Below are 44,890 nucleotides of genomic sequence, written 5' to 3'. Positions count from 1 at the left end.
CCGGGCGCGCATGCCGGGCAAGATCCTGCCGTGGTTCGTCATCATCGGCTACAACGTCTTCATCGTGATCGCCGGAACCGGGTATCTGCTCGGTGTGACGGAATCCAAGGAATACGCCGAACCGGAATGGTATGCCGACCTCTGGCTGACCATCGTCTGGGTCGCTTACCTGTTCCTGTTCCTCGGCACGCTGTGGAAGCGCAAGGAGCCCCACATTTATGTGGCCAACTGGTTCTACCTTGCCTTCATCGTGACCATCGCCATGCTGCACCTGGTCAACAACGCGACCGTTCCGGTCTCGGTGTTCGGCACCAAGTCTTATATCGTCTGGTCCGGTGTGCAGGATGCCATGGTGCAGTGGTGGTACGGCCACAACGCGGTGGGCTTCTTCCTGACCGCGGGCTTCCTGGCGATCATGTACTACTTCGTGCCCAAGCGTGCTGACCGTCCGGTCTATTCCTACCGGCTGTCGATCGTTCACTTCTGGGCTCTGATCTTCATCTACATCTGGGCCGGTCCTCACCACCTGCATTACACGGCTCTGCCGCAGTGGGCGTCGACCCTGGGCGCGACCTTCTCCATCATCCTGTGGATGCCGTCCTGGGGCGGTATGATCAACGGCCTGATGACGCTTTCGGGCGCTTGGGACAAGCTCCGCACGGATCCGGTCCTGCGTATGATGGTGGTGTCCGTTGCCTTCTACGGCATGTCCACCTTCGAAGGTCCGCTGATGTCGATCCGCTCGGTCAACTCCCTGTCGCACTACACGGACTGGACCATCGGTCACGTTCATTCCGGTGCGCTCGGCTGGGTGGGATACATCTCCTTCGGTGCGCTTTACTGCCTCATCCCGTGGCTGTGGAACAAGCGGGGCCTCTACTCGCTGAAGCTGGTGGACTGGCACTTCTGGCTGTCCACGATCGGCATCGTTCTCTACATCTGCTCCATGTGGGTGTCCGGGATCATGCAGGGCCTGATGTGGCGTGCCTACGACCAGCTCGGTTTCCTGGAGTATTCCTTCATCGAAACCGTTGAGGCGATGCACCCCTTCTACATCATCCGTGCTCTCGGCGGTGCCCTGTTCGTGGTCGGCGCCCTGATCATGGCCTACAATCTCTGGATGACCGTTCGCCACGGCGAGGCTGAAGAAGCCGAAGCCACCGCAGCGGGCTCCCTGGCCGCGGCCGAATAAGGGGGAGGACACGAAATGTCTGTATGGGCTAAACACCAAATCCTTGAAAAGAACTCGATCGTCCTCCTGATCGGCATTCTCGTGATGGTCGCCATCGGCGGCCTGGTCGAGATTGCACCGCTCTTCTACCTGAAGAGCACGATCGAAAAGACCGAGGGCATGCGGCCTTATACGCCGCTGGAACTGGCCGGTCGTAACATCTACATCCGCGAGGGCTGCTATCTCTGCCACTCGCAGATGGTTCGTCCGATGCGTGACGAACTGGAGCGTTACGGCCATTTCTCGCTGGCAGCGGAGTCGATGTACGACCATCCGTTCCAGTGGGGATCCAAGCGGACCGGGCCGGACCTCGCCCGCGTCGGGGGCAAGTACTCCGATGACTGGCATGTCGGTCACCTGATCGACCCCCGTTCGGTCGTTCCCGCGTCGATCATGCCGGGTTACCCCTTCCTGAAGGAAACCAAGCTGAACACGCGTGACATCTCCGCTCACCTGAAGACCAACGCGATCATCGGCGTTCCCTACTCCGAGGATCAGATCGAAGCGGCCGCGCAGGACATTCTTGCCCAGGCGAAACCGGACACCGATGCGTCTGACGCATTCACGGAACGGTATCCGACGGCCATCGTGCGCGACTTCGACGGCAACCCGGACGAAGTCACGGAGATGGACGCGATCGTCGCCTATCTCCAGATGCTCGGCACGCTGGTCGACTTCTCGATCTACGACGACAAGGCAAACCTGAGGTAAGGCAATGGACGAGACATACACCGCAGTCGCGGCCTTTGCACAAACGTGGGGCCTTATCTACTTCATGATCCTGTTTGGTATCGTGCTTGCCTATGCACTCTGGCCGAAGAATCGCAAGACCTTCGACGATGCCGCCCAGATCCCGTTTCGGGAGGACTGATCCATGGCCGATATCCATCAAAAGGAAATCGATGAAATCTCAGGCGTCGAAACCACTGGTCACGAGTGGGACGGCCTGAAGGAACTCAACAACCCACTGCCGAAATGGTGGCTGTACCTCTTCTACGCGTGTATCGTGTGGGCGATCGGCTACTGGGTGGTGTACCCGTCCTGGCCGCTGATTTCCGGCTATACCCAGGGTGTGCTGGGCGATAGCCAGCGGGCCGATGCGATTGCCACCTATGACCAGGCAATTGCCGACCGGTCTCACCTCGGCGATCAGCTGGTCAACGCGTCGTTCGAGGACATCCTGAGCACGCCGGCCCTGCTGGAGTTTGCCTCGGCAAACGGTCAGGCCGCATTCGGCGACAACTGCGCGCCGTGTCACGGTTCCGGCGGCACCGGGGCGGTCGGGTATCCGAACCTTCAGGACGACTCCTGGATCTGGGGCGGAACTCTGGACGAAATCCAGACCACGCTGCTCTATGGTATCCGTTCCGGCCACGATGAGTCCCGGATCGCGGAAATGCCCGCCTATGGCAGGGATGAACTGCTGACGAAGGAAGAGATCGATCAGGTGGCGAACTTCGTCGCTTCCAAGGTTGGTCTCGAGCCGGAAGCAGGGGTTGACCTGGCCGCTGGCGAAACTGTCTTCGCGGACAATTGCGCGGCCTGCCACGGTGAGGATCTGACAGGGATCCAGGAAACCGGGGCGCCGAGCCTGATGTCTGCGAACTACCTCTATGGCAAGTCGCTTGACGACATCAAGGCACAGGTCAACTCACCCCGTCACGGCGTCATGCCGGCCTGGGTGGATCGCCTGAGCCCGGCGACGATCAAGTCGCTCGCAGTCTACGTCCACTCCTTCGGGGGCGGTCAGTAAGACGACGGCTTTTCAAGCCGAATTTGATCCGGCGCAAAGGACACGGTCCTGCGCCGGATTATACTTAAAACATAAGAGAGAGAACCGGGCCGGCGGCAATCCGGCCCGGAGGACGCGAGGATCCCTTTGGGGCGGGATCCGGAACAAGAAGGACGGACGGCATGACCGCCGAGACCGAAGCTGCCAATGCTGAGCAGCCGGACGAATGGTTCGCCTCAGCGAAAAAAATCTTCCCCATGGCCGTGCACGGCAAGTTCCGCACGGTCAAATGGGTGATCCTCTTCATCACCCTTGGGCTGTACTATTTTCTCCCCTTCGTTCGCTTCGACCGCGGACCGGATGCGCCGGGACAGGCGCTTCTCATCGATCTGGAAGCGCGTCGCGCGTACTTCTTCTTTATCGAAATCTGGCCGCAGGAGGTCTATTACCTCACCGGGCTCCTCATTCTTGCCGCGTTGGGCCTGTTCTTGATGAACGCCGTCGCCGGGCGCGTGTGGTGCGGCTATCTGTGCCCGCAGACTGTCTGGACCGACCTGTTTCTCTGGGTCGAACGCAAGGTGGAAGGCGACCGGCGCGAACGGATCGCGCTCGATAAGGCGCCCTGGTCGGTCAACAAGATCGTCCGCCGGGTCATCAAGCATTTCTTCTGGCTGATGATCGCCTGGTGGACCGGTGGTGCCTGGGTGCTTTACTTCGCCGACGCACCGACCCTCGTCTACGAACTGGCCACTTTTCAGGCGCCCTGGAGTGCCTATCTGTGGATCGGCATCCTGACGGCCACGACCTATCTTCTTGCCGGGTATATGCGTGAACAGGTCTGCATCTACATGTGCCCCTGGCCGCGGATCCAGGCGGCGCTGACGGATGAAAAGGCCCTGAACGTCACCTATCGCTGGGACCGGGGCGAGCCGCGTGGATCGCTCAAGGAGAACAAGGCGCTGGCTCTCAAGGGGCTTCCGGCCGGCGACTGTATCGATTGCCACCAGTGCGAACACGTTTGTCCGACGGGTGTGGACATTCGCAAGGGGCTGCAGCTCGACTGTATCCAGTGCGGCCTGTGTATCGATGCCTGCGACAACGTCATGACCAAGATCGGAAAGCCGACCGGCCTGATCGCCTACGATACGGACGAGAACATTCAGCGCCGGATCGACGGCAAGGATTCGGTCTACGAAATCGTCCGCGTGCGGACGGTGGTCTATGCGGCTGTCATAGCTGTCGTCGGTGCAATCATGCTGTTTGCGCTGCTGACCCGCGATTTTGCCGGCATCAATGTCCTGCACGACCGCAACCCGATCTTTGTCACCCAGTCCGACGGTTCGGTGCGCAACGGCTACACCGTACGCCTGCTGAACAAACGCCCGCTTGAGCGCCATTTCATGCTGCATGTCGAAGGCATGCCTGCAGGCACGAAGGTGGAAGCCGTCGGTATCGATACGGTCTTCGCGGACCGCCCGATCATCGGGGTCGATCCGGACACGACCCGTGAAGTGCGCATCCTGGTCACGTCGCCCCCGGGTGTTAAGATGCCTGCGAGCACGCCCGTGACGTTCCGCCTGACGGAATCGGTTATGGGTGAGGTCGTGACCGCGCAAGACTACTTCAAGGCGCCCTAAAGCACGTCGCGAAAAAGTGGATACCGGTTTTTCGCAATAAGAGGTGCGTCAACAATTAGAGAGACCATGTCTCGTGAATGCGAATGAACGCGACATGGTCTAGCAAGCGCGTTTCAGGAGAGTGAAATGACGACAGGATCCGGCATGCAACAGCCGAAGACGTTTACCGGGAAGACGATGCTCTTATGGCTGTTCGGCTTTTTCGGCGTTATCTTCGCCGCCAACGGCGTCCTCGTCTGGCTTGCCGAGACCTCCTTCCCCGGCGTTACGGTGGACAGCGCCTACACGGCGAGCCAGGCCTACAACCAGTCTATCGCGACCGCCAAGGAGCAGGCCGCGCGAGGCTGGGAGGTGGATGCCGGATTGTTCAGGACTTCGGAAGCGGCTGCCCATCTGGAGGTGTCCGCTCTGGACAAGACAAAGGCGCCACTCACCGGTCTCGCCTTCTCCGCAACCTTGCAGCACCCGACGCATGACGGAAGTATTTCCGTCATGCTGGAGGATCAGGGTTCCGGCCGATACAGTGCCGATCTTTCGGATGTACCGGCTGGAAACTGGTATCTGGTCCTGGAGGCCAGAAGTGGCGAAGAGCAGGTGTTCCGTTCCGAAAACCGTCTGTTCCTCAAGGACTGACCTAAAGACTGCGGCGAGGCGCTAGTGAGTGTCCATATGCGCGATTGGGATGCCTTTGTAACTCCGGCGGAGGATGGCGCCGTCCACATGGACCTCGCTGTGGAAGGCATCACCTGCGCCGCCTGCATGGGCGAGATCGAACGCGGGCTCTCCCGCTTGCCGGGCATCCGGAAAGCCCGGGTCAACCTGACCAATCAGAGACTTGCCGTCGACTGGGTCCGCGAGGAAACCGGCGCCGATGATATTGTCGCGGCCCTGTCCCGGCTCGGTTACAAGGCCCATCCGTTCGACCCGGCAAGTCAGCGGGAACGGCTGGACCGGCATGGCAGGGAATTGCTGCGCGCGCTTGCCGTCGCCGGTTTCGCGGGCATGAACATCATGCTCCTGTCCGTTTCCGTCTGGGCGGGAAACGTCACGGATATCACCCCGGAAACACGGGATTTCTTCCACTGGATCTCGGCGCTGATCGCCTTGCCGACAGTTGCCTATTCGGGCAGGCCGTTTTTCAGGAGCGCGATCTCTGCGCTCAAGGCGGGGCGGATGAACATGGACGTGCCCATCGTGATCGGGGTGCTTCTGGCCGTCATCCTGTCCGTCGTCCAGACCATGCAGCATCAGCATGAGGTTTACTTTGAATCTGCGGTGATGCTCCTGTTCTTTCTGCTGGTCGGCCGCTACCTCGATCACAACATGCGCGGCAAGACCCGTTCCTTTGCCGAAAACATTGCCGCCCTGAAGGCAGAGGTCGCCGCCCGCATCGGTGCGGACGGCAGCGTCCGAGAAATTCCCCTGTCCAAGGTGCAGCCAAACGATCTGGTCCTGGTCACCGCCGGCGAACGGGTTCCGGTCGACGGTGTCGTTGAAGAAGGCGTGTCGGAAATCGACCAAAGCCTGGTGACCGGTGAAAGTATTCTGATGCCGGTCCGCAAGGGGGCGGACGTCTATGCCGGGACCCTGAATGGCGACGGGACGCTGAAGGTGCGCGTGAGGGCGGCCTCCGGAGCCACGTTGCTGGACGAAGTGAACCGTCTCCTCGAAGCGGCGGCGCAGGCGAAGTCGACCTATGTCCGTATCGCCGACAGGGCCGCCCGGCTGTACGCGCCTCTGGTGCATGGCGCTGCGGCGCTGACCTTCATCGGTTGGTGGCTGGCGGGTTTCGGCTGGCAGCCGTCGCTGGTGATCGCCATCTCGGTGCTTATCATTACCTGTCCCTGCGCGCTCGGGCTGGCCGTTCCCGCGGTTCAGGTGGTCGCGTCGGGCCAATTGTTCCGCTCCGGTGTGTTGTTGAATGCAGGCGATGCGATCGAACGGTTGGCGGATGCGGACACGATCGTCTTCGACAAGACCGGAACGCTCACGTCCGCCGAACCCCGGCTTCTGGAAGCCGGATCTATGGAGGACGATCTGCTCCATCTGGCCGGGCGTCTGGCGCTATCGAGCCGCCACCCGTTGTCTCTGGCACTGGTCCAGGCAAGCGGCGCGCTGGTGCCTTTCGATCATGTGACGGAGACTGCGGGGGCCGGCGTTGAGACCTCGGTAGGCGGTGAGCCGCTGCGCCTGGGCAGTCCGGCGTTTTGCGGCGTTGAGGATGCCGAGGTCCACAAGGTACTGACACAGCATCCGGGCGTATCGCTGCTGGCGGTCCGGTGGGGAAGCGAACCGGCCAGGCTGTTGCCGATCAGTCAGAAACTGCGGCCGGATGCTGTCGAAACCGTCGCCGACCTGAAGGCGCAGGGCTATTTGCTGGAGATCCTTTCCGGCGACCGGCAGGACGCGGTGAGGGAGGCCGCGGAAGAACTCGGTATCGAACACTGGCAGGCTGAGGTGCGTCCCGGCGACAAGATTGCCCGTTTGGACGAACTGAAGGCCGCCGGCCGCAAGGTGCTGATGGTGGGGGATGGTCTCAACGACGCCCCGGCGCTTGCGGGCGCCTATGTTTCCCTGTCCCCCGTGACGGCGGTTCACCTGAGCCAGACCGCCGCGGATGCCGTCTTTCTCGGCGATCGCCTGGCCCCGGTGGCAAATACCCTTCGGATTTCGAAAAAAGCCCGTCGGGCGATCGAGCAGAACCTCTGGATTTCAGCTCTCTACAATGTCATTGCTGTGCCTGTGGCCGTTGCCGGCTTCGTCACGCCGCTGATGGCAGCCGTCGCCATGTCGGCTTCCTCCATCGCCGTGACGGCAAATGCGCTCAGACTTCGTTGGGGCGAAAAGCTTCCGGACAGCCGGGCGGAATAACAGGGTATGGCCAAATGGACGTTCTGATCTATCTGATCCCGATCGCGCTTTTCCTTGGTCTCCTCGGATTGGGCGCGTTCCTGTGGAGCCTGAAGAGCGGTCAGTATGATGATCTGGAAGGGGCCAAGTGGCGCATTCTTGAAGATGATGACCTGCCCGAAGAAGAGCGGCCGCACTCGCAAAGCCGAAACGGTTCGTAGACGGAACTGGCTGCCGCGGCGCTCTGTGTTCTCAGCCGAACATGGTTCCGATAATCATCGTGGCTGCTATCAACACCAGCGCGATGCCTGACAGCAGGAGGAAGTTTGCCTTCAGCGGCATATAGGCGCCGGGCGTACGAGGGGGCTGTACAAAGGGTAGCGGCTTATCCGGACTTTTCGGAATTTGTCTGCTCGACATCTATACACCCGCCGACAAATGAGAGGTTGAACTTACACCCCAGCGTGTCGAAAATTTACACCGCACCCTTAAAAGGCAGGTTAAGAACGGTCGTCGCGCAGTATGAATTATTGTCAATATTACCGTAAGGTAAAATATGTTTTTGTTTGCCGTTTCATTCGCGGGTGTCTCCTGATTACTCCGCTGATTGGAAGACCGGAGCAATCTCGGCAGTGTGGCCAATGACTATATATCCGTATCAAAGGCGATTTTCGGTGTCGGTCGGCCATTTTTCCGTGAATTCGGTTCACTAACCCTCTTTTCAGACTTTTCTGTCAGCTTGCCGGTACAAACTGGAGAAAAATGGTGAGCCTCGATCTTGCCTCGCTGACATTTTTGCTGGTTGAAGACAGTGCCTACATGCGCACCATCTTGCGGACTATGCTGCAGGGTTTCGGCGCCCGACGCATTGTCGAAGCCGAAGATGGCGCATCGGGCCTGGAAGCGATGGACCGTGCCAATCCGGATATCCTGATCCTCGACTGGGTCATGCCGATCCTGGACGGAGCGGACATGGTGCGCATGATCCGCAGTCCCAACAATCCCTTCGCCTATATTCCGATCATCATGGTGACCGCCCATACCGAGCGGAGCCGGATTGTCGAAGCGCGCCGCCTGGGCGTCCATGAATTGCTGTCCAAGCCGATCTCCGCCAAGGCTCTTTATCAGCGGGTGTCGAGCGTGATCCTGCATCCGCGGGATTTCATCAAGACCTCCACCTATTTCGGCCCGGCGCCGCGCGAGATCCGCAACCGTCAGAAGATCTGGCAGGGCGGGCAGCAACCAGGCGGTTCGGAGGCCGATCAGAACGCCAGCGTCGGCTGAGGGAGCTGGTACTTCCCGTTCTGCCCGTAGTCTTGCATCTGGAAAACAATCGGCGAGTCATGTCTAAAGGACGCCGCCGCCCGGTCGTCATTATCCGGCCGTCCACAATCCATACGACCGCTATTCCGGAGGAGGTTTGTCGTGTCGAAAATCGTTTATGTTCTGAACGGCCCCAACCTGAACCTGCTGGGCAAGCGGGAACCCGCCATCTATGGCCATGAAACTTTGGGCGATGTGGAAGCCAATTGCCGTGCTCTTGCAGATGCACACGGCGCCGAGTTGAGGTTCCATCAAAGCAACGCCGAATACGAGCTGATCAACTGGATCCACGAAGCACGCGAATGCGCCTGCGGCCTGATTATCAATCCGGCGGCGCTCACCCATACGTCGGTTGCCATTCTGGATGCGCTGAACGCCTGCGATTTTCCGGTGTTCGAAATCCACATCACGAACGTGCACAAGCGCGAGCCGTTCCGACACAAATCCTATGTGTCCCTGCGCGCGGACGGCGTGATCGCGGGATGCGGAATACAGGGCTACGAACTGGCCTTTCTGCGGCTGATGAAGCTCGTCGGTTAGGTTGGTTTCTTCGCCGGCCTCAGTATCCGCTACCCTTGAAGAATTCCTGCGTGACGGTCCGGAGAATGATCTTGAAGTCCAGCAGGACGGAGCGGCGTTCCAGGTAGGCCAGATCAAATTCAAGGCGCATCAGGGCGGCATGACGGGTCGTGGTTTCGCCCCGGTAGCCATTGACCTGGGCAAGGCCGGTCAGGCCCGGCTTGACCTCGTGCCTGCGCATGTAGCGCGTGTCCAGTTCCTCGTAAGGGACGCCGGCGGCCAGCATGCCCGGAACATGCGGACGCGGCCCAACCAGGGACATCTCTCCGCGCAGGATATTGATCAGCTGAGGCAACTCGTCGAAATTGCTTCGGCGTAGAAAACGTCCGATCGGGGTCACGCGCGGATCGTTTTCGATCGTCTGCCTGACGCCTGAATGGTCGCAATTTTCCGCATACATTGTTCGAAACTTGTAGATCTCGAATGTGGTTCCGTTGGCGCCATGGCGCTTTTGCCGGAAGATCACCGGCCCCTGGCTGTTTGCCTTGATCGCTACCGCTGTCAGGACGAACAAAGGAGCAAGGAAGACGAGGCCAGCCGAAGCACCGAAAATGTCGACTGTACGCTTGAGCGCATGCCCCGCCTTTGTCGGCCCGCCCTTGAAATCGGTCGGTGGAACACCGTTGACGTCTGCCCCCGGTATCTCCTGATTGCTTGCGATAATCCGGCGAATGATCGACGGGGCGGGGGTGAGGCCGGCCAGAGAGCGGCGGATGTTAAGGCCGCGCAATTGCGACTTCGGAAATCGAGCCTCTGAGAACCGGACCGGCGTGTCGGACTTTGCGGCGTTAGGCCGTCCATTCGCGGTCTTGGGCTCCGCCTTATAGGGAACAGCTTCCTGAGACATGGCAGACACTCTTTAAATACGCAATACGAAATAGTTGTCTGCTTTTAAATCTAGTTTTCTCTTCCAGGTTGCGCCAGTGAAAGGTTTACAAAGGGTTAATGCCGGTCTGGCGGAAAATTTATAGACCAGTCAATTAATTTCGCCTCCCCGCCATGTGGCGGGGAGGCGTTGGAGAGATAAATTCACGCGAAGCCAAGAGGGAGCAGACCCTCAGGCGCTTTGTGCGATCTAGTAAGCGCGGCCCACGCTTGTGTAGTTGAAGCCGCGCTCCCGCATGTCATCAGTGTCGTAGATGTTGCGCAGATCGATGATGTTCGGTGACTTCAACGTTGCCTTGACCCGCTCCAGATCCAGCGCCCGGAACTGGTCCCATTCGGTGACGATCACCAGCGCGTCGGCGTTTTCGATGGCATGGTACGGACCGTCACAGAACAAGACGTCCTTCATGATGTGCCCAGCTTCTTCCATGCTGGCGGGGTCGTAGGCCCGAACGGTCGCGCCAGCCTCCTGGAGCTTGGCAACGATATCGATGGACGGGGCGTCGCGCATGTCGTCGGTGTTGGGCTTGAAGGCGAGGCCCAGCAGGGCGATCGATTTGCCGGCCACGTCGCCGCCCAGGAAATCGATGACCTTGTCGGCCATCTTCTTCTTGCGTGCAGCATTCACTTCGATGACCGCATTGACGATTTTCAGCGCCGCTCCCGCGTCCTGACCGGTTCTGGAAAGGGCCAGGGTATCCTTGGGAAAGCAGGAGCCGCCGTAGCCGGGTCCGGCGTGCAGGAACTTGCCGCCGATCCGGTTATCGAGACCGATTGCACGGGAGACTTCCTGGACATTGGCGCCAACGTTTTCGCAAAGATCGGCAATCTCGTTGATGAACGTGATCTTGACGGCAAGAAAGGCGTTCGCGGCATACTTGATCAGTTCCGACGTCCGGCGTTGGGTGACGACGATCGGCGTCTCGTTGAGGTAGAGCGGCCGGTAGAGTTCGTGCATGACCTTGGCGGCTTCCTCGCTGTCGGTGCCGACAACGACCCGGTCCGGCCGTTTGAAATCGCTGATGGCAGCACCTTCGCGCAGGAACTCCGGATTGGAGACGACCGCGAATTTCGCATCCGGATTGGTTTCCCGGATGATCGCTTCCACTTCATCCCCGGTGCCGACCGGCACGGTCGACTTGGTGACGATGACCGTGAACCCTTCGATCAAACCGGCGATTTCACGAGCGGCATCATAGACGTAAGTCAGGTCCGCATAACCGTCGCCCCGGCGGGCGGGCGTTCCCACGGCGATGAAGACGGCATCGGCTTTACGGACCGCTTCGCTGGCGTCGGTGGTGAAGTATAGGCGTTCTTCCCGGACGTTCTTTGCCACCAGATCCTTAAGGCCCGGCTCGTAGATCGGGATCTCGCCATTGTTCAGGGCGTCGATCTTTCTCGCATCCTTGTCGATGCAGGTGACTACGTGGCCGAAATCGGCAAAGCAGGCTCCGGATACGAGGCCGACATAGCCAGTGCCAATCATTGCAACGCGCATTGTGTATTCCAGTCTTCAAAGGAAACAGCGATAAATCGCCGTATTTTGTGTCTTCATCAGGCGGGTCAGCTAACAGCTTTCGATTGCATTAGCATGAAAATCTTGCGTTTCCTTAGCGCCATCTACTTGCATTATCAAATACGTCGAAGGGGGATGCGACAGCGCAAGGGGTCACGCGGGCTCGATGCCGCACCAGCCGGCGGCAAACAGAGCGATGGTCTCCGTGACCCGCTTGAGGGATGACAGGTTCACGCGCTCGTCGATGCCGTGGATGTTCTCCGCTGCGGGGCCATATGTCAGCGCGGGTATGCCTGCGTGATTGGCGAACAGCGCGCCATCCAGGTAGCAGGCCATGATATAGCGGGCGAGGGTATCGTTGTGCACCAGGCCATGGGCCGTCTGAAGGGCTTCCTCCGCCGGTGAGGTGTCGGCCAGGCGATACCCGGCCTGCATCGTGCCGACCCATTCCACCGTCGGCGCGGAGCGGGCAAGGCGGGCATCCTTGGCCATGAGAGCGGCAATGCTGTCTTCCACTTCCTTGGCCCGCTCCCACGGGTCCCCGCCGGGAAAGAAGCCGATCCGGCCTTCGAAGACGCAGGCGAAGGGAACGGACGAGGGCCACTCGCCACCGGAAATGGTGCCGACGTTCAGGCTTGCCGGGTTCCGCAGGTTTTCAAAACCGGGATGTTTGTGCCGTTCCTCGTTCCACGTCTTCTCAATGCCCTTCAGATGAGCGATGAGTTGAATGGCGGCATCGATGGCGCTGAGGCCGGAGTCCGGATCGCGCGGATGGGCGGGCACACCCCGGGTGGTGATCTTGAACTTGATCACGCCGGAATTTGCGAAGACGAGCTGCTCGTCGGTCGGTTCGGGGATAAGCACGGCATCGGCCGTGTAGCCGCGATGGATGGCGGCGGCTGCCCCGTTACCGGTGGTTTCCTCGTCGACCACGGACTGGATCTGCAGCGGAGCGGTCAGCCGGAAGCCGGCGGCTTCGATCGCATCGACGGCAAAGATATTGGCAACCAGTCCGGCTTTCATGTCGCCGGCGCCACGGCCGTAGAGCCAGTCGCCGTCCCGGGTGGCGGAAAACGGCGGATAGGTCCAGGCGGACGGATCGGCGGTCGGCACCACATCCGTATGGGCATTCAGGATCAGGGACTTGCCCTTTTGCGCCTTCGGCATCTTCATGCCCGACACGTTGAAGGTGTCCGCGTAGTCGATAGTCGCCGGGGAATAGGCCGGATGATCGTCGACGGCCTGCGGGTCGACGCCGAAGCGTTCGACATCATACCGGCGGTCGACCAGAGCTCTTGCAACGAGTGTCTGGACTTCGGCTTCCTCGCCCCTGAGCGACGCGGCCCGAACGAGATCCTGGAGAAAGGAAACCTGCGTCTCGAAATTGGCCTCGACGGCCTGTTTGATGCGGTCGATTTCGGAAGGGGAAAGCGGTTCGGTCATGGAAGATCTCGAGCGGATAGGGGAGGGCGATGCCCCGGACCCTATCAACTGAAACCCGCCGCCGAAAGCCCTGCGTCCTTTTGGCCGCAGGTATTAAGGATCAGACCGTCAGATGCTGGCGCACCTTTGTTTCGTCAAGGTCGGCGCGTGCGCCTGCCATGACGATTTCTCCCCGGTCCATGACCGCGAAATCGTCTGCGAGATCCCGGGCGAATTCGAAATACTGCTCGACAAGAACAATCGCCATATCGCCCTGTTCCCGCAGCCATTCGATGGCCCGGCCGATATCCTTGATGATCGAGGGCTGAATGCCTTCGGTCGGCTCGTCGAGCACGAGCAGCTTCGGTCGGGTGATCAGCGCCCGGGCAATCGCCAGTTGCTGCTGCTGGCCGCCGGACAGGTCGCCGCCCCGGCGCGAAAGCATGGATTTGAGAACCGGGAACAGCTCGAAGATGGTCTCCGGGATCTTGCGGTCCTTGCGCGGGACGCAGGCATAGCCGGTTTCCAGGTTTTCCTTCACCGAGAGCAACGGAAAGATCTCCCGGCCCTGGGGCACGACAGCGATTCCGCGCTTGGCCCGGGCATGGGGCGCGAGCCGCGACACGTCCTCGCCGTTCCACACGATCTTGCCGGAGCTGACCGGATGCTGGCCGACGACCGCGCGCAGGGTCGAGGTCTTGCCGACGCCGTTGCGGCCCATGAGGCAGGTGACCTTGCCGACCTCGGCCTTGAGCGAGACACCCTTCAGGGCCTGCGCCGCGCCATAGTAGAGATCGATGTTTTCAACGCTCAGCATGGGTTTTCCTCACCGGCCCAGATAGACTTCGACGACCCGTTCGTCGGCGGAGACATGATCAAGCGACCCTTCGGCCAGAACCGAACCCTCGTGAAGCACGGTGACCTTGACCCCGAGCGAGCGCACGAAGGTCATGTCATGTTCCACGACGACGACGGAATGGGTCTGGGCAATGTCTTTCAGAAGTTCCGCGGTTTCCGCCGTTTCGGCGTCGGTCATGCCGGCGGCCGGTTCGTCCACCAGCAGGAGCTTCGGGTCCTGGGCGAGCAGCATGCCGATTTCCAGCCATTGCTTCTGGCCGTGGGAAAGGTTGGCCGCCAGCTCGCTTCGCTTGTCGCCGAGCCGGATCAGTTCCAGCAGGTCCTCGATCCGTTTCTTCTCGCCGCCGGTGATGACGTGAAACAGGGTGGCGAACGGTCCGCGTGGAGCCTTCAGGGCAAGTTCCAGATTGTCCCAGACCGTATGGCTTTCAAACACGGTCGGCTTCTGGAACTTGCGACCGATTCCAAGCTCGGCGATTGCGGCCTCGTCCTCGCCGGTCAGATCGACCACGCCGTTGAAAAAGACTTCGCCGCTATCGGGGCGGGTTTTGCCTGTGATGACATCCATCATGGTCGTCTTGCCGGCACCGTTCGGTCCGATAATCGCACGCATTTCCCCCGGAGCGATGACCAGGGACAACTCGTTCAGTGCCTTGAAGCCGTCGAAGGACACCGACACGCCGTCGAGATAAAGCAGGCTGGATTGGCGGCTCATGCTGTCACTCCGCAGGTTGAGGCGAGGCGTCCGGCGTCCCCGTCTTGCGGGAGACGTTGGAAGGCGCGGCAGGGCTGTTGGGTGGCAGGCTCGGCGGTTCGTCCGATCCGGCTTCGTAGGCGGCCGACGCGGACCGTTGGCGCAGCGCGCTCCAGCCCTGGGAGACGGTGCCGACGATGCCCTTGGGCAGGAACAGGGTCACCCCGAGGAACAGGCCGCCGAGGGCAAACAGCCAGATATCGGGTAGGGCAGCGGTGAACCAGGTCTTGGCGAAGTTGACCAGCACGGCGCCGATGATCGGACCGATCAGGGTTCCGCGTCCGCCGACGGCCACCCAGATTACCACTTCGATGGAGTTGGCCGGCGAGAACTCGCCCGGGTTGATAATGCCGACCTGGGGTACGTAGAGGGCGCCCGCGATGCCGGCCATCATGGCCGAGATGGTCCACACGAACAGCTTGTAATGCTCCACCCTGTAGCCGAGGAAACGCGTCCGGCTTTCCGCATCGCGCACCGCGACCAACACCTTACCGAGCTTTGACCGGGTCAGCGCGCGGCAGAGCAGGAAGCAAAGGGCGAGAGCCAGCCCGGAGGCGATGAACAGGCCGGCGCGGGTGCTGTCCGCCTGCACGTCGAAACCGAGAATATCCTTGAAGTCGGTCAGGCCGTTGTTGCCGCCAAAGCCCATGTCATTGCGGAAAAAGGCCAGCAGCAGCGCATAGGTCAGTGCCTGGGTGATGATCGACAGATAGACGCCGGTGACCCGCGAGCGGAAGGCGAACCAGCCGAAGACGAAGGCGAGCAGGCCCGGCACGAACAACACCATGATCGCCGCGAACGGGAACATGTCGAAACCGTACCAGTACCAGGGCAGTTCCTTCCAGTTCAGGAACACCATGAAATCCGGCAGGATCGGGTCGCCGTAAACGCCGCGGGTGCCGATCTGGCGCATCAGGTACATGCCCATGGCATAGCCGCCAAGCGCGAAGAAGGCGCCGTGGCCGAGCGAGAGAATGCCGCAGTAACCCCAGACCAGATCGACCGACAGGGCGAGCAGCGCATAGGTCAGATACTTGCCCATCAGCGTGACCGCGTAGGTCGGAACATGCAGCGGGCTGGTTTCCGGCAGGAGCAGGTTCGATGCCGGGATTGCGACGGTCAGTCCCAGAAGGATGATCAGGAACAGACCGGCCCTGGCGTCGAGCGCCCGGAAGAGAAACGAGGTCATCATGCTTCGACTGCCCGGCCCTTGAGGGCGAACAGGCCCCTTGGACGCTTCTGGATAAAGAGGATGATGAAGACGAGCACGAAGATCTTGCCGAGCACGGCTCCGGCATAGGGCTCAAGGAACTTGTTGACCACACCGAGCGTCATGGCGCCGACCAGCGTACCCCAGAGATTGCCGACCCCGCCGAAGACCACGACCATGAAGCTGTCGATGATGTAGCCCTGACCGAGGTTGGGCGACACGTTGTCGATCTGGCTGAGGGCCACACCGGCGATCCCGGCAATGCCCGAGCCGAGGCCGAAGGTCAGCGCATCGATCCAGGGGGTGCGGATGCCCATGGAGGCGGCCATGCGCCGGTTCTGGGTGACGGCCCGCGTATAGAGGCCGAAGGGCGTCTTCTTGAGGACCAGCATCAGGCCGACGAACACGGCAAGCGAGAACACGATGATCCACATGCGGTTGTAAGTGATGGTCATCTGGCCGATCTCGAAGGCGCCGGACATCCAGTCCGGGTTGCCGACTTCCCGGTTGGTCGGGCCGAAGAGCGACCGCACCGCCTGCTGCAGGATCAGGGACAGGCCCCAGGTGGCCAGCAGCGTTTCAAGCGGGCGGCCGTAGAGCCAGCGGATGATGCCGCGTTCGATGCCGACACCGATGGCGCCGGAAACGAGGAAGGCCAACGGGAGCGCGATCAGCAGCGAATAGTCGAACAGGCCGGGCGCGGAGGTGCGGATCATCTCCTGCACCACGAAGGTGACGTAGGCGCCGATCATGACCATTTCGCCATGAGCCATGTTGATGACGCCCATGACGCCGAAGGTGATAGCCAGGCCGATGGCGGCCAAGAGCAGCACGGAGCCGAGCGAAAGGCCGTACCAGATGTTCTGGGCATTGTCCCAGAGCGCCAGCGACTTCTCGATCCGCTTCACCGCGCTCGCGGCTGCTGTCTGCAGCTCTCCCGTAGCGCTGTCGCGAACACCGATCAAAAGGGACAGGGCGTCCCTGTTGCCCATGTCGCTCAGGACTTGGACGGCTTGGAGTTTTTCACCGTCACTGCGGTCGGAATTAAGAACGGCCGCGGCCCGGGCCTGTTCCATGACCATACGGACTTCATCATTCGTCTCCTTTTCAATCGCGGTATCGAGACTTTCGATGGCATCGGGATCCTTGGCCTTGAACACGGCTTCCGCGGCGGCCTTGCGGACCTTGGGGTCCGCGGCCATCAGCGTCAGGGAGCCGAGCGCCGACCGGATGACCCGGCGCAGACTGTTGTTGACCTTGATCTTGCTGACTTCGCGCTTGCCTGCTTCGCCCGCGCTTTCGAGCGTGAGCGGGTCGGTCAGTGCGTAGCCCTTGCCGGACTTCTTGGTCATGAAAACCTGATTGTCAGACTTCCTGAAATAAAGGTCGCCATCTGAGAGAGCTTCCAGTGCCGAGGCAACCGCAGGGTTCCCCGTTGCGGCCAGATCGCCGATCTGCTTTTCGGTTTCCTTGTATTTGCCTTCCGCGAGCGCATTGATGAGCGGACGCAGGCTTTCGATATCGTCCTGTGCCGAAGCCGGATTGGATCCGGTGTTAAGCGAGAGAAGGAGCAATCCGACGACAAGGGCAAGAGATCTGAGCTGGGCAAACGATCTGAAAAAGGACATGGTCCACCGCGTTTGTCTGTCTGTTTATCCCGACAGGGTGCCGGGAAGAGATGCAGGAGGCGGGCCAGACCGGTCCGCCTCCGTTCGTTTGCCGGGACTTAGGAGCCGGAACCGCCGCACTTGCCGGTGGCGGTGTTGAAGTTGCCGCAGGACAGCGGTGCGCGCCAATCGGAGATCAGGTCCTTGGAGCCATCCAGGTAATCGGACCATGCATCGCCGGCGACCAGGCCGGAGGTTTCCCACACGGTTTCGAACTGGCCGTCGTCCTGGATCTCGCCGATCAGAACCGGCTTGGTGATGTGGTGGTTCGGCATCATGGCCGAGTAGCCGCCGGTCAGGTTCGGCACGGACACGCCGACAATGGCGTCGATGACCGCATCCGGATCGGTGGAGCCGGCCTTTTCAACGGCCTTCACCCACATGTTGAAGCCGATGTAGTGGGCTTCCATCGGGTCGTTGGTCACGCGCTTGTCGTCCTTGATGAACGCGTGCCAGGTGTCGATGAACTCGGCGTTGACGTCGGTGTCGGCGGACTGGAAATAGTTCCAGGCAGCCAGGTGGCCGACGAGCGGACCGGTGTCGAGACCGGCGAGTTCCTCTTCACCCACGGAGAAGGCCACGACCGGGATATCTTCGGCCTTGATGCCCTGGTTGCCGAGTTCCTTGTAGAACGGGACGTTGGCGTCGCCGTTGATGGTGGAGACCACGGCCGTCTTCTTGCCTGCGGAGCCGAAGGTCTTGACGTCGGACACGATCGTCTGCCAGTCGGAATGACCGAACGGCGTGTAGTTGATCATGATGTCTTCTTCAGCGACGCCCTTGGCCTTCAGGTAGGCTTCGAGGATCTTGTTGGTCGTGCGCGGATAGACGTAGTCGGTACCGGCCAGAACCCAGCGCTCGACGCCTTCGTTTTCCATCAGATAGTCTACGGCCGGAATGGCCTGCTGGTTCGGAGCCGCACCCGTGTAGAACACGTTGCGCTGGGATTCTTCACCTTCGTACTGGACCGGGTAGAACAGCAGCGAGTTCAGTTCTTCGAACACCGGCAGGACGGACTTGCGCGACACGGAGGTCCAGCAGCCGAACACGGCGGAAACCTTGTTGACTTCGACCAGTTCGCGCGCTTTTTCGGCGAACAGCGGCCAATCGGAAGCCGGGTCGACAACGACGGCTTCGAGTTTCTTGCCGAGCAGACCGCCCTTCTTGTTCTGCTCTTCGATGAGCATCAGCATGGCGTCTTTCAGAGTGGTCTCGGAAATGGCCATGGTGCCGGAGAGCGAATGCAGAATGCCGACCTTGATCGTGTCGTCTGCCGCATATGCGCCGCTGAACATGGTGGACGCCATCAACCCGGCGAGCGCCAGGCCTGTCAGTTTGGTTTTCATGATGTTCCCCTCTGTGTGATCCCTGTGGAAGCACTGCGGCAGGCCGACTAGCCGCCGTCGGAGAAGGATCGTGAGGGGAGTTGCCGCAGCGCAACATACGTCGAATGACGTAGCCGCTTGCGCCTTTTGCGCAAAATGCGCATGCGACGGACCTCCCGAGAATTTACGAGGGTCAGAAAAGCGGCACCCGACTGGACGCCGGGGCTATCGGGAGGCTGCCGATCAGCCGCATCAATACTGAAAATGATCAATAATTAGGCATGTGGGCAATAATTGATCAAATCTTATGGCGCTGACGGGCGAACGGAATATTCTTTTATAGGAGTGGGTTGTTTCGATCGAGGTTTCCCCAAAACGGATGCGCGGGGCTCCGGCCCATCGCAGAATCGGCAGCCGGTCTTTACAGAGACCGGCTGCTCCAAGGGGGGCAACGTCTCGGGGCTTTCCGGTCAGTCGTGATCGCCGCCGTCGCTGTCGCCACCATCGCTATCGCCGCCGCCATCGTGGTCGCTGCCGCCATCATGGTCACTGCCGCTATCGTGATCGCTACCGCCACCAGAGCCGCCATGTTCGCCACTGTCATGTCCGCTGGAGCCGTTGTCGTCGTTTGCGTCATGGCCGGCGCGTTCATCGTTGTCGTGGGTGCCGCTGACCGCATTGTCGTTGTCATCCCGACTGGAGTTTGTGCTGGCTCCGGAGAAGTCCCCTTTGATCGCATCGCTGAGGCTCCAGGCCATCGCAGTGGATCCGTGGCTGAGGACAAGTATTGTTGCGAGTGCTGTAAGTGTCTTTTTCATCTTTCCGATCCCTTTCGCTGGTCTTCTTTCGTGGTGCGCCTCTGTCCCCCGGCGCTGACAGGAAAACTAGCAAAGGGATCCTGATATCCGGCTGACAGGCGATATCATTGAATCTTCAGGTTTCGTGAAGCTGAACTGCATCAGTTCGGAAACGGTCCGTGGCCCTTTTCTTGCATCGTAAAGGCCGCTCCGAAGGCCGCCGGTCGTCGATCAAAACCGTTTCAAAGGTGCCGAAAGTCCCGCATGGCCGCACGCCAACGCATCATTCCTGTCAGGCGTCAGTACAACCAGTGGGTCAACAACCAGACCCTGGAAGACTATGCTCTGCGCTTTACCGCCAAGAGCGCGCGCCGGTTCTCCTCGCGCCGGATCTCGCAAACGGCCATCGGAGCGATTTCCTTCCTGGCGCTCGAGGCGATCGGCGGCGCGATCACGCTGTCCTACGGAACGGTCAATGCCTTTGTCGCGATCCTGGTCGGAAGCATCGTCCTTCTGTTCATAGGCATTCCGATCAGCCGGTATGCCATGCGCCATGGCGTCGATATCGATCTGCTCACCCGCGGTGCTGGTTTCGGCTACATCGGGTCGACGATCACGTCGCTGATATACGCCAGCTTCACCTTCATCCTGTTCGCCATCGAAGCCTCGATCATGTCCGGCGCGCTGGAGTACGCGTTCGGCGTGCCGCTGTGGATCGGCTACATCATTTCGGCGGTGGCGGTGATCCCGCTCGTCACCCACGGCATCACCCTGATCAGTCGGTTCCAGCTGATCACCCAGCCGTTCTGGATCGTGCTCAACATCCTGCCGTTCATCGTGATCGCCTTTTCCGACTGGCAGGCGGTCGGCGCGTGGTTCGGCTTCGGCGGGGTTGATCATGCGACCGGAGCGGTGAAAGCAGCAGGCCCTGGCTTTTCAGACCTCAACCTGATCAGCTTCGGTGCGGCCTCGGCGGTCATCCTGGCGCTGATGGCGCAGATCGGCGAGCAGGTCGACTTCCTGCGTTTCCTGCCGGCACAGGATTTTGCCCGTAAGCGGCACAAGCTTGCCCTGTTTCTCGCCGGACCCGGTTGGGTCGTGCTCGGCGCGCCGAAAATGCTGGCCGGGTCTTTCCTTGCCGTCCTTGTGCTCTCGGCAGGGGTTCCGGTGGAGCACGCCGATGAGCCGTCGCGCATGTATGCGGTTGCCTTCGGCTACATGATCCCATCGGAACAGCTGGCGATGTTGCTGATGGTCGCCTTCGTGGTTGTCTCGCAGCTCAAGATCAACGTCATGAACGCCTATGCCGGCTCTCTGGCCTGGTCGAACTTCTTTTCCCGCCTGACCCACAGCCATCCGGGACGGGTTGTCTGGCTGGTGTTCAACGTCGGCATCGCCCTGCTTCTGATGGAGCTCGGTATCTACAAGCTGCTGGAAGAAACGCTGGGCGTCTTTTCCATCGTCGCCATGGCCTGGCTCAGCGCCATTTCCGCCGATCTCTTCATCAACAAGCCGCTGGGCCTGTCGCCTCCTGGCATCGAGTTCAAGCGCGCTCACCTGTTCGACATCAATCCGGTGGGCACTGGCGGCATGGTGCTCGCCGCTGTCCTGTCCCTGGTCGCTTATTACGGCTATTTCGGTAAGGAAGCGGCAGCCCTGTCCACCTTCATCGCCATGGGCGTGGCCTTCGTTGCCGTGCCGGCGATCGCGGCTCTGACCAAGGGGCGCTTCTACCTGGCGCGCAAGCCCCGCAAGAGCTGGCAGAATGCCGACACGATCGCCTGTTCGATCTGCGAAAATCCGTTCGAACCGGAAGACATGGCCTATTGCCCGGCCTACCAGGCGCCGATCTGCTCGCTGTGCTGTTCGCTGGATGCCCGCTGCCACGATCTGTGCAAGCCGAAGGCACGCATCAACCATCAAGTGGGAATGGTCGCCGCGAAGTTCCTGTCGGAGCGGACGATTGCCCATCTGAACACGCGGCTAGGCCGTTATGCCCTGACCGTGGTGCCCTCGATCACGGCAATCGGTTTCGTGCTCTGGGTCATCTACAATCAGGCGGCGGACCGGTTCCCGGACTCAGCCGTGATCATCGGCCAGACCGTGGCGCTGATCTTTTTCGTGTTCGCCGTGGCCGCCGGGATCTCAACCTGGTTCCTGGTGCTTGCCCATGACACAAGGCGTGTCGCGGAAGAAGAGTCGGCCCGCCAGAACGCGCTCCTGCAAAAGGAAATCGATGCCCACCGGGTCACCGATGCGGCCCTGCAGAAGGCAAAGGAGGACGCGGAAGCCGCGAACTTCGCCAAGAGCCGCTATGTAGTCGGCCTGTCGCACGAATTGCGCACGCCACTCAACGCGGTGCTTGGTTATGCCCAGGTTCTGGAACGCGACGACGCCCTGCCGGAAAGCCGCAAGGCCAATGTCAGTACGATCCGCCGGAGCGCGGAGCATCTCTCCGGTCTGATCGATGGACTGCTCGACATTTCCCGGATCGAAGCCGGGCGCCTGCAGGTCTATTCCAACGAGGTCAACATCCACGAGTTCCTCGATCAGATCGTGGATATGTTCAGGATGCAGGCGGCGGCCAGGGGGCTTGGTTTCGAGTTCACCAAGGCCAAGAACCTGCCGATCTATGTGCGTACCGATGAAAAGCGTCTGCGCCAGATCCTGGTGAACCTCCTGTCCAATGCGATCAAGTTCACCGATACGGGCAAGGTCAGCTTTAACGTCGGCTACCGGTCCCAGGTTGCAACCTTTACCGTCACCGACACCGGTCCGGGCATCCCGCTTTCCGAGCAGACCAAGATTTTTGAGCCGTTTGGCCGGAGCGAGGACGAGAAAATCAAGCGGACACCGGGCCTGGGGCTGGGTCTCACGATCACCAAGCTCCTGGCCGAAACCCTCGGCGGCGCGATCGCGCTGTCCAGCGAACCGGGCAAGGGGAGTGCTTTCGAGGTCCGGCTGATGCTGGCTGAAGTGGCGCGGCCGGTGAAGGTCCGGCCACCGGAACAGCGGATCCGCGGCTATGCGGGTGAACGCCGCACCATTGCCGTTGTTGACGACAACCCGGACCACAGGGCGCTGATCCGTGAAATCCTGACACCGCTCGGCTTCGACCTTATGGAAGCGGAAAGTGGCGCAGCGTGCCTGGAAACGGTTGGTGAAGCCGGAGTGGATCTGTTCCTGGTCGATATCCTGATGCCGGGCATGAACGGCTGGGAACTCGTCCGGCGTTTGCGCGAGGACGGTGTAGACCAGCCTGTAATCATGCTGTCGGCCAACATCGGCGATCAGGCCCTTCGGCCGGATGGGCCGAGCCTGCACGATGATACCCTGGCCAAGCCGTTCGATCTGCGCCAGCTCCTGGACAAGATCCAGAAGCATCTGGATCTGACCTGGACCGGCGACGACGTGAAGGCCAAACCGGAGGCCAACGGCCATGACGCGGACAGTCCGGTCATCAATCCGGGGAACAATCATGTTCGCGAACTGATCAGCCTCGGTGAAATCGGCTATATCCATGGAATCGAGGCCAAGCTTGCCGAGCTTTCCGACAATCCGGAAAACGGTCCGCTGGTCACCGCCTTGCGCGGGCACCTGAAACAGTTCGATTTCGACAGCTACACCAAGGTCCTGGAAGGACTTGCCGCCGATGACTGAAAAGCAGCGCGACATTGTCCTGGTCGTTGACGACTCACCGGAAACCCTGGGCTTTCTGACCCAGGCCCTGGAAAATGCCGGCGTCACCGTTCTGGTCGCCACCAGCGGTGCCGCGGCCCTGTCCGTTGCCGACCGGGTCACACCGGACATGATCCTGATGGATGCCATCATGCCCGGATTGTCCGGGTTCGAGACCTGTGAGCAGATCAAGGCCAAGGCCCATCTTCAGCATGTGCCGGTGATCTTCATGACCGGCCTGAGCGAGACCGAACACATCGTCCATGCGCTGGAATCCGGCGGGGTCGATTTTCTGACCAAGCCGATCAACATCGACGAGCTTCAGGCGCGCATCCGCGTTCACTTGGCCAATTCCCGTTCGGTGCAAAGCGCAAGGATCGCGCTCGATGCCGCCGGCCGGCACCTGCTGGCAGTCTCCCGCGATGGTGACCTGCACTGGTCGACGCCGCAGACACACCAGCTTGTCGGCACCACGCCGAGCGGTGAAGCACTATTGAAGGAAATTGCCGGCGCGCTGGGCGACTGGCTCGGCCGGGAGGAAAGCGCCTCGTCGGCCCGTCTCGATCCGTTCGCGCTCAACCCGGGCGGGGAACTGAACCTGCAGATGCAGTATCTCGGCTCCGTGGGGCCCGATGAATATCTGTTCCGGATGACGACCAGCGATCATCCGAACCAGACGGACGTGCTGCAGGAACATTTCGGTCTGACCGCGCGCGAGGCGGACGTGCTGCTGTGGATCGCCAAGGGCAAGGCGAACCGGGATATTGGCGAGATCCTCGGCCTGTCCCCGCGCACGGTGAACAAGCATCTGGAGCAGATCTACCAGAAGCTCGGCGTCGAGAACCGCGCCTCGGCGGCGGTGCGCGCCGCCCAGGTTCTTTACGAACTCTGACACCTCGGGAAAACAGTCGTTACGTCGGCTGGGCGCAGGTTCCGAACCGCCTGACGGGAAACCGATGCTCTAAGTCCAGACTTCCGGATTGATCATGTTGATCGGCGCGCCTTTGTCATAGGCGACGATCTGGTCGAAGATATCGGCAAACTGCAGGTCGTATTCGTCTTCGGTGACGAAGCCGATATGCGGCGTTCCGATGAGGTTCGGATGATGCACGAGTGGATCGGCCGGATCGGTGACCGGTTCCGTGTCGAAGACGTCGACAGCGGCAAAGCCGGGTCTGCCGTTATTGAGGGCGGCGAGCAGGGCGCCTTGTTCCACAAGCCCCGCGCGCGACGTGTTCACGAACAGGGCCGTGGGTTTCATGCATGCCAGGTCGGCGGCGGTGATCAGGCCCTTCGTTTCCGGCTTCATGCGCACATGCACCGTGACGACATCGGCTTCGGCGAAAAAGGCCTCCCGCGAGGCCGCGACCGTCTCGCCGTCCTCGGTGGCCCGCTTGCGCGACCCTTCCGACGCCCAGAAATTGACCTTCATGCCGAAGGCCTTGCCGTAGCCTGCGACAACCTTGCCGATCCGGCCATAGCCGTAGACGCCGAGGGTGCGGCCGCGCAGGGTCTTGCCGACGCCCATCTGCCACTTGCCCGCCTTCAGCGAGGCGTTCTGCTGCGGGATCTGGCGTGCGCTTGTAAGGATCAGCGCCCATGTCATTTCCGCTGCCGCATAGGACGGCGTGTCCGCATGCATATTGGAGCACAGGAGAATGCCGTTCCGTGTGCAGCCTTCGACGTCGACATGCGGATAGACGCTGCGCTGGCTGATGACCTTCAGGTTCGGCAACCGGTCGAGAAGTTCGCCGGTGATCCTGGTGCGTTCACGGAAGAGGACGAGCGCATCGAAGCCGGACAGCCGTTCAGCCAAAGCGCCGGCTTCCTGGACATGGTCGGTGAAGACCGTGACATCGTGGCCCTCCAGCTTCGAAAAGCAGGGCAGGGTCCTCAGGGTGTCGAAATAGTCGTCTAGGATGGCAATTTTCATGACGGCAAGGACAGTGTTGGCGATTACGGTTTCGCGACCAGCATACAGCCTGAAATGAAGGCGGTCATGCTTGTCTATCTTCAGGTGTTGTCCGAGTAAGCGCTAAACAGCCGGACCGCCCGACAGCCAAGTTTCGCCGCGGGCATAAAGCGCCTCGACTTCGGGGCCATAGAGGCCGGGCATATCCGGTTTCACCTTGTAGCCGATCCCCGCCTGCAGGTAGGCGAGATGCCTGTATCCTTCGGGGAAGGAGGCGAGGACCTGTGGGTCGAGCTTCGGCGCCTTGGTCGGGTCGATCGGGTCGAGCCTGTCCTTCTCGTAGATCGGCTGGCGCAGGACCAGGCCCCATTTGCCCTCCCGCTTTTCGATGAAATCGTAGAAACGGCCGGTGCAGACCACGTCGCACAGCACACCTTCCACTTCCGCCCGTTGGCTGATGGTCATCTTGGTCTGGGCGATGGCCCGGTTGCCGCTGAGCTCGATCGAGGTACCCGCCGAGGAAATGCAGGATGCGAACGCCTTTTTGAAAGCCGGATTCGCTGACGGCGATGAATTCATCCGCCGTTCCCTGGAACCAGGTGGCCTGCATGACACCGTCGTCGTGCCACACGGTCCGGAACCGCTTCCAGTCACAGGCGTCGCGCCACACGGCCCAGTTCTCCACCAGGTCCCGGATAGCCAGACGATCCACCAATTCCTCTGAAAAGGACATGCTCCGAACTCCTCCCGATTTATGCCCATTTGCCAAAGACGGTCGTCGGCAAATGTCTTTTCAGCCCACCGGTGCCACCTTCAGGGGCCCTCTCCCAAGGCCAATGGACGGATGGACCATCCGCATAAAGGACCATGGTCGTCAAGGGCGGGAAGAGCGAAGCCGGTTCAGTTCATGAGACTCGGCAGGAACAAAGTGATCTCGGGAAAGGCGATCAGGATACCCAATATGACCACATCGATGATGATGAACGGGACCAGTCCCCTGAACACGGTCCCCAGCGGGACTTTTGTCTGGCCGGCGGCAATATAGGCGTTTAGGCCGAGAGGCGGCGTGAGAAGACCGATCTCCACCGTCTTGGTCACGATGATGCCGAACCAAACCGGATCGAAGTTCATGGCCATGATCGCGGGAAAGGCGAGCGGCATGGTCAGTGACAGGATCGCGAGCTGGTCCATGAGCATGCCCATCAGGAGAAGCACGAGGACGACCAGCAACAGGATGACGTAGCGTGGCAGGTCGGAGCCGTTGACCACGTCGAGGATCGTATGCGTGACCCGCGTGAAGGCGAGGTAATTCGCGAAAATTGCCGAGCAGGCGATGATGGCGACGATCATCACCGTCGACTTGATCGCCGAACTCACCGCGCTCGAAAAACCCTTTGCATTGATCGTTCGCTGCAGGACGCCCAGAACCAGCGCCCCCAGAACGCCGAAGGCCGCAGCTTCCGAGGGAGAGGCGAGCCCGCCATAGATGGCGCCGATCACCAGAAGGATCAGAAGCGAGATCGGCCAGATATGGCTGGATTCCCTTATGGCGTGGCGGAATTGAAACGGAGGCCCCTTCGGTGCCTCGTCGGTCGTCACCGCTGTAAACCGGACCACCGCGATCAGGCCGAGAGCGGTGAGAAGCCCCGGAAGGATGCCGGCGATGAACAGGGCGCCAATGGAAGTCTCCGTCAGGACGCCGTAGACCACGAGCACGATGCTGGGCGGGACCACGACGGCCAGGGTGCCGCCGACGCTGATGACGGCGGAGGCAAGTTTGTCGCTGTAACCATAGCGGCGCATTTCCGGAAACGCCGCCGTTCCCATGGCCGCGGCCGAAGCGGTGCTGCTGCCGATCAGGGCCGCAAGCAGGACCGAGGCGCCGACGGCCGCCATGGCGAGGCCGCCCCGGGCATGTCCGATCCAGGCCTGGCAGGCGATGAAGGCCCGCCGCGTGACATCCCCCACGGTCAGAAGGTGGGCCATGAGGATGAACAGCGGAATGGCGACGAGGATGAACCCCGACGCCGAGTGGTAGTAGCTGCGCTCCAGTACCGCGAGCGCGGGATGAAGGCCGAGTTGAAGGGCCAGTCCGACCGTTCCTGAAAAACCGACCGCGAAGGCAATCGGCATGCGGATCATCATCAAGGCGGCCATGAGAGCCACGACCACGAAGAACGACAGCATTGCAATACTCCCGGGGACGCAAAAGGCGTCGCGGCGATTTCCAAGAGACTGCCGCGGCGCCTTTTGACCCTGTTTTCGTTATTCTTTTGTCAGCTCGCTGTACTGGGCGACCACGTCGGCGGCTTTCGGATTGCGCCCCCCGATCCGGTCGAGCCATTCCTCGCGCACCGTTGAGATCGCCTTGTTGATCGCGGCGTGTTCCTCATCGGTGAACTGGTAGACGTCTATGCCGTCTTCGGCCCATTTCTGGGTCAGGACCGCGACGGAATCGTCCTGGGCCTTGGCCACATGCATGGCGACCTCAGCGCCGGCCTTCAGCATGGCATCCTGCGTCTCCTGCGGCAGGCCTTCGAAAAGATCACGCCGGACCACGAGGATGAAGCTGTAGCCGCCGAACGCACCGTTCGTGGAGATGTGTTTGACCACTTCCTGAAGATTGTAGCCGGGGACCGAGGCGAGCGGGAAAAGGACGCCGTCGAGACGGCCCCGTTCGACGGCCGTGTAGACTTCCGGACCTGCGATGCTCACGCCGGCTGCGCCCAGGTCGCGGGCGACCATGGCCTGGGTGGCGCCGCTGGTGCGGATATTCAGGCCCTTCCAGTCGTCCGGTCCGCCGAGGTGCTTGTCTTTCGACAGGATCTGGTAGGGCGGCAGGACGAAGGCGAAGATCGGGACGACACCGGCATTGAGCATCTCATCCCGCAACGGGCCTTCCTGCATCATCTTCTGGAGGGCTGCGGTGCCCTGCTGGGCGGTGGTGTAGAAGCCGGGCAGGCCCACGACCGAATTCAGCGGCAGAACTTCCGCATTGTAGATCGGACCGATCAGGGCGGCGTCCACGATGCCGTTCGTGGTCGCGCTGAGCAGTTCCTTGGATTTAGCGGCCTGCTGCGCCGGGAAATGGGAGAAAGTGATCTTTCCGCCGGTCATTTCCTCGACCTGTTTCATCCACTTCTGCGTGCCTTCCATGGACACGATATGCGTGGTCGATTGGAAGTCGCCCAGCCGGAGTTCTTCCGCCTGCGCCGACAGGACGCCAAGTCCCGCGAGCGCGGTTCCGGCGATTGCGGCCCCAGCGATTGTAGCCATGAGGCCTGTAACGAGTCGTTTCATGTTTCCTCCTCCAAGGGTTCAGAGTGCCGGAGCGCTGGCTGCGCTTCTTTTTCTTGTGATTTCGAACAGGAGCCGCACCGTCAGAACGGAGCAGGCAAGGGGAACGGACAGGTAGGCCCAGCCGAGCGGCCAGTCGATGATGCCGAAATAGACTTCGTCGCGTTGAAAGGCCTGGAGCGTGAACCGGCCGGACATGTAGCTCACGGCGCCAAAGAAGGCGGCCGAACACAGCAGCATGAAGATGCGGACATAGGGCCAGAACGGTCCGAAGGTCTGCGGGGAGATGAACTCCAGGCACAGATGGCCGTTCTCCCGGAAGACCCGCGACAGGGACAGGGTCGCGACCGCCGGCATGAGATAGAATTCCACCATCTCGAACTGGAATTGCAGCGGGGTGCGGAAAAACAGCCGGCCGAGAATATCGGCGTTGATCAGCACCGCGATCAGGACGAGCGCAGCGCAGCCGAGAACATGCAGGACATCCTCGACGCGTTTCAAAATGGTTTCAAACCGTTCCATGGACCGCTCCTCCCAGTAACGTTCCATTGGTGAAAGGGTGGCGGCGGGGTCTCCGGCGACCCGCCGCCTGCACATCGTGTTACCGGGTTGGCAGCTCCACGATGGCACTACCGACAGCGGACAGTTCCCCGTCCTGTTGTTCGGCGCGTTGCGAGATTTCGACGAAATGCTTGCCGTCTTCCACGAACTTGCGGCTGACATGGCCGTTGATCAGGATGATGTCACCTTCCGGGTTGTGCCGGCGGACCTGACACTTGGCCTTGGCAAGGAAACCGTCGTCGCCCATCCAGTTGGTGATCTGGTGAGTGAGCCAGGACGTGCGTTCCGGGCCGTAGTCATAGGCGCCCGGTGCGCCGACCATCAGGGCGAATTCCTCTTCCCAATGGACACGTTCCGGGCAGTCGGGAATGCCGAAGCGGTTCTTGATGCCGGCACCGGGGTGCTTCTGCTGCAGCTGCCAGGCAAGCTTGTTGGCGCGGATATAAAGGCCACCCCAGCCCTGGGCATAGGCGATGAAGCCGGTGACCGTCATCGGGCCCTTGACCATGGTCGGCAGCTCCTCACCTTCGACCACGTCGTCCCAGTAGCGGGTCTCCGAACCGCGGATCTGTTCCTGTTCATAGTATTTGGTGTAGCTGTCCAGCTCTTCCTGGGTATAGACGCGCGGTTCCCGGTTGCGGACTTCGGTGTATTTGGTGCCGTTTTCCCGAGCCGCGTCGCGGTCGGTGCGGAAGCACCAGCTGTCGGCTTCCGAAAGCAGGTCCCCGGTCTTCGCGTCGTAGAACTTGACGTGATAGATCTGCTGGATCGCGCGGCCTGCAAAGCGGGTCTCGTGCGGGATCAGATCCTTCAGCCAGGCTTCGGTACGGATTTCCGTGTTGCGCAGGATCGGCTTGTGCCAGGTCCAGTCGGCACCCGACCACATGGCATGCACGCCCGGCAGGCCGCCGACATAGCCGGAGATGATGCGACTGGTGGCGAACAGGAAGCTCGGCAGGGCGATCACATCGCCGAATTTGGTGCCCTTCGCATACTCCGGATCGCACCACAGCGGATTGTCGTCGCCGATGCCATGCGCATAGTGGCGGATGTTGTCCCGGGTTGCTTCATAGCACCAGGGCTCGACCGTGTTCTCGATCTTGACGCCGATACGCGCCTGCAGCTCGAGCAGGCCTTCTTCCGTGATCTTCGGAAATTGCTTGTGCGCAACTTCGTTCATTTAAACCTCCCAATAAATGGCGTTGTGATCTGTGCCGTCAGGCTGCGTCCGCGGAGTTCTTCGCGACGGCATCGCGAAGAACCTTGCGGTTGACCTTTCCGGCGGGTGTCTTGGGTAATGTGTCGACGAATTCGACCTGCCGCGGATATTCGTGGCGGCTGAGGTTCTGGCGGACCAGGTCCTGGATTTCTTCGGTCAGACCTTCGGTCTTCTCACCCTTCAGGATGACATAGGCCTTCACCACCTGACCGCGGACCTCGTCGGGCACGCCGATCGCGGCGGCCTCGGCGACCATCGGGTGTTTCAGGATCGCGTCCTCGATCTCCACCGCACCGATGGTCCAACCGGCGGAAATGATCACGTCGTCGGCCCGGCCGCCGTGGTAGAAATAGCCGTCCTCGTCGACCCGGCCGAGATCCTTGGTCGGGAACCATTCGCCGCCCTTCTTGACCATCAGCTCGCCCGTCTCGCCGGGCTTGGCCGGATTGCCGTTCGCATCCTGGACCTCGACCTCGACCCCCGGCACGGCTTTGCCATGGCGCCGTCGCGTACTTCCAGGTCATCGGCGCCGGGATAGTTGGAGATGATCACGCCGATTTCGGTCGTGCCGTACATGGACCGCACCTTGGTGCCGAACACGCGCTCACAGAAGGCAGCGGTCTCGCTGTCGATCGGTTCGCCGGTGAAGGTGAGCTTTTCGAAAGCGTAGGTGAAGTTTTCCGCTTCGCCGGAATTGCGCATCATCCGGTAATGGGTGGCTGCAGCGGTGAGGTTGGTGATATTGAAGTCCTGCAAGGCCTTCAGCAGGCGGACCGGATCGAATTTGCCGGAGAAGGTTCCGGTCGAGACCCCGAGCGCGAGCGGTGCCATGGTGCCGTGCCAAAGGCCATGGCCCCAGGCCGGCGAAGAAGGGCAGAAGAACCGGTCGCCCGGACGGATGCCGGTCGCATAAAGGGCGGCCACCATCAGCGTCACGATTGAACGATGGGTGTGCCGGACCGCGGCCGGCAGCAACCGGGTCGTGCCAGAGGTGTATTGCAGCACCGCGAGATCGTTGCCGGCAGTGTCCCAGTCGAAGGTTGCCGGCAGTTCGGCAATCGACGTCAGGAAGGCCTCATCGACCACGACGACATCCAGGTTGCCGGCTGCTTCTGCGTCACCGGCCTTTTCCGGATTGGTGAACATCAGCTTCGGCTTGCAGTCGTCGGCACGCAGGCGGATGCCTTCCGGACCGAACAGCGTGAACATCGGCACGGCCACGGCACCAGCTTTGATGGCACCGAACAGCGCAGCGTAATAGCCGAGCGAGGGTTCCAGCATGACCGCCACGCGGTCGTCTTTGCCGATGCCGCGGTTCTTCAGGTAATGCGCAAACTGGGATGCACGGCGGCTGAGGTCGGCGAATGTGATGATCTCGTCCCGGCCGTCGGCGTGGGCAATGCGCAGCGCGACATTTTCGCCGTTCACATGCCGGTCGATGCACTCGTGCGTGATGTTGAACCGTTCGCGCGTTCCGTCGAACAGCTCCCAAAGCGCCTGCTTCGAGTAATGCTTCTGTGCATCCGAATACGACGTGTAGTCGGTCAGCTTCACCACGCCTCACTCCTCCCGGTTCCATTGGCTGTCATCGCCATTGGAGCTGAGCATAGGCGTCATCAATTTTTATTGTCAATATGTTTTCTTATTGTCTATAGACAATGAATTTGAAAGGCAACTATAAAGAGAAACTTCTTGCAGAGGTGGCTTTAGTATCTGAATAAGTCATTGAAAAAAATGAGTATTATCGAAATTTGAGGCGAGGAAAAAAATTGGGGTGAGGCGGTGTGGTCCTCATTGTCGGATTTGAAAGAGTGCGGTACTTATTGGCCGTTGCAATCGGAAAGCAAAAACGATAAACCGACATGAATTGTTGTCAGTGCGTTTATAAATTGCGTATAGACAATGAACGGGAGGAATGAATGGAAGCCTCGTCAGACAAGGACATGCGTAAGCGCCAGGTCCCGGCAGTGACCCGCGCGATCGGCATCCTGAGGCAGCTCGGCAAGGCCAATGAGCCCATCGGCGTCAACCAGATCGCCCGCGAACTGGAACTGATTCCGAGCACGTGCCTGCATATCCTGCGCGTCCTGGTGGACGAGGGGCTGGTGGCCTTCGATCCGGTGTCCAAACGTTACTCGATCGACGTCGGCATTCTGCCGATCGCCCGCAGCGCGATCCAGAAGAACACCTTCGCCAACCTCGTGGAACGCAGGCTGACGGAACTGTCGCTGCGTTTCGGCGTGACCGGTGTCGCGACCCAGTTGAGCGATCCAGAACACATGGTGGTGGTTGCCCTGTCTCAGGCGCCGCTGCCGTTCCGCCTGCAGGTCGATCTGGGCAGCCGGTTCCCGGCCCTCATCAGTGCGACCGGCCGCTGCTTTGCGGCCTTCAATGCCCTGTCTGAGGCAAGCCTGAAGAAGGGGTTTGCCCGGCTGAACTGGGAACACCCGCCGACCTATGAGGCATGGAAAGCGGAATGCGATGAAGCGCGCGAAAAAGGCTATGCGGTCGATACCGGCACCTATATCGGTGGCGTCACCATTCTAGCCGTGCCCTTTTTCAATCACGCCGGTCACATGACCCACAGTCTGGTCGCCATCGGAATTTCCGAGAAGGTCGACGCAATCGGTGTCGATGCCATCGCTCAGGACATGCTGGCCATCCGTGACGAGGTCGCCTCGCTCCTCTTCGGTCCGGAGGGCGGCGAAGCCCATGGCAAAGCCGGCAAGGCGGCGAGGTCTTCCAAATGAGCGGCGAGGCACAGGTCGACTGGCGGCCGCTGAAGTCGGTGGGGCTGATGGCGGCCATCGGTCCGCTGCTTGCGAAGCGGTCGGAGGAGACCTGGCGCTACGGCCTGCAGACCGGGCCCCAGCATGCCAATGCCATTGGCGTGATCCACGGCGGCACGCTGACCGCCCTGGTGGATCAGGCCATGTCGCTCATTGCCTGGGAGGCGGTGGAGCGACAGCCGGTGGTCACGGTTCACATGGACACGACGTTCCTGAGTTCCGCAAAGCCCGGCGACTTCCTGGAGGTGGAAGCACGCCTGGTGGACCGGAAGGGATCGATGGTTTTTCTCGACGCCGAGATCACGTCGGATGACGCCCTCATACTGAAGGCGTCCTGCGTCATGAAATGCGTCAAATCACGCCCTGGGGAGGAGCGGGACAATGGAAACTCAGGCTGAAACGGCAAAGCCCGGCCCGCTTGCCGGTATCCGGGTGCTGGATTTCTCGCGCATCCTGTCCGGCCCCTATGCCACGCAGATCCTCGCGGATCTCGGTGCGGAAGTGATCAAGATCGAAACCATCGACAAGGGCGACGAGACCCGGCACTTCCCGCCGTTCAAGGGCCCTTTCAGCCACTATTTCATCGCGCTCAATCGCGGCAAGCAAAGCATTGCTCTCGATCTGAAGTCGGAGCGCGGTGCCGACCTTGCCCCGCCGGCTGGCGGGCGAAGTCGATATCGTGGTGGAGAATTTCCGCCCCGGCGTGATGGACAAGCTCGGCCTCGGCTACGAAACCCTGTCCAAGGACAATCCCGGGCTTCTCTATTGCTCCATCAGTGGCTTCGGCAACGACAGCCCGTTGAGTGAGAAGCCGGCCTTTGACGTCGTCGCCCAGGCCCTGTCGGGTGTCATGAGCATCAATCGCGAGGCGGGCGCCACGCCCAACCGGCTCGGGCTCCCCCTCGGCGATATGGCCGGTGGTATCTATGCCCTGTTCGGGGTCCTTGCGGCCCTGGTGGAACGCCAGCGGACCGGCAAGGGCCAGCGCATCGATGTCGCCATGCTCGACGGGCTGATGGGCATGCTCGGCTATCTCGCGCAGATCTATTTCGTCACCGGCAAGGCGCCGGAGCCGGTCGGCACAAAGCATCCGAACATCGTTCCCTATGGCGCTTACCCGACCAAGGACGGCCATGTAATCGTCGCCTGCCTGACGGAAATCTTCTGGCGCAATTTCGCCGAAGCCCTGGACATGCCCGAGCTGACGTCGGATCCGCGCTTTGCCGAGTATTCCGCCCGGCTGGAAAACCGGCAGGTGCTGGAAGACATCATCGGGCAGCGGATGCGCCGCGACGACAATGCCTACTGGCTTGATCGGCTCACCGAATACGACGTGCCGAGCGCGCCGATTCTCGATGTCGGCCAGGCGCTGGAGCAGGCCCATACGCGAGCCCGCGATCTCGTCGGCAAGACACATCACGCCTCTGTCGGCGACATGGAGTTCCTGCGCACGCCCATCCGGTTCTCCGGCAAACCGTTGGACGGCGCCAGCCCGCCGCCGCTGCTCGGCGAACAGACGCCCGAGGTGCTGTCGCGGCTGCTCGGCCTCAATGAGGCGGAGATCGGCGACCTCATTGGCGACGCGGTAATATCCGGAAAAAAGGCAAGTTAGACAAAGGCTTGGCTGCATAACGCTTCTTATTCTTCGTGTTGTTCTTTGCCGTTGATTCAGGTGAATGGGCCGCAAGGATGTGAGGCTAAAATTTAAGCAGTTGACATCACAACTCGTTCATGGCTAGCTCTGGCGTGTTGACATCGCAACTCGTCGGGAAGAGGAACCCGCACGAGAGGGAGGGAAAATCCAATGAACAGCCTTTTGAAGGCCGCGGGCGCAGCTCTTGCGCTTTCGGTCATCGGGACCGGTTTGTCTTTCGCCGACACGATCAAGGTCGGCGTCATCGCGCCGTTCTCCGGTCCGTTTGCCATCTACGGAAAGCAGTACAAGGAAGCGATCGCCGTCTATGTCGATCAGCACGGCACCAAGGCCGGCGATCACGACATCGAATTCATCTACAAGGATGTCGGTGGCCCGAACCCGGACAATTCACGCTCGCTCGCGCAGGAACTGCTGATCCGTGAGCAGGTCGATTATCTGGCCGGTTTCACCTTCACGCCCAACGCGCTCGCCGTTGCACCCCTGATCGACCAGTCCGAAACGCCGACGGTGATCTTCAACGCCGCCACGTCGGCGATCAACAAGCAGTCGGAGTTCTACGTCCGCACCAGCTACACCCTGTGGCAGGTCTCCGCCCCCATGGCCGAATGGGCCTACGATCAGGGCATCCGCACGGTGGCGACCACGGTGGCCGACTACGGCCCGGGCATCGATGCGGAAAAGGCATTTGCCGCCGCCTTTGAAGCCAAGGGCGGCAAGGTGGTCGATGCGATCCGCATGCCGCTGGCAACGACCGATTTCACGCCGTTCATCCAGCGGATCCGCGACGAGGCTCCCGATGCCCTGTTCGCCTTCCTGCCGGGCGGGCCGCCCACCTTCGGTTTCACCAAGACCTATAACGAAAACGGTCTCGCCGAGGCAGGCATCAAGTTTCTGGGCACGGCGGAAACCGAAGAGGTCAACCTTCAGGCGCTAGGTGACGCGGCCATCGGCCTGACAACGGCCTATCATTATTCCGGTGCGCACGACTCCGAGCTGAACGCAGCCTTCACCTCGCGTCTGTCGGAAATGTTCCCCGACGCCATCGCCAACTGGGCATCTGTCGGTGCCTATGACGGCACGCACCTGATCTATGAGATGGTGGCAGCTGCCGGCAGCGACGGCCCGGCCGCGATCGAAGTGGCGAAGGGACTGGAGTGGGAGAGCCCGCGCGGACCGCTGAAGATGGATCCGGAAACCCGGACGGTTATTCAGAACGTCTATATCCGCGAGGTCGAACGCGACCCGGCATCCGGCCTTCTGGTCAATCGTGAAAAAGGGGTCATCGCAACCGTCGGTGATCTCGGCTGGAACCCGTAATGCCATAGCCCGCGGGCGGCCTGAGCCGCCCGCGGAACGCCTGATATTCTTCGGAACAAAAACTGATGTCACTGCTTTTGAATATCGCAGTGGACGGGATCGCTTACGGTATGATCCTGTTCATGATCGCGGTCGGCCTGTCCGTCACCATGGGGCTGATGCGCGTCATCAATCTCGCCCATGGCGGCTTCGCCCTGATCGGCGGCGTGACCATGCACGGACTGCTGGCTTCCGCTGGCATGGCCTACGGCATCGCCGTCGTGCTTTCGGTCGCTTTCACAATGGTCCTTGCCTTGCCGCTTGAACGCTTGCTCTACCGCCGGATTTACCGTTTCGGCGAGCTGCAGCAGGTCCTGGCGACCATCGGCATCACGTTCCTGATCATCGCAACGGTGAACGTCCTGTTCGGTTCCTCATTGCTCGCGATCCCGCTTCCAAAATCCTTGTCCGTTTCCGTCGATCTCGGCTTCCGCACCCTGCCGCTCCATCGTCTGCTGGTGATCGGCGTAGGGTTTCTGGTGATCCTCGGCCTCTACGGTCTTCTGGAGCGGACCCGGTTCGGCATCCGGCTGCGTGCTTCGGTGGACAACCGCAATGCCGCCGCCACGCTCGGCATCAACACCGGCCACGTCTATGCGATTACCTTCTGCCTTGGCGCCGGACTGGCCGCCCTTGGTGGCATTCTCGGCGCGGAATTGTTGCCGATCGATGCCTATTACCCGCTGCGCTACATGGTGCTGTTCCTGATCGTCGTCGCGGTTGGCGGCATGGGCTCGATTACCGGTTCCTTTTTCGCGGCAATCGGGCTCGGCCTCCTGGAAACCGCCTCCCGGTATCTCGTCCCCGATTTCGGCACGATCTTCTTCTTTGCCTGTGTCATGGCGCTGCTCGCCGTGCGCCCCAACGGCCTGCTTGGAAGGGCATGACATGAGCCTCACCGAGACAGCTCAGGTTCAATCCGGCAGACGCGGGCTTTTCTCGCGGCGGCTTGTGGCCGATGCCGCACTCCTGGCCGTGGCCGTCTGTGCCTTCTTCCTGTTTCCCTATGATCTGGCCTTTCTGACCCGCATCCTGATCATGATGATCCTGGTGCTGTCGCTGGATCTGGTGCTGGGTTATGGCGGCATCGCCACGTTGGGCCAGGCGGCTATGTACGGAACCGGCGCCTATGCCGCCGGGCTGTTTGCCATCCATGTCTGGGCGGACCCGGTCGCCGGGCTGCTGGTCGGGGCCCTGGCCGGAGCAGCCATCGCCTTCCTGTCGGCCCTGGTCGTCATGCGGGCCCACGGCCTGACCCTTTTGATGCTGACCATCGCCGCCGCCCAGATCCTGCAGGAGATCGCCAACAAGGCGAGGCCGGTCACAGGCGGTGCCGACGGCCTGCGTGGCATCCGCATGGAGCCGCTATTCGGCAGCCTGAAGTTCGATTTCATCGGCCAGACCGGCTACTGGTATGCGCTTGGCGTTCTGTGTGTGGTCTTTGCCGTCCTGAAAGTGATCACCGCGTCTCCGTTCGGACTGTCGGTGCGTGGCATCAAGGCCAGTCCGGCGCGCATGACGGCGATCGGCACCTCCGTCTACTGGCGGCTGGTGGTGCTCTACACCATCGGCGGCGCCGTCGCCGGTATCGCCGGCGCGCTTGCTGCCCAGATCACGTCTCTGGTCAGCCTGGAAGCTTATTCCTTCTCCCTGTCCGCCGAGGCGCTGATCATGCTGATCCTCGGGGGAACCGGTCGTCTCTACGGTGCGATCCTGGGAGCCGCGATCTTCATGGTGGTGCACCATACCGCCGCTTCCGTGGATCCGTTCAACTGGCTCTTCGTCATCGGGGCGATGGTCCTGGCCGTGGTCTTCTTCGTGCCCTCCGGCTTGTTGGGGCTGAAAGACGTCGTCCGTTCCCTCGCACGGAGGGTGTCATGATGGGCGGACTTGAAATACGCAACCTGAACAAGCGGTTCGGCGGCCTGACGGTAGCAAACGACATCAACCTCGATCTGAAACCGGGAGACCGGAAGGCCCTGATCGGACCGAATGGTGCCGGAAAGACCACCTTTGCCAATCTGATCACCGGCATCACGCCGCCGACGTCGGGCGAGATCTTTCTGGACGGCCGGGATATCCGGCGTCTTACCGAGGCAAAGCGCGTCAAGGCCGGGATCGCGAAGACCTTCCAGATCACGACCCTGTTCAGCGCCCTGACGGTGCGGGAAAATCTGCGCCTTCCCGTGCTCGAACGGGCAGGGCGGTCCTGGGGCTTCTTCAGAGCGGCCGCGTCGATGGCCGACATCGATGCGGAGGTGGACGCGCTCCTGGACAGTTTCAACCTGTCACGTCACGCCGACCGTCCAGTCGAGCAGCTTGCCTACGGCCAGCAGCGCTTGGTCGAAATGGCGCTGACGCTTGCCCTGAAACCGCGGATCCTCATTCTCGACGAACCGGCGGCCGGCGTTCCGACCAGCGACACACATCTGATCACCGATGCCATAGCGGCTCTTCCGGACGACCTCGCCGTCCTGATCATCGAACACGACATGAAGCTGGTGTTTCAGGTGGCCCGCTCCATCGTCGTGCTGGTGAACGGAACCGTTCTGACGGAAGGGGCACCCGCGGAGATCGCTCAAGATCCGCAGATCAGGGACCTTTATCTCGGAGCGCGCCATGACTGATCCGATCCTGTCCCTCAAGGGCGTTTCCGCAGGCTATGGCGCAACCCATGTGCTCAACGACGTCAGCTTCGAGGTTGCCAGGGGCGAACGCCTTGCGATCGTCGGGCGCAACGGCGTCGGCAAGACGACCACCCTTGCCACGATCATGGGACTGACCCGGGTCCACAGCGGGGAAATCAGCTACGGCGACCGGCCGATCACCCGGCTCGACACCCACAGCCGGTCCCGCCTCGGTCTGGGCCTGGTGCCCCAGACGCGGGATATCTTTCCCTCGCTGACGGTGGAGGAAAATCTCCTCGCGGGCGCCGGCCGACACTCGGATCTGGAGAAGGCCTACGACCTGTTCCCCCGTTTGAAGGAGCGGCGGAAGAACGGCGGCACCCAGCTGTCGGGCGGCGAACAGCAGATGCTGTCCATCGCCCGGGCGCTTTTGGGTGACCCGGACGTGCTGATGCTGGACGAACCGCTGGAAGGCTTGGCGCCGGTGATCTGCGACATGCTGATGGGTGTTTTCGAGCGCTTGGCAGGCGAACAAGGCCTGACCGTCGTCCTGGTCGAGCAGCATGTGGACCTTGCGCTCGAATTCGCCACCCGCGCGCTCATCATCGACGGCGGCGAGATCGTTCATGAAGCGGCGTGCGAAGAGCTGCGCCGGTCACCGGAAATATTGGAACGGCACGTCGGCCTTCAGGCCGGCTGACAAACTTTCGAAGGGAGATGGATCATGACCATGATCGAAGGCCACATTGTACCCAAGGTGCCGGACGGCGTTCCGGTCTGGGATGTCGATCCTTACGATCCGGCGATACTGTCGGATCCTCAGGCCTATTATGCGGATCTGCGCGCCAAGGGGCCGTTTGCCTATATCCCGCGCTACGGGGTTCTCGCCTGCGGGCGTTACGCAGAAACCAAGGAAGTCTTCGGCGATCACTCCCGTTTTGTTTCCTCGCGCGGTGTCGGCCTCCTGGATTTCAAACTTGAAAAGCCCTGGCGGCCGCCGTCGATCGTGCTGGAGGTCGATCCGCCTTATCACGCGAAAACGCGGACCGTGATGGCAAGGGCATTGTCTCCCAAGGCTGTTGCGCAGCTGAAGGAGGATTTCCGGGCCGCGGCAGACAAACTCGTCGATGAACTTCTGGAAAAGGGGACATTCGAAGCGGTCGAAGATCTGGCGGAAGTCTTCCCCGTGCGGGTCTTCCCGAAAGCGGTCGGCTTGAAACAGGCCAATCGTCGCGCGCTGGTCGACTATGGGGCGATGGTCTTCAACGCACTCGGTCCAGACAATGCAATTCGCCGCACGGCCCTCGCCAAGGCGCCGGATATCGTGCCCTGGATCATGGAGCAATGCGCCCGGGAAAACCTCGAATCCGAAGGATTCGGCGCAACGATCTACGCGGCGGCCGACAATGGGGAACTGACCATGGAAGAAGCGGGCATGCTCGTCCGCTCGCTTCTGTCGGCCGGCGTGGACACGACCGTGACCGGCATCGGCAGCGCACTTTGGTGCCTGGCTAGTTTCCCCGAGGAGTTCGAACGGCTAAAGGCCGATCCCAAACTGGCCCGTCCGGCATTTGAGGAAGCCCTGCGCTACACCTCGCCGGTGCATACCTTCTGCCGGACCGCGGACGTGGATACCGAAGTTTCAGGCGTGTCGATCGCCAAAGACACGAAGATCCTGTGCGTTCTCGGTGCCGCCAATCTCGATGGCGAACACTGGTCGGAGGCCGACCGGTTCGACATCGCCCGCCGGCCGACGGGTCATCTGGCCTTTGGAACCGGGATTCACGGCTGCGTCGGCCAGAACGTTGCCCGGGCCGAAGTGGAAGCGGTTCTCTTGGCACTCGCCGACAAGGTTGGTGCGATCGAGATGACCGGTGAAGCGGTGTGGCGCCCGAACAATGCGATCCATGCCCTGGACCGCATGCCGATCCGCTTTCATCCGAAGTAAGAAGTTCAATAAGGGAGAGTGCCTTGGTGAAGGTCACCTATGTTTCAGCCTCCGGACAAAGGACCGAAGTGGATGTTCCGGAAGGAGACAATCTCATGCAGGCCGCCGTCGCCAACAACGTCGATGGCATTGTCGGGGAATGCGGCGGATCGATGATGTGCGCCACCTGCCATGTCTACGTGGATGAACCTTGGGCAGCCGGGCTTCCGGAAAAGTCGGAAGGCGAAACCGAGATGCTGGAATGCGCGACCGCGGAACTGAAGGCGGGCAGCCGCCTCGGCTGCCAGATCACGGTCAATGCCGGCATGGACGGTCTGACCGTGCATGTTCCCGATAGTCAGCAATGATGACGGTGTTACCCGGCACAGGCAGATATCGCTGCCATTCCGTAGCAGCACCGCCGCCTCGGTGTACTTTGCCGTGAAAATGGGAGATATGTCGGGATCGAACGACTAATGCACCCCCGACATGGACGGAAGAGCCTCTTCGCCTATGAACAAGCACACGCCCGAGGGTACGACTCCCAACAGCCGGAAGAAGACCTGTCCGGAGGGGCGTGTTTCGAGCCCGACCAAACCGCGGGACGGCCGGCCGGTCGTCGATGTGACAACCTATATCCCCTATTTCCTGTCGTCGGTGAACAACGCCCTGTCCCGGGGGGCGTCCCTGCTTTACCTGGAAAAATTCGACATCGGCATCGTTGAATGGCGCGTGGTGTCGATGCTGGCGATCGAGCCGCGCATTCCCGCCTCCCGGATCTGCGAGGTCGTGTCGCTCGACAAGGCCGCGACCAGTCGAGCGCTGACCCGACTCCATGAGCGGGGCTTCCTGGACTTCCAGGCCCAGGAACAGGATCCGCGCCGGAAGATCTGGTGGCTGAACGATGCCGGATACGCCTTGCATGACGAGATCCTGGCCGTTGCCCTCAAGCGCGAAGAGAAGCTGATCGACGGCGCCGATCCGGACGACCTGGAAGCGTTCCTAAGGGTCATGCGCGTCATGCGCCGGAACGTCGAAACACTTTGAGGCGAGCGGGCCTCCGGTCTGCCATCGAAAATCGGATAAACGAAAGGCCGGTGAGAGTGATCTCACCGGCCTTCATATCTTGTCGTCAGCGGCGGCTTACCACTGGTTATAGGGCAGGAACTTGCCGGTCATGGTGACCTGGACGCGGTCGCCCTTCGGGTTCGGGATGCGGTCGATCTTCAGGTCGAAGTCGATGGCGCTCATGATGCCGTCGCCGAATTCCTCGTGGATCAGTTCCTTGATGGTGTCGCCGTAGACGTAGGTGATCTCGAAGAAACGGTAGATCAGCGGGTCCTTGGAAACGGTCTCGGCTTCCTGGCCCTTCTTCGGCGGCAGCTGGAGCGCGATTTCCACGTCCTTGGTGCGGTTGCCGAGGCCAAGGAAGGCGGCAACCTTGGCGGCGGCTTCCGCCGGCAGGGTGTTCTGGCCGAGGCAGGCGGAAACCACGAAGACGTCGGACATGCCGGCCGCCTTGGAGATCTCGGCCCAGCTTGTCTGCTTGGCGAATTTTGCCGCCATGATCAGCTCGGTCATTTCCAGCTTGCTCATCAGCGGTGCAGGTGCAGTTTCGGTAGCGCTCATTTTATTGCTCCTTTTGAAGATCGTGTGTTTCTTGTTGAGGGTGTCATGTTTCCGGACGGGATCAGGCGGCAGCCTCGCGGGTTCCGTCGCTATCCGGTCCTGTCTGGGCGAGCGCCTTGCGGGCCATCATGTGGTCGCGCGGCGCATTGACCGTATCGACGGCAAGCAGGCGGTCGCCGAGGAAATATTTCAGGGCGAAACGGCCCTCGTCGTAGGCGCCTTCCAGTTCGGTCCGGTCGTAGCCGGACGACAGGCCGGCGATCTGCAGCTTGGCGTCGTACTGGTCGGACCAGAACCAGGGAACCGGATCATAAGCCTGTGTTTCGCCGAGGATGCTGCCAGCGGCGATCTTGGCCTGGTCGATGGCGTTCTGGACGCTTTCCAGGCGGATTGTCCGGCCATAGCGCGCGGAGGGAAATTCGGTGCAATCGCCTGCGGCGTAGATATCCGGCACGGAAGTGCGGGCATAGGCATCGACGGTGATGCCGTTGCCGACGGCAAGGCCGGCACTCTCCGCAAGCCCGGTAACCGGAACGGCTCCGACGGCCAGAAGCACCAGATCGGCGGGAATTTGCGTGCCGTCGCCGAGCGCGACACCGGTGACGGAAGTTTCGCCGGTCAGCCGCTCGACTTTCTGTTCCAGGCGCAGGGTGACGCCATGAGCCCTGTGCAGGGTCTGGAAATAGGTCGAGATTTCAGGTGCGACGGAGCGTTCCATCACGCGCCCGCAGGCTTCGATGACCGTGACGGTCTTACCGAGCCCGGCGGCAACGGCGGCGAATTCCATGCCGATATAACCGCCGCCCAGGATCGCGACGTTTTCGGCTTTGGCCAGGGTGTCCCGGATGGCGGCGACATCGGCCATCGTGCGGAGCGAGAAGACGCCGTCCAGCGTGGCGCCCTCCAGCGGGATCTGTCGCGCCCGTGTCCCGGTCGCCAGCAGCAGGGAGGAATAGGGCAGGCGGGTGCCGTTTGAAAGCGCGATGCATTTGGCAGCCGGATCGATGGACGCGACCGAGGTCTTCGTGCGCAGGTTCGACCGAGGCGGGTTTCGAAATAGGCCTCCGGTCGCAGGAACAAACGTTCCTCGTCCATCTCGCCTTTCAGATAGGCTTTCGACAGCGGCGGACGCTGGTAGGGCAGGAAGGCCTCCGTCGCCCAACATGACGACATCGCCGTCGTAGCCTTTCGCGCGCAGGGTTTCGGCCGCCTTGATGCCGGCCTGGCCGGCGCCGACGATGAGGATTGGGTCCGTCATGGGTCGTGTCTGTTTCGGTTTCTAGTTCACTCGGGAAGGAAACGCATGGGGCGCGGCTGCAAGTGCGTCCCATGCGATTTTGAGGCAGACCTTAGTAGGGCAGGCCTTCCTCGATCGGCCAGCGACGGATCGCGGGACCATTCGTTCCAGGACCCCGAAGTAGATCTTCACGTCCTTCACGCCGGCTTCCTTGAGCGCCAGGTAGGTGTTCGAGGCGCGCGCGCCCTTGAAGCAGTAGATGGCAACCGGGGTGTCCGGCGTGATGCCGACGGTCGCGCATTCGGCGAGCACTTCTTCCTTGCTCTTGAGCATCGGACCTGCCGGGGGTCGGCTTCATCATCCGGTACCACTCCAGCCACTTGGCACCCGGAATCCGGCCCTTGCGCGGGCAGAAGTCCTTGCCATAGGGAGAAGAGCTTTCCCGCGATCCACTCGTCGATGTCACGGACATCGAGCTTGACGACGGCAGCGTCCTTGACCGCGTCGAGCATCGCCGCCGCGTCCATCATCAGGTCCTTGCCGGTGTCGGTCATCGGGAAGGTCTTCGGCTCAGGTGCCGCCGCTTCCGTGGAAACCGGGAGGCCTGCCTCGGTCCAGGCAGCATAGCCACCGTGCAGGACCTTGATCTTCGGATAGCCGAGATACTGCAGCAGGAAGTAGCCGCGGCAGGACTGGCCGAAGCCGGTGTTCATCGACTGTTCGTAGATGACAGCGGTTTCCGCGCCGGACAGGCCGACCGAACCGAATTCCTCTGCGAACTTGTCCCGGAGTTCGACGATGCCTTCCGGCGAGGACGTCGCCAGGTAGGTGAAGATGTCATGCAGATTGACCGCTCCGGGAACGTGCCCGGCGGCGAAGGCGTCCGGGGCCCGCGTGTCGATGATCACGCAGGATTCCGATTTAGCCAGGCTTTCCAGTTCAGCCGGTGAAATCAGGCTTTTGTCCGTCATGTCTGTTGTCCTTTCCACTCCGACGACCGGGGAAGGGCCGGTCCCCTCTGTTTGAGCAATTGGTTTTTTCGCTCTTTTTTGCGGCGAGGCTTATTCAGGCCTCGCCGAGATCCGCCAGCATCTTGCGCAGCTGCTTGGTGGCAGGCGTCACGATGGCAACGAAATAGGCTTCGCGGAGGCGGCGCTGCGCGGGACCGCGCTTGACGTAGCCGCGGGCTCCGCAGTGGAGCATGGCGTTGTGGGC

42 protein-coding genes and 3 pseudogenes are annotated in these 44,890 nt (G+C 61.3%); 24 read left to right on the top strand and 21 right to left on the bottom strand.

The features are described 5' to 3' along the window. From ccoN to aroQ, 10 genes are all read left to right on the top strand, one after another. Nucleotides 1-1,192, top strand: a 1,192-nt coding sequence (gene ccoN / locus ABIN98_RS26145; protein WP_346914701.1) for a cytochrome-c oxidase, cbb3-type subunit I, incomplete at its 5' end; no start/stop codon positions are given. Between the two features lie 15 nt (nt 1,193-1,207). After that, complete coding sequence (ccoO, locus tag ABIN98_RS26140) at nt 1,208-1,942, top strand: cytochrome-c oxidase, cbb3-type subunit II (RefSeq protein WP_346914699.1); 735 nt, start codon at nt 1,208-1,210, stop codon at nt 1,940-1,942. Nucleotides 1,943-1,946: 4 nt separating this feature from the next. Beyond that, nucleotides 1,947-2,102 carry a cbb3-type cytochrome c oxidase subunit 3 gene (locus ABIN98_RS26135; protein ID WP_346899265.1) on the top strand — a complete coding sequence of 52 codons (156 nt, stop codon included), beginning with the start codon at nt 1,947-1,949 and terminating at the stop codon, nt 2,100-2,102. 3 nt (nt 2,103-2,105) lie between these two features. Further along, complete coding sequence (gene ccoP, locus ABIN98_RS26130) at nt 2,106-2,984, top strand: cytochrome-c oxidase, cbb3-type subunit III (protein WP_346914697.1); 879 nt, start codon at nt 2,106-2,108, stop codon at nt 2,982-2,984. Between the two features lie 161 nt (nt 2,985-3,145). Further along, entirely contained in the window at nt 3,146-4,600 is a 1,455-nt protein-coding gene (gene ccoG, locus ABIN98_RS26125; protein WP_394701628.1) for a cytochrome c oxidase accessory protein CcoG, read from the top strand. 126 nt (nt 4,601-4,726) lie between these two features. Next, entirely contained in the window at nt 4,727-5,233 is a 507-nt protein-coding gene (locus tag ABIN98_RS26120) for a FixH family protein (protein WP_346914695.1), read from the top strand. 36 nt (nt 5,234-5,269) lie between these two features. Further along, on the top strand, nt 5,270-7,471 hold the full coding sequence (locus ABIN98_RS26115) for a cation-translocating P-type ATPase (RefSeq protein ID WP_346914693.1): 2,202 nt from the start codon (nt 5,270-5,272) through the stop codon (nt 7,469-7,471). Between the two features lie 14 nt (nt 7,472-7,485). Further along, entirely contained in the window at nt 7,486-7,671 is a 186-nt protein-coding gene (gene ccoS / locus ABIN98_RS26110) for a cbb3-type cytochrome oxidase assembly protein CcoS (protein ID WP_346914691.1), read from the top strand. A gap of 541 nt (nt 7,672-8,212) precedes the next feature. Next, nucleotides 8,213-8,734 carry a response regulator gene (locus ABIN98_RS26105; RefSeq protein ID WP_346899255.1) on the top strand — a complete coding sequence of 174 codons (522 nt, stop codon included), beginning with the start codon at nt 8,213-8,215 and terminating at the stop codon, nt 8,732-8,734. A gap of 141 nt (nt 8,735-8,875) precedes the next feature. After that, nucleotides 8,876-9,313 (top strand): type II 3-dehydroquinate dehydratase, encoded by a 438-nt coding sequence (gene aroQ, locus ABIN98_RS26100; RefSeq protein ID WP_346914687.1) that lies wholly within the window; start codon nt 8,876-8,878, stop codon nt 9,311-9,313. 19 nt (nt 9,314-9,332) lie between these two features. Here the strand turns inward: aroQ and ABIN98_RS26095 are convergent, their stop codons facing one another. The 9 genes from ABIN98_RS26095 to ABIN98_RS26055 form a co-directional block, all read right to left on the bottom strand. Continuing rightward, nucleotides 9,333-10,199 carry a sugar transferase gene (locus ABIN98_RS26095; protein WP_346914685.1) on the bottom strand — a complete coding sequence of 289 codons (867 nt, stop codon included), beginning with the start codon at nt 10,197-10,199 and terminating at the stop codon, nt 9,333-9,335. A gap of 228 nt (nt 10,200-10,427) precedes the next feature. Then, entirely contained in the window at nt 10,428-11,735 is a 1,308-nt protein-coding gene (locus tag ABIN98_RS26090) for a UDP-glucose/GDP-mannose dehydrogenase family protein (protein WP_346914683.1), read from the bottom strand. Nucleotides 11,736-11,906: 171 nt separating this feature from the next. Beyond that, nucleotides 11,907-13,196, bottom strand: a complete 1,290-nt coding sequence (locus ABIN98_RS26085; protein ID WP_346914681.1) for an ArgE/DapE family deacylase — start codon at nt 13,194-13,196, stop codon at nt 11,907-11,909. A 100-nt stretch (nt 13,197-13,296) separates the two neighbouring features. Continuing rightward, nucleotides 13,297-13,992, bottom strand: a complete 696-nt coding sequence (urtE, locus tag ABIN98_RS26080; protein WP_346914679.1) for an urea ABC transporter ATP-binding subunit UrtE — start codon at nt 13,990-13,992, stop codon at nt 13,297-13,299. 9 nt (nt 13,993-14,001) lie between these two features. Then, nucleotides 14,002-14,748 (bottom strand): urea ABC transporter ATP-binding protein UrtD, encoded by a 747-nt coding sequence (urtD, locus tag ABIN98_RS26075; RefSeq protein ID WP_346914677.1) that lies wholly within the window; start codon nt 14,746-14,748, stop codon nt 14,002-14,004. A gap of 4 nt (nt 14,749-14,752) precedes the next feature. Beyond that, nucleotides 14,753-15,979 carry an urea ABC transporter permease subunit UrtC gene (urtC, locus tag ABIN98_RS26070; RefSeq protein WP_346914675.1) on the bottom strand — a complete coding sequence of 409 codons (1,227 nt, stop codon included), beginning with the start codon at nt 15,977-15,979 and terminating at the stop codon, nt 14,753-14,755. Then, entirely contained in the window at nt 15,976-17,625 is a 1,650-nt protein-coding gene (gene urtB / locus ABIN98_RS26065; protein WP_346914673.1) for an urea ABC transporter permease subunit UrtB, read from the bottom strand. Before urtB ends, urtC begins: the two co-directional genes overlap by 4 nt. A 98-nt stretch (nt 17,626-17,723) precedes the next feature. Beyond that, nucleotides 17,724-19,010, bottom strand: coding sequence for an urea ABC transporter substrate-binding protein (gene urtA, locus ABIN98_RS26060; protein ID WP_346914671.1), 1,287 nt, complete (start codon nt 19,008-19,010; stop codon nt 17,724-17,726). A gap of 449 nt (nt 19,011-19,459) precedes the next feature. Next, nucleotides 19,460-19,807: a hypothetical protein gene (locus ABIN98_RS26055; RefSeq protein ID WP_346914669.1), complete on the bottom strand. Its 348-nt coding sequence runs from the start codon at nt 19,805-19,807 to the stop codon at nt 19,460-19,462. A 243-nt stretch (nt 19,808-20,050) separates the two neighbouring features. Here ABIN98_RS26055 and ABIN98_RS26050 point away from each other — a divergent pair, with 243 nt between their 5' ends. Together ABIN98_RS26050 and ABIN98_RS26045 are read left to right on the top strand one after the other, a co-directional pair. Then, the gene (locus ABIN98_RS26050; protein ID WP_346914667.1) at nt 20,051-23,446 is read left to right on the top strand and encodes an ATP-binding protein; all 3,396 of its coding nucleotides are present in this window, start codon (nt 20,051-20,053) and stop codon (nt 23,444-23,446) included. Next, a complete protein-coding gene (locus ABIN98_RS26045; RefSeq protein ID WP_346914665.1) occupies nt 23,439-24,356 on the top strand; it encodes a DNA-binding response regulator in 918 nt (305 codons plus the stop codon). Before ABIN98_RS26050 ends, ABIN98_RS26045 begins: the two co-directional genes overlap by 8 nt. Nucleotides 24,357-24,425: 69 nt before the next feature. Here ABIN98_RS26045 and ABIN98_RS26040 read toward each other — a convergent pair whose 3' ends face one another. The 8 genes and pseudogenes from ABIN98_RS26040 to ABIN98_RS26005 all read right to left on the bottom strand — a co-directional run bounded on the left by ABIN98_RS26040 (nt 24,426) and on the right by ABIN98_RS26005 (nt 32,010). Next, nucleotides 24,426-25,397 carry a D-2-hydroxyacid dehydrogenase family protein gene (locus tag ABIN98_RS26040; RefSeq protein ID WP_346914663.1) on the bottom strand — a complete coding sequence of 324 codons (972 nt, stop codon included), beginning with the start codon at nt 25,395-25,397 and terminating at the stop codon, nt 24,426-24,428. A 102-nt stretch (nt 25,398-25,499) separates the two neighbouring features. Beyond that, a pseudogene (locus tag ABIN98_RS26035) lies at nt 25,500-26,109 on the bottom strand (nuclear transport factor 2 family protein). Nucleotides 26,110-26,276: 167 nt separating this feature from the next. Then, on the bottom strand, nt 26,277-27,563 hold the full coding sequence (locus tag ABIN98_RS26030) for a TRAP transporter large permease (protein WP_346914661.1): 1,287 nt from the start codon (nt 27,561-27,563) through the stop codon (nt 26,277-26,279). Between the two features lie 78 nt (nt 27,564-27,641). Next, a complete protein-coding gene (gene dctP / locus ABIN98_RS26025; protein WP_346914659.1) occupies nt 27,642-28,676 on the bottom strand; it encodes a TRAP transporter substrate-binding protein DctP in 1,035 nt (344 codons plus the stop codon). A gap of 18 nt (nt 28,677-28,694) precedes the next feature. Further along, nucleotides 28,695-29,195, bottom strand: a complete 501-nt coding sequence (locus ABIN98_RS26020) for a TRAP transporter small permease (protein WP_346914657.1) — start codon at nt 29,193-29,195, stop codon at nt 28,695-28,697. 79 nt (nt 29,196-29,274) lie between these two features. Continuing rightward, entirely contained in the window at nt 29,275-30,414 is a 1,140-nt protein-coding gene (locus ABIN98_RS26015) for a MaoC family dehydratase N-terminal domain-containing protein (RefSeq protein WP_346914656.1), read from the bottom strand. Between the two features lie 37 nt (nt 30,415-30,451). Continuing rightward, the gene (locus ABIN98_RS26010; RefSeq protein WP_346914654.1) at nt 30,452-30,940 is read right to left on the bottom strand and encodes a hypothetical protein; all 489 of its coding nucleotides are present in this window, start codon (nt 30,938-30,940) and stop codon (nt 30,452-30,454) included. Further along, entirely contained in the window at nt 30,868-32,010 is a 1,143-nt protein-coding gene (locus ABIN98_RS26005) for an acyl-CoA synthetase (RefSeq protein ID WP_346914652.1), read from the bottom strand. Before ABIN98_RS26005 ends, ABIN98_RS26010 begins: the two co-directional genes overlap by 73 nt. Before the next feature lie 362 nt (nt 32,011-32,372). Between ABIN98_RS26005 and ABIN98_RS26000 the strand changes: the two genes are divergently transcribed. The 12 genes from ABIN98_RS26000 to ABIN98_RS25945 all read left to right on the top strand — a co-directional run bounded on the left by ABIN98_RS26000 (nt 32,373) and on the right by ABIN98_RS25945 (nt 41,856). Continuing rightward, complete coding sequence (locus ABIN98_RS26000; protein ID WP_346914650.1) at nt 32,373-33,203, top strand: IclR family transcriptional regulator; 831 nt, start codon at nt 32,373-32,375, stop codon at nt 33,201-33,203. Then, the gene (locus ABIN98_RS25995; protein ID WP_346914648.1) at nt 33,200-33,640 is read left to right on the top strand and encodes a PaaI family thioesterase; all 441 of its coding nucleotides are present in this window, start codon (nt 33,200-33,202) and stop codon (nt 33,638-33,640) included. Before ABIN98_RS26000 ends, ABIN98_RS25995 begins: the two co-directional genes overlap by 4 nt. After that, nucleotides 33,624-34,049: a CoA transferase gene (locus ABIN98_RS25990; protein ID WP_346914646.1), complete on the top strand. Its 426-nt coding sequence runs from the start codon at nt 33,624-33,626 to the stop codon at nt 34,047-34,049. The genes ABIN98_RS25995 and ABIN98_RS25990 overlap by 17 nt, the downstream gene beginning before the upstream one ends. Further along, nucleotides 33,949-34,854, top strand: coding sequence for a CaiB/BaiF CoA-transferase family protein (locus tag ABIN98_RS25985; protein WP_346914705.1), 906 nt, complete (start codon nt 33,949-33,951; stop codon nt 34,852-34,854). The genes ABIN98_RS25990 and ABIN98_RS25985 overlap by 101 nt, the downstream gene beginning before the upstream one ends. Nucleotides 34,855-35,046: 192 nt before the next feature. Further along, nucleotides 35,047-36,216 carry an ABC transporter substrate-binding protein gene (locus ABIN98_RS25980; protein WP_346914644.1) on the top strand — a complete coding sequence of 390 codons (1,170 nt, stop codon included), beginning with the start codon at nt 35,047-35,049 and terminating at the stop codon, nt 36,214-36,216. Between the two features lie 65 nt (nt 36,217-36,281). Further along, nucleotides 36,282-37,142: a branched-chain amino acid ABC transporter permease gene (locus ABIN98_RS25975; RefSeq protein ID WP_346914642.1), complete on the top strand. Its 861-nt coding sequence runs from the start codon at nt 36,282-36,284 to the stop codon at nt 37,140-37,142. 1 nt (nt 37,143) lies between these two features. Then, entirely contained in the window at nt 37,144-38,136 is a 993-nt protein-coding gene (locus ABIN98_RS25970) for a branched-chain amino acid ABC transporter permease (RefSeq protein WP_346914640.1), read from the top strand. Then, complete coding sequence (locus ABIN98_RS25965; RefSeq protein ID WP_346914638.1) at nt 38,133-38,882, top strand: ABC transporter ATP-binding protein; 750 nt, start codon at nt 38,133-38,135, stop codon at nt 38,880-38,882. Before ABIN98_RS25970 ends, ABIN98_RS25965 begins: the two co-directional genes overlap by 4 nt. Further along, a complete protein-coding gene (locus tag ABIN98_RS25960; protein ID WP_346914636.1) occupies nt 38,875-39,582 on the top strand; it encodes an ABC transporter ATP-binding protein in 708 nt (235 codons plus the stop codon). Before ABIN98_RS25965 ends, ABIN98_RS25960 begins: the two co-directional genes overlap by 8 nt. A gap of 24 nt (nt 39,583-39,606) precedes the next feature. Next, nucleotides 39,607-40,830: a cytochrome P450 gene (locus tag ABIN98_RS25955; RefSeq protein WP_346914634.1), complete on the top strand. Its 1,224-nt coding sequence runs from the start codon at nt 39,607-39,609 to the stop codon at nt 40,828-40,830. A 26-nt stretch (nt 40,831-40,856) separates the two neighbouring features. After that, the gene (locus tag ABIN98_RS25950) at nt 40,857-41,177 is read left to right on the top strand and encodes a 2Fe-2S iron-sulfur cluster-binding protein (protein ID WP_346914703.1); all 321 of its coding nucleotides are present in this window, start codon (nt 40,857-40,859) and stop codon (nt 41,175-41,177) included. A gap of 145 nt (nt 41,178-41,322) precedes the next feature. Continuing rightward, entirely contained in the window at nt 41,323-41,856 is a 534-nt protein-coding gene (locus ABIN98_RS25945) for a MarR family winged helix-turn-helix transcriptional regulator (RefSeq protein WP_346914632.1), read from the top strand. Between the two features lie 96 nt (nt 41,857-41,952). On the opposite strand, the gene cynS is transcribed toward ABIN98_RS25945, so the two are convergent. The 4 genes and pseudogenes from cynS to ABIN98_RS25925 all read right to left on the bottom strand — a co-directional run. Further along, nucleotides 41,953-42,438, bottom strand: a complete 486-nt coding sequence (cynS, locus tag ABIN98_RS25940) for a cyanase (RefSeq protein WP_346914630.1) — start codon at nt 42,436-42,438, stop codon at nt 41,953-41,955. A 61-nt stretch (nt 42,439-42,499) separates the two neighbouring features. Then, entirely contained in the window at nt 42,500-43,696 is a 1,197-nt protein-coding gene (locus ABIN98_RS25935) for an FAD-dependent oxidoreductase (RefSeq protein WP_346914628.1), read from the bottom strand. 91 nt (nt 43,697-43,787) lie between these two features. Then, nucleotides 43,788-44,646, bottom strand: a pseudogene (locus ABIN98_RS25930) (sulfurtransferase). Nucleotides 44,647-44,740: 94 nt separating this feature from the next. Next, nucleotides 44,741-44,890 (bottom strand): annotated as a pseudogene (locus tag ABIN98_RS25925) (acyl-CoA dehydrogenase); the annotation flags it as partial.

The sequence above is a fragment of the uncultured Roseibium sp. genome (assembly GCF_963675095.2).
Taxonomy (GTDB): Bacteria; Pseudomonadota; Alphaproteobacteria; order Rhizobiales; family Stappiaceae; genus Roseibium.
Note: the sequence above shows the minus strand (reverse complement) of the source record. Positions and strands in the feature narration are given on the sequence as shown.

Coding starts and splice junctions, on each gene's coding strand:
- ccoO (WP_346914699.1), top strand. CDS start 1,208: ATGTCTGTATGGGCTAAACACCAAATCCTTGAAAAGAACTCGATCGTC.
- ABIN98_RS26135 (WP_346899265.1), top strand. CDS start 1,947: ATGGACGAGACATACACCGCAGTCGCGGCCTTTGCACAAACGTGGGGC.
- ccoP (WP_346914697.1), top strand. CDS start 2,106: ATGGCCGATATCCATCAAAAGGAAATCGATGAAATCTCAGGCGTCGAA.
- ccoG (WP_394701628.1), top strand. CDS start 3,146: ATGACCGCCGAGACCGAAGCTGCCAATGCTGAGCAGCCGGACGAATGG.
- ABIN98_RS26120 (WP_346914695.1), top strand. CDS start 4,727: ATGACGACAGGATCCGGCATGCAACAGCCGAAGACGTTTACCGGGAAG.
- ABIN98_RS26115 (WP_346914693.1), top strand. CDS start 5,270: ATGCGCGATTGGGATGCCTTTGTAACTCCGGCGGAGGATGGCGCCGTC.
- ccoS (WP_346914691.1), top strand. CDS start 7,486: ATGGACGTTCTGATCTATCTGATCCCGATCGCGCTTTTCCTTGGTCTC.
- ABIN98_RS26105 (WP_346899255.1), top strand. CDS start 8,213: ATGGTGAGCCTCGATCTTGCCTCGCTGACATTTTTGCTGGTTGAAGAC.
- ABIN98_RS26095 (WP_346914685.1), bottom strand. CDS start 10,199: ATGTCTCAGGAAGCTGTTCCCTATAAGGCGGAGCCCAAGACCGCGAAT.
- ABIN98_RS26090 (WP_346914683.1), bottom strand. CDS start 11,735: ATGCGCGTTGCAATGATTGGCACTGGCTATGTCGGCCTCGTATCCGGA.
- ABIN98_RS26085 (WP_346914681.1), bottom strand. CDS start 13,196: ATGACCGAACCGCTTTCCCCTTCCGAAATCGACCGCATCAAACAGGCC.
- urtE (WP_346914679.1), bottom strand. CDS start 13,992: ATGCTGAGCGTTGAAAACATCGATCTCTACTATGGCGCGGCGCAGGCC.
- urtD (WP_346914677.1), bottom strand. CDS start 14,748: ATGAGCCGCCAATCCAGCCTGCTTTATCTCGACGGCGTGTCGGTGTCC.
- urtC (WP_346914675.1), bottom strand. CDS start 15,979: ATGATGACCTCGTTTCTCTTCCGGGCGCTCGACGCCAGGGCCGGTCTG.
- urtB (WP_346914673.1), bottom strand. CDS start 17,625: ATGTCCTTTTTCAGATCGTTTGCCCAGCTCAGATCTCTTGCCCTTGTC.
- urtA (WP_346914671.1), bottom strand. CDS start 19,010: ATGAAAACCAAACTGACAGGCCTGGCGCTCGCCGGGTTGATGGCGTCC.
- ABIN98_RS26055 (WP_346914669.1), bottom strand. CDS start 19,807: ATGAAAAAGACACTTACAGCACTCGCAACAATACTTGTCCTCAGCCAC.
- ABIN98_RS26050 (WP_346914667.1), top strand. CDS start 20,051: ATGGCCGCACGCCAACGCATCATTCCTGTCAGGCGTCAGTACAACCAG.
- ABIN98_RS26045 (WP_346914665.1), top strand. CDS start 23,439: ATGACTGAAAAGCAGCGCGACATTGTCCTGGTCGTTGACGACTCACCG.
- ABIN98_RS26040 (WP_346914663.1), bottom strand. CDS start 25,397: ATGAAAATTGCCATCCTAGACGACTATTTCGACACCCTGAGGACCCTG.
- ABIN98_RS26030 (WP_346914661.1), bottom strand. CDS start 27,563: ATGCTGTCGTTCTTCGTGGTCGTGGCTCTCATGGCCGCCTTGATGATG.
- dctP (WP_346914659.1), bottom strand. CDS start 28,676: ATGAAACGACTCGTTACAGGCCTCATGGCTACAATCGCTGGGGCCGCA.
- ABIN98_RS26020 (WP_346914657.1), bottom strand. CDS start 29,195: ATGGAACGGTTTGAAACCATTTTGAAACGCGTCGAGGATGTCCTGCAT.
- ABIN98_RS26015 (WP_346914656.1), bottom strand. CDS start 30,414: ATGAACGAAGTTGCGCACAAGCAATTTCCGAAGATCACGGAAGAAGGC.
- ABIN98_RS26000 (WP_346914650.1), top strand. CDS start 32,373: ATGGAAGCCTCGTCAGACAAGGACATGCGTAAGCGCCAGGTCCCGGCA.
- ABIN98_RS25995 (WP_346914648.1), top strand. CDS start 33,200: ATGAGCGGCGAGGCACAGGTCGACTGGCGGCCGCTGAAGTCGGTGGGG.
- ABIN98_RS25990 (WP_346914646.1), top strand. CDS start 33,624: ATGGAAACTCAGGCTGAAACGGCAAAGCCCGGCCCGCTTGCCGGTATC.
- ABIN98_RS25985 (WP_346914705.1), top strand. CDS start 33,949: ATGGACAAGCTCGGCCTCGGCTACGAAACCCTGTCCAAGGACAATCCC.
- ABIN98_RS25980 (WP_346914644.1), top strand. CDS start 35,047: ATGAACAGCCTTTTGAAGGCCGCGGGCGCAGCTCTTGCGCTTTCGGTC.
- ABIN98_RS25975 (WP_346914642.1), top strand. CDS start 36,282: ATGTCACTGCTTTTGAATATCGCAGTGGACGGGATCGCTTACGGTATG.
- ABIN98_RS25970 (WP_346914640.1), top strand. CDS start 37,144: ATGAGCCTCACCGAGACAGCTCAGGTTCAATCCGGCAGACGCGGGCTT.
- ABIN98_RS25965 (WP_346914638.1), top strand. CDS start 38,133: ATGATGGGCGGACTTGAAATACGCAACCTGAACAAGCGGTTCGGCGGC.
- ABIN98_RS25960 (WP_346914636.1), top strand. CDS start 38,875: ATGACTGATCCGATCCTGTCCCTCAAGGGCGTTTCCGCAGGCTATGGC.
- ABIN98_RS25955 (WP_346914634.1), top strand. CDS start 39,607: ATGACCATGATCGAAGGCCACATTGTACCCAAGGTGCCGGACGGCGTT.
- ABIN98_RS25945 (WP_346914632.1), top strand. CDS start 41,323: ATGAACAAGCACACGCCCGAGGGTACGACTCCCAACAGCCGGAAGAAG.
- cynS (WP_346914630.1), bottom strand. CDS start 42,438: ATGAGCGCTACCGAAACTGCACCTGCACCGCTGATGAGCAAGCTGGAA.
- ABIN98_RS25935 (WP_346914628.1), bottom strand. CDS start 43,696: ATGACGGACCCAATCCTCATCGTCGGCGCCGGCCAGGCCGGCATCAAG.